This is a genomic window from Streptomyces hirsutus, assembly GCF_001418415.1.
Taxonomy (GTDB): domain Bacteria; phylum Actinomycetota; class Actinomycetes; order Streptomycetales; family Streptomycetaceae; genus Streptomyces; species Streptomyces hirsutus.
In genome coordinates this window covers 1-43610 of the sequence record NZ_LIQT01000131.1, presented here as the reverse complement: position 1 = coordinate 43610, position 43610 = coordinate 1, and the positions used below count along the sequence as shown (strand labels likewise).

General features: G+C 69.9%; 33 protein-coding genes and 3 pseudogenes. 26 read left to right on the top strand and 10 right to left on the bottom strand.

The window, feature by feature from the left end:
- Positions 1 to 57: 57 nt before the first annotated feature.
- Positions 58 to 3225, bottom strand: a complete 3168-nt coding sequence (gene ileS, locus AOK11_RS10430; protein WP_055593375.1) for an isoleucine--tRNA ligase — start codon at positions 3223 to 3225, stop codon at positions 58 to 60.
- Positions 3226 to 3864: 639 nt separating this feature from the next.
- Between ileS and AOK11_RS39550 the strand changes: the two genes are divergently transcribed.
- The 6 genes and pseudogenes from AOK11_RS39550 to AOK11_RS39540 all read left to right on the top strand — a co-directional run.
- Entirely contained in the window at positions 3865 to 4836 is a 972-nt protein-coding gene (locus AOK11_RS39550) for a TraR/DksA C4-type zinc finger protein (RefSeq protein WP_079034756.1), read from the top strand.
- Positions 4837 to 4924: 88 nt separating this feature from the next.
- On the top strand, positions 4925 to 5536 hold the full coding sequence (lspA, locus tag AOK11_RS10415; protein ID WP_055593372.1) for a signal peptidase II: 612 nt from the start codon (positions 4925 to 4927) through the stop codon (positions 5534 to 5536).
- A 55-nt stretch (positions 5537 to 5591) separates the two neighbouring features.
- Positions 5592 to 6536, top strand: a complete 945-nt coding sequence (locus AOK11_RS10410; RefSeq protein ID WP_055593371.1) for an RluA family pseudouridine synthase — start codon at positions 5592 to 5594, stop codon at positions 6534 to 6536.
- The gene (locus AOK11_RS10405) at positions 6533 to 7000 is read left to right on the top strand and encodes a GNAT family N-acetyltransferase (protein WP_055593370.1); all 468 of its coding nucleotides are present in this window, start codon (positions 6533 to 6535) and stop codon (positions 6998 to 7000) included. Before AOK11_RS10410 ends, AOK11_RS10405 begins: the two co-directional genes overlap by 4 nt.
- Before the next feature lie 251 nt (positions 7001 to 7251).
- Positions 7252 to 8838: a Na+/H+ antiporter gene (locus AOK11_RS39545; RefSeq protein ID WP_079034755.1), complete on the top strand. Its 1587-nt coding sequence runs from the start codon at positions 7252 to 7254 to the stop codon at positions 8836 to 8838.
- 41 nt (positions 8839 to 8879) lie between these two features.
- Positions 8880 to 9284: pseudogene (locus tag AOK11_RS39540) on the top strand (SDR family NAD(P)-dependent oxidoreductase); the annotation flags it as partial.
- Here AOK11_RS39540 and AOK11_RS43885 read toward each other — a convergent pair.
- Positions 9240 to 11795 (bottom strand): annotated as a pseudogene (locus AOK11_RS43885) (bifunctional [glutamine synthetase] adenylyltransferase/[glutamine synthetase]-adenylyl-L-tyrosine phosphorylase); the annotation flags it as partial. The pseudogenes AOK11_RS39540 and AOK11_RS43885 sit on opposite strands and share 45 nt — an antisense overlap.
- A gap of 199 nt (positions 11796 to 11994) precedes the next feature.
- Between AOK11_RS43885 and AOK11_RS10390 the strand changes: the two are divergent.
- The 4 genes from AOK11_RS10390 (at position 11995) to AOK11_RS10375 (ending at position 14320) form a co-directional block, all read left to right on the top strand.
- Positions 11995 to 12540 carry a pyridoxamine 5'-phosphate oxidase family protein gene (locus AOK11_RS10390; protein ID WP_055593368.1) on the top strand — a complete coding sequence of 182 codons (546 nt, stop codon included), beginning with the start codon at positions 11995 to 11997 and terminating at the stop codon, positions 12538 to 12540.
- A gap of 62 nt (positions 12541 to 12602) precedes the next feature.
- On the top strand, positions 12603 to 13049 hold the full coding sequence (locus AOK11_RS10385) for a VOC family protein (protein WP_055593391.1): 447 nt from the start codon (positions 12603 to 12605) through the stop codon (positions 13047 to 13049).
- Positions 13050 to 13238: 189 nt separating this feature from the next.
- Positions 13239 to 14114 (top strand): helix-turn-helix domain-containing protein, encoded by an 876-nt coding sequence (locus tag AOK11_RS10380; protein WP_055593367.1) that lies wholly within the window; start codon positions 13239 to 13241, stop codon positions 14112 to 14114.
- Positions 14111 to 14320 carry a DUF397 domain-containing protein gene (locus tag AOK11_RS10375; RefSeq protein ID WP_055593366.1) on the top strand — a complete coding sequence of 70 codons (210 nt, stop codon included), beginning with the start codon at positions 14111 to 14113 and terminating at the stop codon, positions 14318 to 14320. Before AOK11_RS10380 ends, AOK11_RS10375 begins: the two co-directional genes overlap by 4 nt.
- Before the next feature lie 40 nt (positions 14321 to 14360).
- Here the strand turns inward: AOK11_RS10375 and AOK11_RS46710 are convergent.
- Positions 14361 to 14447 (bottom strand): annotated as a pseudogene (locus AOK11_RS46710) (glutamine synthetase); the annotation flags it as partial.
- 1037 nt (positions 14448 to 15484) lie between these two features.
- On the opposite strand from AOK11_RS46710, the gene AOK11_RS10370 reads away from it, so the two are divergent.
- Both AOK11_RS10370 and AOK11_RS10365 read left to right on the top strand, forming a co-directional pair.
- Entirely contained in the window at positions 15485 to 19537 is a 4053-nt protein-coding gene (locus AOK11_RS10370; RefSeq protein ID WP_055593365.1) for an Eco57I restriction-modification methylase domain-containing protein, read from the top strand.
- Positions 19534 to 22923, top strand: coding sequence for a helicase-related protein (locus AOK11_RS10365; RefSeq protein WP_063793450.1), 3390 nt, complete (start codon positions 19534 to 19536; stop codon positions 22921 to 22923). The genes AOK11_RS10370 and AOK11_RS10365 overlap by 4 nt, the downstream gene beginning before the upstream one ends.
- Before the next feature lie 641 nt (positions 22924 to 23564).
- Here AOK11_RS10365 and AOK11_RS10360 read toward each other — a convergent pair.
- Both AOK11_RS10360 and AOK11_RS10355 read right to left on the bottom strand, forming a co-directional pair.
- Positions 23565 to 24230 (bottom strand): YdcF family protein, encoded by a 666-nt coding sequence (locus tag AOK11_RS10360; protein WP_055593364.1) that lies wholly within the window; start codon positions 24228 to 24230, stop codon positions 23565 to 23567.
- Positions 24227 to 25021, bottom strand: coding sequence for a GntR family transcriptional regulator (locus AOK11_RS10355; protein WP_055593363.1), 795 nt, complete (start codon positions 25019 to 25021; stop codon positions 24227 to 24229). The genes AOK11_RS10360 and AOK11_RS10355 overlap by 4 nt, the downstream gene beginning before the upstream one ends.
- Positions 25022 to 25464: 443 nt before the next feature.
- Here AOK11_RS10355 and AOK11_RS10350 point away from each other — a divergent pair, with 443 nt between their 5' ends.
- The 8 genes from AOK11_RS10350 to AOK11_RS10315 all read left to right on the top strand — a co-directional run bounded on the left by AOK11_RS10350 (position 25465) and on the right by AOK11_RS10315 (position 31338).
- The gene (locus AOK11_RS10350) at positions 25465 to 25734 is read left to right on the top strand and encodes a DUF6284 family protein (protein ID WP_055593362.1); all 270 of its coding nucleotides are present in this window, start codon (positions 25465 to 25467) and stop codon (positions 25732 to 25734) included.
- The gene (locus tag AOK11_RS10345; RefSeq protein WP_055593361.1) at positions 25731 to 26177 is read left to right on the top strand and encodes a Pycsar system effector family protein; all 447 of its coding nucleotides are present in this window, start codon (positions 25731 to 25733) and stop codon (positions 26175 to 26177) included. The genes AOK11_RS10350 and AOK11_RS10345 overlap by 4 nt, the downstream gene beginning before the upstream one ends.
- Entirely contained in the window at positions 26174 to 27262 is a 1089-nt protein-coding gene (locus AOK11_RS39520; RefSeq protein ID WP_079034754.1) for a hypothetical protein, read from the top strand. Before AOK11_RS10345 ends, AOK11_RS39520 begins: the two co-directional genes overlap by 4 nt.
- Complete coding sequence (locus AOK11_RS10335) at positions 27259 to 27600, top strand: RRQRL motif-containing zinc-binding protein (protein WP_055593360.1); 342 nt, start codon at positions 27259 to 27261, stop codon at positions 27598 to 27600. The genes AOK11_RS39520 and AOK11_RS10335 overlap by 4 nt, the downstream gene beginning before the upstream one ends.
- A gap of 218 nt (positions 27601 to 27818) precedes the next feature.
- A complete protein-coding gene (locus AOK11_RS10330) occupies positions 27819 to 28136 on the top strand; it encodes a hypothetical protein (RefSeq protein WP_055593359.1) in 318 nt (105 codons plus the stop codon).
- 2 nt (positions 28137 to 28138) lie between these two features.
- Positions 28139 to 28441: a hypothetical protein gene (locus AOK11_RS10325; protein ID WP_055593389.1), complete on the top strand. Its 303-nt coding sequence runs from the start codon at positions 28139 to 28141 to the stop codon at positions 28439 to 28441.
- Positions 28442 to 28542: 101 nt separating this feature from the next.
- Positions 28543 to 30666: a cell division protein FtsK gene (locus AOK11_RS10320; protein WP_055593358.1), complete on the top strand. Its 2124-nt coding sequence runs from the start codon at positions 28543 to 28545 to the stop codon at positions 30664 to 30666.
- A gap of 204 nt (positions 30667 to 30870) precedes the next feature.
- Positions 30871 to 31338, top strand: coding sequence for a hypothetical protein (locus AOK11_RS10315; RefSeq protein WP_055593357.1), 468 nt, complete (start codon positions 30871 to 30873; stop codon positions 31336 to 31338).
- On the opposite strand, the gene AOK11_RS10310 is transcribed toward AOK11_RS10315, so the two are convergent.
- Entirely contained in the window at positions 31335 to 31649 is a 315-nt protein-coding gene (locus AOK11_RS10310; RefSeq protein ID WP_055593356.1) for a hypothetical protein, read from the bottom strand. The two genes, AOK11_RS10315 and AOK11_RS10310, sit on opposite strands and share 4 nt — an antisense overlap.
- Positions 31650 to 31856: 207 nt before the next feature.
- On the opposite strand from AOK11_RS10310, the gene AOK11_RS10305 reads away from it, so the two are divergent.
- The 4 genes from AOK11_RS10305 (at position 31857) to AOK11_RS10290 (ending at position 36241) form a co-directional block, all read left to right on the top strand.
- On the top strand, positions 31857 to 32744 hold the full coding sequence (locus AOK11_RS10305; RefSeq protein WP_055593355.1) for a bifunctional DNA primase/polymerase: 888 nt from the start codon (positions 31857 to 31859) through the stop codon (positions 32742 to 32744).
- A gap of 2 nt (positions 32745 to 32746) precedes the next feature.
- Complete coding sequence (locus AOK11_RS10300) at positions 32747 to 34219, top strand: ABC transporter ATP-binding protein (RefSeq protein WP_055593354.1); 1473 nt, start codon at positions 32747 to 32749, stop codon at positions 34217 to 34219.
- A gap of 438 nt (positions 34220 to 34657) precedes the next feature.
- On the top strand, positions 34658 to 34897 hold the full coding sequence (locus AOK11_RS10295) for a helix-turn-helix transcriptional regulator (protein WP_055593353.1): 240 nt from the start codon (positions 34658 to 34660) through the stop codon (positions 34895 to 34897).
- 75 nt (positions 34898 to 34972) lie between these two features.
- The gene (locus AOK11_RS10290; RefSeq protein WP_055593352.1) at positions 34973 to 36241 is read left to right on the top strand and encodes a tyrosine-type recombinase/integrase; all 1269 of its coding nucleotides are present in this window, start codon (positions 34973 to 34975) and stop codon (positions 36239 to 36241) included.
- A gap of 75 nt (positions 36242 to 36316) precedes the next feature.
- Here AOK11_RS10290 and AOK11_RS10285 read toward each other — a convergent pair whose 3' ends face one another.
- Positions 36317 to 37678 carry a glutamine synthetase family protein gene (locus AOK11_RS10285; RefSeq protein ID WP_055593388.1) on the bottom strand — a complete coding sequence of 454 codons (1362 nt, stop codon included), beginning with the start codon at positions 37676 to 37678 and terminating at the stop codon, positions 36317 to 36319.
- 400 nt (positions 37679 to 38078) lie between these two features.
- Here AOK11_RS10285 and AOK11_RS10280 point away from each other — a divergent pair, with 400 nt between their 5' ends.
- Positions 38079 to 39269, top strand: coding sequence for a globin domain-containing protein (locus AOK11_RS10280; protein WP_055593351.1), 1191 nt, complete (start codon positions 38079 to 38081; stop codon positions 39267 to 39269).
- Between the two features lie 76 nt (positions 39270 to 39345).
- Here the strand turns inward: AOK11_RS10280 and AOK11_RS10275 are convergent, their stop codons facing one another.
- On the bottom strand, positions 39346 to 39807 hold the full coding sequence (locus AOK11_RS10275) for an RrF2 family transcriptional regulator (RefSeq protein ID WP_055593350.1): 462 nt from the start codon (positions 39805 to 39807) through the stop codon (positions 39346 to 39348).
- Between the two features lie 125 nt (positions 39808 to 39932).
- Between AOK11_RS10275 and AOK11_RS10270 the strand changes: the two genes are divergently transcribed.
- Positions 39933 to 41687: an NAD+ synthase gene (locus AOK11_RS10270; protein WP_055593349.1), complete on the top strand. Its 1755-nt coding sequence runs from the start codon at positions 39933 to 39935 to the stop codon at positions 41685 to 41687.
- Positions 41688 to 41755: 68 nt separating this feature from the next.
- Here AOK11_RS10270 and AOK11_RS10265 read toward each other — a convergent pair whose 3' ends face one another.
- Together AOK11_RS10265 and AOK11_RS10260 are read right to left on the bottom strand one after the other, a co-directional pair.
- Positions 41756 to 42811, bottom strand: coding sequence for an endonuclease/exonuclease/phosphatase family protein (locus tag AOK11_RS10265; RefSeq protein ID WP_055593348.1), 1056 nt, complete (start codon positions 42809 to 42811; stop codon positions 41756 to 41758).
- Positions 42812 to 43005: 194 nt separating this feature from the next.
- Positions 43006 to 43610: TetR/AcrR family transcriptional regulator (locus AOK11_RS10260; protein WP_055593347.1), on the bottom strand; the 605-nt coding region annotated here is incomplete at its 5' end.

Here is a 43610-nt window from a genome sequence, read left to right as displayed (position 1 = left end):
GGGCCCTTCGGCGTTGCGGGTGGCGCGGGGCGCGCCGGTGGTTCTATCCCTTGGACCTCACACCTTGCGGAGGCGGAACGTCAGGGACAGGCCCTCATCGGTGAACGGCTGCCCGTAGGTGTCCTCGGCCTCGTCCCGGGCGCTGTGCTCATGCACGAAGGCCACGGCGAGGACTTCGTCGGCGATGAGACCGGCGTGCTCGGTCAGGGCCGCGACGGTGGCGTCCTCCGTCGCCGTCCAGCGCAGGGCGATCCGGTCGGCCACGTCGAGGCCGCTGTTCTTGCGGGCCTCCTGGATCAGCCGGATCGCGTCCCGGGCCAGACCGGCGCGGCGCAGCTCCTCGGTGATCTCCAGGTCCAGGGCGACCGTGGCACCGGCGTCGGAGGCCACCGACCAGCCCTCCCGCGGGGTCTCCGTGATGATCACCTCGTCCGGGGCGAGGGCGATCGTCTCACCGTCGACCTCCACGGAGGCGGTGCCCTCGCGCAGTGCCAGGGACAGCGCAGCGGCGTCCGCGCCGGCGACGGCCTTGGCGACGTCCTGGACGCGCTTGCCGAACCGCTTGCCCAGCGCACGGAAGTTGGCCTTGGCCGTCGTGTCCACCAGCGAGCCGCCCACCTCGGACAGGGACGCCAGGGACTCGACGTTCAGCTCCTCGGTGATCTGCTGGTGCAGCTCCGGGTGGAGGGCGCCGAAGCCGCTCGCCGCGATCAGGGCGCGCTTGAGCGGCTGGCGGGTCTTGACGCCCGACTCCGCGCGGGTGGCCCGTCCCAGCTCCACCAGGCGGCGCACCAGCACCATCTGCTTCGACAGCTCCGGGTCGATCGCCGTCAGGTCGGCCTCGGGCCAGGAGGACAGGTGGACGGACTCCGGGGCGTCCGGGGTGACCGGCACGACCAGGTCCTGCCAGACCCGCTCGGTGATGAACGGGGTCAGCGGGGCCATCAGCTTGGTGACCGTCTCGACGACCTCGTGCAGGGTGCGCAGTGCGGCCTTGTCGCCCTGCCAGAAGCGGCGCCGTGAGCGGCGGACGTACCAGTTGGACAGGTCGTCGACGAACGCGGACAGCAGCTTGCCGGCGCGCTGGGTGTCGTAGCTGTCCAGGGCCCGGGTCACCTGGTCGGTGAGCGCGTGCAGTTCGGAGAGCAGCCAGCGGTCCAGCAGCGGGCGGGCGGCGGGCGCCGGGTCGGCCTCGGACGGGGCCCAGCCGGACGTACGGGCGTACAGCGCCTGGAAGGCGACGGTGTTCCAGTAGGTCAGGAGCGTCTTGCGGACGACCTCCTGGATGGTGCCGTGGCCCACCCGGCGGGCCGCCCACGGGGAACCGCCGGCCGCCATGAACCAGCGGACCGCGTCCGCGCCGTGCTGGTCCATCAGCGGGACCGGGTCCAGGGTGTTGCCCAGGTGCTTGGACATCTTGCGACCGTCCTCGGCGAGGATGTGGCCGAGGCAGACGACGTTCTCGTACGAGGACTTGTCGAAGACCAGGGTGCCGACCGCCATCAGCGTGTAGAACCAGCCGCGGGTCTGGTCGATGGCCTCGCAGATGAACTGTGCCGGGTACCGGCTCTCGAACAGTTCCTTGTTCTTGTGCGGGTAGCCCCACTGCGCGAACGGCATCGAACCCGAGTCGTACCAGGCGTCGATGACCTCGGGCACGCGCGTGGCCGTCTTCCCGCAGCCGTCCTGCGGGCAGGCGAAGGTGACCGCGTCGATGAACGGGCGGTGCGGGTCGAGGCCCGACTGGTCGGTGCCGGTCAGCCCGGTCAGCTCGGCGAGCGAGCCGACGCAGGTGAGGTGGTCGTCCTCGCAGCGCCAGATCGGCAGCGGGGTGCCCCAGTAGCGGTTGCGGGAGAGCGCCCAGTCGATGTTGTTGTTCAGCCAGTCGCCGTACCGGCCGTGCTTGACGGAGTCCGGGAACCAGTTGGTGCCCTCGTTCTCCTCGAGCAGGCGGTCCTTGACGGCCGTGGTGCGGATGTACCAGGAGGGCTGCGCGTAGTAGAGCAGCGCGGTGTGGCAGCGCCAGCAGTGCGGGTAGCTGTGCTCGTACGGGATGTGCTTGAACAGCAGGCCCCGGTCGCCCAGGTCCTCCGTCAGCTTCTCGTCGGCCTTCTTGAAGAACACGCCGCCGACCAACGGGACGTCCTCCTCGAAGGTGCCGTCCGGGCGGACCGGGTTCACCACGGGCAGGCCGTAGGAGCGGCAGACCCTGAGGTCGTCCTCACCGAAGGCGGGCGACTGGTGGACCAGACCGGTGCCGTCCTCGGTGGTGACGTAGTCGGCGTTGACCACATAGTGGGCCGGCTCGGGGAACGCGACGAGCTCGAAGGGGCGCTGGTACGTCCAGCGCTCCATCTCGGCGCCGGTGAAGGTCTCGCCGGTGGTCTCCCAGCCCTCGCCGAGGGCCTTGGCCACCAGCGGCTCGGCGACGACGACCTTCTCCGTGCCCTCGGGGCCCTTCGTCGCGACGACGTAAGTGACCTCGGGATGCGCGGCGACCGCGGTGTTGGACACCAGTGTCCACGGCGTGGTCGTCCACACCAGGAGCGAGGCCTCGCCGGCCAGCGGGCCGGAGGTGAGGGGGAAGCGGACGTAGACGGACGGGTCGACGACCGTCTCGTAGCCCTGCGCCAGCTCGTGGTCGGACAGGCCGGTGCCGCAACGGGGGCACCAGGGGGCGACGCGGTGGTCCTGGACCAGCAGGTCCTTGGTGAAGATCTCCTTCAGCGACCACCAGACGGACTCGATGTACTCCGGGTCCATCGTGCGGTACGGGTCCTGGAGGTCGGCCCAGTAACCCATGCGGGTCGTGAGCTCTTCGAAGGCGTCGGTGTGGCGGGTCACCGACTCGCGGCACTTGGCGTTGAACTCGGCGATTCCGTACGCCTCGATGTCCTGCTTGCCGGAGAAGCCGAGCTCCTTCTCCACCGCCAGTTCCACCGGGAGGCCGTGGCAGTCCCAGCCGGCCTTGCGGCCCACGTGGTAGCCGCGCATGGTGCGGAAGCGGGGGAAGACGTCCTTGAAGACGCGCGCCTCGATGTGGTGGGCGCCCGGCATGCCGTTGGCGGTGGGCGGGCCCTCGTAGAACACCCACTCGGGGCGGCCCTCGGACTGCTCCAGGCTCTTGGCGAAGATCTTCTGTTCCTGCCAGAAGTCGAGCACCGCGTGCTCGAGAGCGGGCAGGTCGACCTGGGCGGGCACCTGTCGGTACGTCGGCGTTGTCATCAGCGGGCTTCCTCCGGCGGACTTGCTGCCTTCCGTCCGGAGGGACGAGAGCTGTGTCGATCCCTGCGCCGCCGTCGGCGCGCTCCCGCGGTACCACCCTCCTTGGTTCCCCGGTGCTTCGTGTGCGCCGGTGAACCCCCTCATTGGGGTCGCGATGCCGGTTCTACTCGCCGCTGCTGTCGGGCTGCGGCTTTCCTCCAGCGGCTCCGGGGTGATCTTCGCGTCGCGCTCGCCCCCGGGCTCACACCGTCCCCGGGTCGCTCTGGGCTGCGTACGCCGCTACTCGTCCCCATCCACGCTTTTCGCTCCGCCCAGTGTACGGCGCGGAGCGGACAGCGGCCGACCGGTTATTCCGCGGACGGCGAGCGGGGGCCGGGCGGGGTTCGCGCATATGCCCCACGAGTCGCCGATAGGGGGACATACCGCCGAATGGAGCGGTACGGGTGTTCGGATTCTGCGACGTCCGACTTGGTGGCATACCCGGCGGGGAGCTGGGCACAACGCATGAAGGTCCGCCGCGCGGCGTCCGCGGGGCGGGCGAATCGGGCGGTGCGCCCCGTTGCCGCGGGACCCGAGTCGATTTATCGTCCCAGCACGATTCGCGCGCAAGATCACAGTATGTGAAAAGGGGCCGCGGCCATGGTGGCGAAGAAGACCGCCGTACAGCAGTCGGCGTCCGGCAGGGCCGTGCCCGCCGAGGAGTCCCGAAAGGACACGAAGGCGACGGCGCAGGCGGGGAAGGCGGCTGCGAAGCAGTCGGCCGGGAAGGCCGGATCCGGGAAGGCCGGGACGGGAAAGAAAACGGCGGGAAAGACCGGGAACGGGAAGGGCGCCCCCGCCCCCGCTCCCGCGAAGACGAAGGCGGAGAAGGGAACGGCGGCCTCCGGAGCCGCGCGCTCGAAGGCGACGGCTTCCAGGGCCGTCACGGCCAGGAATTCCCGGAAGAAGACGGCGGCCCGGGGAACGGAGGCCGGTGCCGGGCGGGGCGCCGCGCGTGAGGGCGGCACGGGCGGGGGCGGCGGTACGAGGGAAAGCACCACCAGGACCAGCGGGGGCACACAGGACACGGCCGGGCACGGCACGGCCACTGACGCGGGCGCGGTCGAGGCCGCGACGCAGACGGGAGCGACAACGGTGGGTGCTGAGAAGACTCCCCGCACGGCGACGGCGGCGAAGACCGCCGTGCCCAAGGCGCGGCTCGCAGCAGTGGAGCCCGGCGACCTCGCGGTGCGTCCGGGAGAGGAGCCCTGGACACCGGAGGAGGTCGAGGACGCACGGGCCGAGCTGGCGACCGAGGTGCTGAGGCTGCGCGAGGAGATCACCTCGTCCGAACGGTCGCTGGCCGGCCTGATGCGGGACTCCGGGGACGGGGCGGGTGACGACCAGGCCGACACCGGCACGAAGAACATCACGCGCGAGCACGAACTGGCGCTCGCCGCCAACGCACGCGAGATGCTCACCCAGTACGAGCGCGCCCTGCAGCGGCTGGAGGCCGGCACCTACGGCCTGTGCGAGAGCTGCGGCAACGCCATCGGCAAGGCCCGGATGCAGGCCTTCCCCCGGGCCACGCTGTGCGTCGAGTGCAAGCAGAAGCAGGAGCGCCGGTACTGAGCACCCCCGTACGCCGCCTGAGCACGAGGGTCGCGCGGGGTGTGCCGTACCCTCGTGCTCAGTCAGGTACCTAGCTTGAGGGACTCACGTGGCAGAGGCGGAGCGCATCATCGGTACGCCGGAAACCCCGGACGCGGACCGGGACGGGCAGGACCGGACCGGGCTCGACCGGGCCGATGCCCAGGTCGCGGAGGCGGCGGCCGAAGCACCCCGCGGCAAGCGGCGCGTGGCCGTGCTGTTCGCCGTCGCCGTCGTCGCCTACGCCCTCGACCTGATCAGCAAGATGATCGTGGTCGCCGAGCTGGAGCACCACGAGCCCATCGAGATCGTCGGCGACTGGCTGAGGTTCGAGGCGATCCGCAACGCGGGCGCGGCCTTCGGCTTCGGCGAGGCCTTCACCGTGATCTTCACGGTGATCGCGGCGGCGGTGATCGTGGTGATCGTCCGGCTGGCCCGCAAGCTGTACAGCCTGCCCTGGGCGATCGCGCTGGGCCTGCTGCTCGGCGGTGCCCTCGGCAACCTCACGGACAGGATCTTCCGCTCCCCGGGCGTCTTCCGGGGCGCGGTCGTCGACTTCATCGCGCCCAAGGGCTTCGCCGTCTTCAACCTGGCGGATTCGGCGATCGTCTGCGGCGGCATCCTGATCGTCCTGCTGTCCTTCCGGGGCCTCGACCCGGACGGGACCGTCCACAAGGACTGAGCAGGACCGAGAGCGCGGGTACGGGGTTGCCGGACCGGTCCGGCATACTCGACGGGTGAGCACGATTCCCGAGATCCGAACCCTGCCCGTGCCCGACGGCCTGGAGGGCGAGCGCGTCGACGCCGCCATCTCCCGCATGCTCGGCTTCTCCCGGACCAAGGCGGCCGAACTCGCCACCTCGGGGAAGGTCACGGTCGACGGATCGGTGGTCGGCAAGTCGGAGCGGGTGAGCGGGGGCGCCTGGCTCGAGGTGGAGATGCCGCAGGCGCCCGCCCCGGTGCAGGTGGTCGCCGAGCCCGTCGAGGGCATGGAGATCGTGCACGACGACGACGACGTGGTCGTGATCGCCAAACCGGTCGGGGTCGCCGCCCACCCCTCGCCGGGCTGGACCGGACCGACCGTGATCGGCGGCCTCGCCGCCGCCGGGTACCGCATCTCGACCTCCGGCGCCGCCGAGCGCCAGGGCATCGTGCACCGTCTCGACGTCGGCACCTCCGGTCTCATGGTGGTCGCCAAGTCGGAGTACGCGTACACGTCGCTGAAGCGCCAGTTCAAGGAGCGCACGGTCGACAAGCGCTACCACACCCTGGTCCAGGGCCACCCCGACCCGACCAGCGGCACCATCGACGCACCCATCGGCCGGCATCCGCACCACGACTACAAGTGGGCGGTCACCGCCGAGGGCAAGCCCTCCGTCACGCACTACGACCTCGTCGAGGCCTTCCGGTCCGCCTCGCTCCTCGACGTCAAGCTGGAGACCGGCCGCACCCACCAGATCCGCGTCCACATGGCCGCCCACCGGCACCCCTGCGTCGGCGACCTGACCTACGGCGCCGACCCCACGCTCGCCAAGCGGCTCCGCCTCACCCGTCAGTGGCTGCACGCCGTGCGGCTCGGCTTCGAGCACCCCGGGGACGGCCTGTGGGCGGAGTTCACCAGCGACTACCCCGAGGACCTGAGCCAGGCGCTCGACCTGGTCCGGGAGGAGACCTACGCGTGAGCACCCCGTACGTGGTCCGCGAGGCGGTGGACCCCGGCGACCGGGAGGCGTGCTTCGCGGTGCGCAAGGAGGTCTTCGTCGCCGAGCAGGGCGTGCCCGAGGACCTGGAGTACGACGCGTACGACGCCGGCGCCGTGCAGGTGCTCGCGATCGGTGAAGACGGCGAGGCGCTCGGCACCGGGCGGCTGCTGCACGGCGGGGCCGCCGCGGCGAAGACCGGCGGTGACGCTTCGGTCGGGTCCCTGGGACGGCTCGCGGTGACGCGCCGGGCGCGGGGGCTCGGCATCGGGGCCGCCCTGGTCCGGGGCGTCGAGGAGGCGGCCCGCGCCCGCGGCCTCACCGCCGTCGACCTGCACGCGCAGACCCATGCCCTGGGGTTCTACGAGCGGCTGGGGTACGTGGCGTACGGACCGGAGTTCCCGGATGCGGGGATGCCCCACCGGGCCATGCGGCGGGCTCTGTGACCGGACGGGACAGGTAGCGGGCGGCGCGGGGCGGCCCGGGGGTCCGGCAGCCGGACCGCATCGAGGCAGGCCGGTCACGGTGGCCGTACGCACCTCGGCCGGCCGGGCTCCGCACGTGTGAGCGTTCCGGGTCCGGCACGTGGGGTGACCAGTGGCGCCGAACGGTCGGCGCCGCACGCCTGGCACGGGGCGTCGGCGTGGCAGGCTGGACGCCCCGTCGTCCGACCGCCGAGCCGCCCGGAGCACCGACCGTGGACCAGCTGGCCCTGATGTTCGCCCTGCTGCTCGGGGCCGTGGTGTGTGTTCCCCTGGGAGACCGGCTGGGACTGCCGGCGCCGGTGCTGATGACGGTCCTCGGCATCGTCCTCGCACTCCTGGAGTTCGTCCCGAACGTGGACGTCCCGCCGGACCTGATCCTGCCGCTGCTGCTGCCGCCCCTGCTCTACGCCGCCGTCCGCCGGACGTCCTGGCGGCAGTTCGCGGCGAACGCGAGACCGATCCTCCTGCTGGCCGTGGCGCTGGTGTTCGTCACCACGCTGTGCGTGGCCGTCGTCGCCCACGCGATCGTGCCGGGCCTGCCGCCGGCCGCCGCGATCGCCCTCGGCGCGCTGGTCGCACCGCCCGACCCGGTCGCGGCGACCGCCGTCGCCGGGAAGCTGGGGCTGCCGCGCCGGCTGGTGTCGATCCTCGAGGGCGAGGGCCTGTTCAACGACGTCACCGCCATCGTCCTGTACCACGTGGCGATCGCCGCCGCCGTGAGCGGCACCTTCTCGCCCTGGGAGGCGGGCCTGGACCTGGTCCTGTCGGCCGTGGTGGCGGTCGCGGTCGGACTCGCGCTCGGCTGGGGCGCCAACCGGCTGATGGACCTGCTCGGGGACGCGACCCTGCAGATCGCGCTGAGCCTGCTGGTGCCGTACTTCTCCTACGTCCTGGCCGAGGAACTGCACGGTTCGGGGGTGCTCGCGGTGCTCACCACCGCGCTGTTCCTCGTGGAGTACGCCACCGACGCCGACGACGTGATGACCCGGCTGGCCGGGCACGCCTTCTGGGACATCGTGGACACGCTCGTCATCGGCGTCGCGTTTGGGTTGGTCGGTCTCGAACTGCACAACGCGGTCGGGGCCGCGGCCGGCCACTGGGGCGAACTGCTCGGCTGGGCGGGCGCGATCGTGGGCGTGGTCGTCCTCGTCCGGCTGCTGTGGCTGCTGCCGGCGACCTGGCTGACGCGGCGGCTGCACGCCGCGCGGGACACCGGCGAGGACATCCCGGTGAGCTGGCGCGAGACCGTGGTGATGTGGTGGTCGGGGATGCGCGGGGTGGCCTCCGTCGCGCTGGCGCTGGCGATTCCGCTGGAGACCGGCGCCGGGGGCGACTTCCCGGCCCGGGGCGAGATCGTCTTCATCGCGTTCGGCGTGATCATGGCGACGCTGCTGGTCCAGGGGACGACCCTGCCGTGGCTGGTGAAACGGCTGGGGGTGCGGGCCGACACCAGGCGGGAGAAGGAAATCGAACGGGACCTCGCGCTGCGGGCGGCGCAGGCCGCGAAACACAGGCTGCGCGAGATCGAGGAGGCCGAGGAACTCCCGGAGGAACTGGCCGAGCAGATGCTGCGCAGTGCCTTCGACATCGGAGCGCGGATCAGCCCCGATGTGGTCGAGGAAGAGCGGCGGGAGGCGTACCGGCAGCGAGCGCGATGGGTCAGGGCGGCGCGGCGGATCCGGGGGGAGATGCTGAGCGCCGCACGGCACGAGGTGCTGGCGGCGCGGAGCGAGGCGGGGGCCGACCCCGAGGTGGTGGACCGGGTGCTGCGCCACCTCGATGTGCGCAGCATGCGGTGAGTTCGCTCCGCGGCGCGGCGTTCGGTCCGTAAGGTCGGGGCATGACGCGCAACGTGGTGATCAGCGGGGGCGGTACGGGGATCGGGCTGGCGGCGGCACGGTTCTTCGCCGCCGACGGGGACCGGGTGCTGCTGCTCGGGCGGCGCGGGGACGTCCTGGAGCGGGCCGGGGCCGAGGTGCCGGGGGCCGAGGCGTATGCCGCGGACCTCGCCGATCCGGTCGCCGTGCGGGGTGTCGCCGACCACGTCGGCCGGGAGTTCGGAGCCGTCGACGTACTGATCCACAGCGCCGGCGGCAACGGCCTCCTCGAACGCCAGGCCGGGGCGGACGATCCGCTCGAAGCCGTCGCCCGCCACTGGACGGTCAACTTCCGGCTCAACCTGCTGACCGCCGTCCTGCTCACGGAGGCCCTGAAGGACCGGCTCGCCGAGCCCGGCGGGCGGGTAGCGCAGCGGGTCGATCAGCTCGACGAAGCGGCGGCCGAGCTCCTCGTCGCCGGCCACGTGCTCGGCGCGCAGCAGCGCGTGCCGTTCCCACACCAGGGACCAGCGCCGGTAGTACGCCTCGTACGACCCCAGGGTGCGCACCAGCGGTCCGGACCGGCCCTCGGGGCGCAGGTCCGCGTCGATGAGCAGGGGCGGGTCGGCGCTGGGGGTCTGGAGCAGGCGGCGCATCTCGGCGACGACCTTGCCGGCCGCGTCGGCCGCCTCCCGCTCGTCCACGCCGTCGCGCGGCTCGTGGACGAACAGGACGTCCGCGTCGGAGCCGTAGCTCAGCTCGTGGCCGCCGAAGCGGCCCATCCCGATGATCGCGAAGCGGGTGGGCAGGGTGTCCCCCCAGCCCTCCCGGACGACCGCGCGCAGCGTGCCGGCGAGGGTGGCGGCGGTCAGGTCGGACACGGCGCCGCCGACCAGGTCCACCAGGGCGCCCTGGTCGGCCTCGGCGGGCTGGGACTCGGTGCCGTAGGAGCCGATGATGTCGGTGGCGGCGGTGCGGAACATCTCGCGGCGGCGGATCGCGCGGGCGACGTCGACGGCCTGGGCGGCGCCCTCGGCGCGGCGGACGGCGGCGAGGACCTCCTGTTCCAGGTGGGCGCGGGTGCGGGGCCTGAGGCCGGCCTCTCCGTCGCCGAGCAGGGCCACCGCCTCGGGGGCGCGCAGCAGCAGGTCGGGGGCGAGCCGCCCGGCGGACAGGACGCGGGCGAGGTTCTCGGCGGCGGCGCCCTCGTCGCGCAGCAGCCGCAGGTACCAGGGGGTCTTGCCGAGCGCGTCGGAGACCTTGCGGAAGTTGAGCAGGCCGGCGTCCGGGTCGGCGGATTCGGCGAACCAGCCGAGCAGCACCGGCAGCAGGGTCCGCTGGATGGCCGCCTTGCGGGTCACGCCGGACGCCAGCGCCTCCAGGTGGCGCAGGGCGGCGGCCGGGTCAGCGTAGCCGAGGGCGACCAGCCGTTCCCGGGCCGCCGCGGCGCTGAGCCGGGCCTCGCCGGGGGCGAGCTGGGCGACCGCGTCGAGCAGTGGCCGGTAGAACAGCTTCTCGTGCAGCCGCCGTACGACGGAGGCGTGCCGCCGCCACTCGCGGGTCAGGCTCGCCACCGGGTCGGTGCGCAGGCCCAGGGAGCGGCCGATGCGGCGCAGGTCGGCGTCGTCCTCCGGAACCAGGTGGGTGCGGCGCAGCCTGAAGAGCTGGATGCGGTGTTCCAGGGAGCGCAGGAAGCGGTAGGCGTGGTCGAGCTGGGCGGCGTCCGCGCGGCCGACGTAGCCGCCGGTGGCGAGGGCCCCCAGCGCGTCGAGGGTGGTGCCGCTGCGCAGGGAGGTGTCGGCGCGGCCGTGCACCAGCTGGAGCATCTGCACGGCGAACTCGACGTCGCGCAGGCCGCCGGGGCCGAGCTTGAGCTGGCGGTCGACCTCTGCGGTGGGGATGTTGTCGATCACCCGGCGGCGCATCTTCTGCACGTCGGCGACGAAGTTCTCCCGCTCGGCGGCCTGCCACACCAGCGGTCTCAGGGCGGCGACGTACTCCTCGCCGAGGGCGAGGTCGCCGGCCACCGGGCGGGCCTTGAGCAGCGCCTGGAACTCCCAGGTCTTGGCCCAGCGCTGGTAGTAGGCGCGGTGCGAGGCGAGGGTGCGGACGAGGGGGCCGTTGCGGCCCTCGGGCCGCAGGTTGGCGTCGACGGGCCAGATGGTGCCCTCGACGGTGTTCGCGGAGCAGATCCGCATCATGTGGGCGGCCAGCCGGGCGGCGGCGCGCAGGGCCTTGTCCTCGTCGGCGCCGTTCACCGCCTCGCCGACGAAGATGACGTCGACGTCCGACACGTAGTTCAGCTCGTGCCCGCCGCACTTGCCCATCGCGACCACCGCGAGCCGGCACAGGGCGGCGTCCTCGGGCACGGCGGCCTCGGCGAGCGCGAGGGCGGCGCGCAGGGTGGCGGTGGCGAGGTCGGCGAGTTCGGCGGCGGTCTCGGACACCTCGGTGGTGCCGCAGACGTCGCGGGCGGCGATGGACAGCAGGCAGCGCCGGTAGGCGACGCGCAGCGACACGGGGTCGGTGGCTTCGGCGAGGCCGTGCTCGAACTCGGTCACGCCGGGGTGCAGGTCCCGCGCCTCGTACGTGACGAGCGCCTGCCAGTCGTCGGCGTGCCGGGCGAGATGGTCGGCCAGGGCCTCGGAGGCGCCGAGCACACCGAGCAGCCGGTCGCGCAGCGGCTTGGCGGAGATCAGGGTGTCCAGCAGCTCCTGCCGGCCGGTGGCGCCGGTCTGCGCCTCCAGCAGCCGGACCAGTCCCAGCAGCGCGAGGTCGGGGTCGGCGGTGCCGCCGAGCGCTTCGAGCAGGACCGGGTCGTCGCGCACCGCGGACAGCTCGGGGCTGTCCAGCAGCCGCTCGGCGGCCGACGGGTCGGTGAAACCGTGCCGCAGCAGCCGCGTGAAGGTACTGCTCCTGCGCCCCGGCACCGACGTCATCCCCGGTCTCCCTCGGTCCTCGGCTCGCATCGAACTCACCACGAGCCCACCACGAGCTCATCCAGGCAACGAGCCTATCCGCCCCACCGCGCCCCGGCCCCGGGACGGCCGTGCGCGATGAGTTCCGGGGGCGGACGGGGTCACACCATCGAGGGGAAGAACTCCCCCACCCCGTCCGCCCCCGACCGGTGAGGCCCTCATGACCGACAGAACGCCCGAAACGAACGAACACCCCGCTCTCCTCTCCCCCGAGACCCGTCTCGACCCGCGCTACAGCGACCCGAAGGCGACCGCCGCCTCTTGGTCCGAGGCGAAAGCGCTGCTCATCGAGGCGGAACTGTTCTGGATCTCGACGGTCCGCCCCGACGGACGTCCCCACGTCACCCCGCTCCCCGCCGTCTGGTCGGACGGCGCGCTGCACTTCTGCACCGGGCCGGGGGAACGCAAGGCCCGCAACCTGGCGGCGAACCCGCACGTCGTCCTGACCACCGGCACCAATACCTGGAACAAGGGCTACGACCTGACGGTGGAGGGCGAGGCGGTCCGGGTCGCCGACGACGGCCGGCTGCGCGAACTGGCGGCGGCCTGGGAGGCGAAGTACGGCAGCTTCTGGCACTTCGAAGTGCGGGACGGCCACTTCCACCACGGGCCGGGACACGCCGTCGTGTTTTCGGTGGCGCCGCGCACGGTTTTCGGCTTCGGTAAGGGCGAGCCGTTCAGCCAGACCAGATGGCGCTTCGCGTGACACCGAGAGCCCGCACCGACCGGACCGACCTCGCCGACTCAGCCGGAGGAACCCCGATGAACATGGCCATGACCCTCGAAGTGCTCCCCCTGCCCGTCAGCGACATCGACCGGGCCAGGGACTTCTACCGGGACAAGGTCGGCTTCCACGTCGACATCGACCAGGAGGTCATGCCGGGCATGCGCATCGTCCAGCTGACGCCCCCGGGCTCCGGCTGTTCGATCGCCCTGGGCGACAGCATCTGGGAGATGGCGGGCGACACCCGCCCGGCCCCAGGCTCGTACCAGGGCCTGCAGTTGTGCGTCGCCGACATCAAGGCGGCCCACGCCGAACTGACCGCCCGCGGCCTGGAGATCTCCGAGCCGGTCGTGTACGCCCCGGACGACGGCGCCACCTTCATGTACTTCAAGGACCCCGACGGCAACGGCTGGGCCGTCCAGGAGTACCGCCGCCGCGCGACCGAGCCCCTGCACCAGCTCCTGACGGACCTGGCGGAACGCCAGAAGTAGGGCACGGCAAGGGGATTCGTCGGCCCTGGTGACGCGATCGGAGATCGCCGAGAAGGCCCCGGAAGGGGCTGTACCGCCCGGATCACCCATAGGTGTACCGCGCGCCGCTTTCCCTCACCCACCGTCGCCGCCGCGCCTACCGTCGTACGCCTCGCGATACGACGCGACGCGTGTGACGGAGGAGTGCGGATGTCGGTGGACGGTGAGGCGGTACAGGTCAGGAGCGAGACGGACGAGCCGAGCTGGGAGGTCGACCGGGACGACGAATGGGGAGTAGCCGTCATCACCACGGTGGGGCGGCAGTTGAAGTTGCGGCGGGAGTCCGTGGGCATGCGGGCCGCCGACTTCGCGGTGGCGATGGGATACGGGGAGGACCTCGTTTACAAGATCGAGGCGGGCAACCGGATCCCCCGCCCCGAGTACCTGGAGAAGGCCGACGAGGTGCTGGGCGCGGGCGGACTGCTCGCCGCGATGCGGGAGGACGTGGCGAAGGTCCGGTACCCGAAGAGGGTGCGGGAACTGGCGAAGCTGGAAGCCAACGCGGTCGAGGTCGGGCTCTACAGCAACCACAACATCCACGGCCTGTTGCAGACCGAGGAGCACATGCGGGCACTCTTCGACGTCTGGCTTCCGGCTCACACCGAGGAGGAGACGGAACGCATGGTGGCCGCCCGGCTGGCCCGGCGCACGGTCTTCGACAGATCCCCAGCGCCCGCTCTCAGCTTCGTCCAGGAGGAAGTGACGCTCCGCCGTCCGGTCGGAGGCACAATGGTGTGGCGTCGGCAGCTCGAACACCTTCTGGAACTCGGCAAGTTGCGGCACGTGTCGATTCAGGTGATGCCGACGGACTGCGAGGACCACTTCGGGACGGGCGGGCTGATCGAGGTGCTGAAGTTCCCCGACGGAACGGCGGTCGGACGCTCCGACGGGGCGTTCGCCGGGCGTCCGGTGACCGACCCGAAACAGCTGAGGGTCCTCGAACTCCGCTATGGAATGATCCGCGCCCAGGCCCTTACACCCCGAGAGTCAAGGGCCCTCATCGAGCAGATGCTTGGAGAGTCATGACCGGCACCCCTCCCGCCCGGACCACCACCGCACCCGCCTGGTTCAAGAGCAGCTACAGCAGCAGCGGCGACGGCAACGACTGCATCGAGGTCGCCATATCCCCCGGCACCGTCCTCGTCCGGGACAGCAAGAACGCCCAGGGGCCTCGGCTCAGCATCGCCTCGGCCGCCTGGGCGGACTTCGTCAGGAGCGCGGGCCGGGAGTGACGGCCAAGGCTCTCGCCCTCTCACGCGCCGCAGCGGAGCGTCACAGCACCGGCAGCAGGTTCTTCAGTTCGAAGGCGGTGACCTCGGAGCGGTAGGCCTCCCATTCCTGGCGCTTGTTGCGCAGGAAGAGACGCGGGTCGGGAGCAACCTCACGCGAACGAGGCCGGCCCAGTGCAGACCAGCAGCCGAGCGGTCATCGTTGGTCGTCGTTGGTCGCTGTGGGCCGCCCTTCGACGGCCCACAGACGGCCCCGCAGGGCGACCCGGTAGATTTACAGAGGGCTCCCCTCAATCCCTCTCACCTGCGGCTTCTCCATCACTGGAGGCCGCTGGGACACACCTGGGGGAAGAGGCCCCGAGAACACCGCTTTAGGAGTTCGATCGAGACACTGGCTTGCCGCATCATGGCTGGCGCTCCCACTCCGTAGGGCACCGCTGCGATCCGCACGTGTCCGCCCTCGTTGATGTCAGGTTGGATTTCAGCGGCCTGCTTGTACGGCAATCGCACGCGGCTCCGGAGGGCGCTGCCGTGTCATGGATCCCCACAGGTCACGGCTCCATGTGACCCCTTCGAACGATCCCCAGTCCACAGATGGTCCACGGCCCGTCAGCCAATTATGGGCGGTTGTTGGCCATGTCATCTGGGGCAGCAGGTCCGTTAGAGCGGGTCCTCCCGTCGGCGAGTAGCGCGGTGGTGGCGCTGCAGCGGCCAGTGCGTCCACCCGCGACGAGGTGAAGTCCAAGCACCCTCGCGGGCCGTTGGTGGGGCGTCACACTCGAACTGCGGGCCTGCGCTGCTGAGGGGGTGCATCAGCCCCGCCACCCATGCCACGAGGTGTACGGCGGGAGCGCGAACCTCCACGGCAGGCCGATCCACTCTGTCGTAATCCCCACCCGAGGCCGGTGATCGGGATGACTGCGAGCTTCCGCCGGCCGTACTGGTTCCAAGTGCATCAGTTGTAGGAACAGGCCTGACAATGCGCACCGCACCGAACACGAAACCCTCAGCCGCAAAGAGCCCAGCCCGCCCCCACGAGGCTGCGGAAGAGCAGAGCCCATCCCCCCTGTTGAGGGCACGGAGAGCCGAGTACGATCAGCTGTTCGTACTAGCTTAAGGTTGAACAGGCGCTGCAGCGGCTCGCTCTGAGCTGGCGTCAGAGGGGGCATGTTGAGCCGGACAGGTATCGAGGACTTCCTCAACGAGGCAGAAGCCCACGAAATATCCTGGAGCCGACCGGAGAGTGCACCGGCATCACTGGCCACGGAACGAGTCCTTATCGCTGCAGGCCCCCAAGCTTTCGAAGTCGCCATCGCCTCGGCAACCATCAGGCCCCGCGTCGACGATGTCCGCCGCCTGTGGGCCCTGCGATGGAACCGTCGCGCCGCTCCCGTTGTCCTGGTCGTTTGTTACCCCACAGACGGCACCTGGAAGACAGCCGTTTGCGGAACCAAGGACGACCCGGCCGTCCTGCACGACCTGAGCCTCGATCAGGTCGAACGCATCTGCACCGCAGCCCTGGAGGCTCCCGACTCGGCGAACGCAGAACGCACGTTGCACCGCCTGCTCTCCGGTCTCAAAGATCAGCTCGTCGCTGGCCTGTTGAACTCCGGCCTGTTCGCTTCGCATGAACTGCGTCACGGCGTCCCGACCCGCACTGACTGGGCATCCGCGCAAACAAAGGGGGTGCCTCTCCTTCGACGGCGCGGCGTCGAACTCATCCGTGGGCTTGGCTACTCCACCACTCCCCACGGATCCACCGCAGTGATCCTCTCTGCCAGCGGCGACCAGCGGGCCGTGGGCGTCCTGCTGGACGAGATGGAGATGTTCGACCGTCCGACCGCCCGCCTCGGCGCAGTCTCCCCCGTAGCGTTGGGTCTGGCCATAGCGCAGGAGCAAGGGCTGCCGTGGCTGGTGATCACCCGTGACACCCAGATCCGCCTCTACTCGGCCAACCCTGATATCGGTGTCGGCCGCAAAGGCCAGGCCGAGACCTTCGTCGAGATCGACATGGCGCTCCTGGCCGAGGTTGATGCGGCCTACCTGCCCCTGCTGTTCTCGGCCGACGCGCTGACCAAGGGCGGCAGCGTTCCCCAGATCCTGGAAGCCTCCGCCGACCACGCCGCAGCGCTGGGGAGGCGCCTTAGGGAGCGCGTGTACAAGGATGTGGTGCCGCAGCTGGCCACCGCAGTCGCCCGCCGTATGAAAGCGGTCAGCGAGGCCGAGCTTGCCGAGGCATACCACCGCACCCTGATTATCCTGTTCCGGCTTCTATTCACCGCTTACGCCGAAGACCGCGGCCTGCTGCCTTACCTGCGCAATCCCCGCTACACCGCGAAAGCGCTCAAGACACTCGCGCGAGAGTTCGCCGAGAAGTCAGAGCAGGAGTTCGATGCTGTCGCAACCGATCGGTGGGACGACCTTCTCACCGTCTGGCGGGCTGTCGATGACGGCAATACCGAATGGGGTGTGCCAGCCTACAACGGCGGCCTGTTCGCCTCCGGCAATGCCTACCCGGCCAGCCAAGCCATCGCGGACCTGCGGCTGACCAACAATGAGATCGGGCCGGCACTACGTGCCTTGCTTGTCGACACCGGCGAGGATGGCACGGTCGGCCCCGTGGACTTCCGGTCCCTGTCAGTGCGCGAGTTCGGCACCATCTACGAGGGGCTACTGGAGTCCTCTCTTTCGATCGCTCCCGGCCCGCTCGCTGTTGATCCGAAGACAAAAGCGTACATCCCGGCAAGGACGACCGATGAGGTCGTTGTGGCCGCAAGCGACGTCTACTTCCACAACGCTTCTGGAGCGCGCAAGTCCACCGGCTCCTACTTCACCAAAGCCTTCGTGGTCGAGCACCTGCTCGACACTTCTTTGACGCCCGTACTCACCGAGCACTTGGCTAGGGTCAAGGCGCTGCTGGACGCTGGGGATGAGGCGAAGGCGGCAGAGACGTTTTTCGACTTCCGTGTCGCTGATCTCGCCATGGGTTCGGGGCATTTCCTGGTCGCTGCAATTGACCGGATCGAGAACAAGTTCTCCGCCTTCCTCACCGCTCATCCGATCCCAGACGTCAACGACGAGCTGTACCGCCTCGCGGATGCGGCCAGGGCCGCACTGGGCACGAGCGCCCCGGACATCGAGATTGAGCCGTCCGCGCTCCTGCGGCGGCAGATCGCCCGCCGCTGCATCTACGGCCTTGACCTCAATCTTATGGCCGTTGAACTCGCGCGCCTGGCCATCTGGATCCACACCTTCGTTCCCGGCCTTCCGATGAGCACCCTCGATCACGGTCTCGTCGTCGGAAACAGTCTGACCGGCATGGCCACCATCGAGGAGGTCATCGATGTGTTCGATCCGCAAAGCGGCGGTGGAACCATCAGTCTCTTCGAGGAGCAGATCATTGAGCAGCTTGCTCCTGCCCGTGACCTGTTGCGGCGTGTCGCCCGAACCAGTGAGGCCACTAGGCAGGAAGTGAAGGAGGCGAAGAAGGCACATGCCGAGGCGCTGAAAGCCGCGGCAGACGCCACGCCCTTGTTCGATGCAGCTGTTGCTACTCGGCTCGGACTCATCGACCGAATGCCCACTCCGCAGGAAGCAGTCAGCGCGGTCTGGGAGGACGGCGTGAAGGAGGGGATGCGCCACCTTAAGGCCGCCCACTTGCCGATCCTCTTTCCCGAAGTGTTCCTTCGTGATCGTCCGGGCTTCGACGTCCTGCTAGGGAACCCCCCGTGGGAGGAAGTTACCGTTGAGAAGCTTGGGTTCTGGGCACTACGGTTCCCAGGCTTGAAAAGTCTTCCTGCGAAGGCACAAAACGAGAAGATTGCCGGGTTCGAGCGTGACCGGCCGGATCTGGTCGCTGAATATGAGGCCGAGGTCAGCTCCTCGGCCCTGTTGCGCCAGGCGCTGCTCCACGGGCCATTTCCTGGCATTGGGAAAGGGGACCCGGACCTCTATAAGGCGTTCACCTGGCGGATTTGGCAGACCCTGCGTTCGGACGGAGCTGCCGGCGTCGTCCTCCCCCGCAGCGCTCTGAGCGCGGCTGGAAGTGCCGAGTGGCGCGAGAAGATCTTGACTGAGGGCACCTTCAGCGATGTGACCCTGCTGCGCAACTCGGCGGAATGGGTCTTCGATGAAATAGATCCGCGGTACACGGTCGGACTAATCGGCATCCGGAAGGGCGCCGACTACGCCGGGCGTCTGCGGATGCGAGGCCCGTTTGTGTCGCTGAGGGAATATCGCGCGCATGCCGGAGAAAACGGAGTGGAGGTCGCCACCGACAGCTTTCTGTCCTGGTCGGAGGGGGCCGCTTTCCCTGCCATCCCTGATTCCGTAGCGCTCGGCATTTTCGCCAAGATGCGCCAGCAGCCGCGCTTGGACACCACGAGCGGGACGTGGCGTGCCCGCCCTGCCACCGAGTTCCATGCGACGAGCGACAAGAAAAAGGGGCATTTCTCAGTAGACCTTGACGGCCCGTCCGGGTGGCCCGTGTATAAGGGCGCTTCTTTCGACCTGTGGAACCCGGACACTGGGACCTATTACGGCTGGGCCGACCCTGCCCACGTCACCACAGAACTGCGGTCCCGCAGAACGCGTCAGGCACGCAAATCCACGTCCGCCTTCGCGGAGTTCGCTCCTGCAGTCATCCGGGATGCCAGCACGTTGCCCTGTCTGCATCCACGGATCATGCTGCGCGATATCACCCGCTCTAACGACAGCCGTACAGTGCGGGTCGCGCTCGTTCCAGCGAACGTGGTCGCCACGAACTCGGCACCCTACCTGCTCTTCCCCCGAGGGAACGAGCAGGATGAGGCATACCTGCTTGGTGTTCTGTCCAGCATCCCCTTGGACTGGCTCGCCCGCACCGTGGTCGAGAATCATCTGAACTTCCACATCCTCAACGGCCTTCCGATCCCCCGGCCCGAACCCGGTTCCGTGCTGCGGGAGCATGTCATACAGATTGCTGGGCAACTGGCTGCCGTGGACGGCCGCTACACCGACTGGGCCGCTAAAGTCGGCGTGCCGGTGGGGTCTGCCACCGACGAGGCAACCAAAAACGATCTGATAGCTGAACTCGATGCCGTAGTCGCCCTGCTGTTCGGTCTCGACCGCGATGATGTCTCCCACATCTTCGCCACCTTCCACCGCACCTGGGACTCCCGCGAGCGCCTGTCCGCAGTGTTGACCCACTACGACCTGTGGAAGGCACGGGTGGAATCGTGAGCGAGAACAGTTTTGGCTACCGGCCTGAGTTCGCTACCAACCGCAATAACGGTGAGCGGGTCGCGGATGCAATCAACACTCTGCTCGCGGGGCTGCGTACACGGCTGAGGAACCCCCCGAGGCTGGCGATTGCGACGGCCTATTTCAATCCTGGTGGGTTCGGTCTGCTTGCTGATGAGCTGGAGAAGGCCGGGGGCGTGCGGCTGCTGCTCGGTGCCGAGCCGTCACCGGACGGCGACCGGGCCCGCGTGCGCGCACTTGGCCGGACGCCCCGCCGACGGCGCCGCGGTCCCTCGGCGGACGTCGTCCAGGCGCTGGAAGGTCACCGCAGGTCGATGGAGGAAGACCGGGACCATCTGGGGTTCACCCGCGAGGCTGATACACAGGCCCGCCGCCTGGTGGCGTGGCTGCGCAGCAACCCGGACGTTCAGGTGCGCAGGTACGAGACTGAGTTCCTACACGGCAAGGCTTTCATCGTGGAGACCGACGCCACCGGGGTGATCGCCGGGTCCTCGAACTTCACCTATGCCGGGCTGGCCAAGAATAAGGAGCTCAACCTCGGCCAGTACCAGCCGGGCACGGTTCGGCAGGTTATCGACTGGTTCAACGAGCACTGGGACGCCGCTGCCCCTTACGACCTGGCCGCGTTGTATGAGGCACGCTGGTCCCCGCATCAGCCGTGGGACGTGTTCCTGCGGATGCTGTTCGAGCTGTACGGAGCGGACTTGGGGGAGGAGGATAAGGTCAGATCTCGGCTCGGGCTGACCGCATTCCAGGCGGACGGCGTATGGCGCGCCCGGCGCATCCTGGCCCGACGCAAGGGCGTCCTGATCGCTGATGAGGTCGGTCTCGGCAAGACATACGTAGCTGGCGAGCTCATCCACGAGGCCGTATTCGACCGCCGCCAGAAGGTACTGATCATCGCTCCGGCGACGCTGAGGGACTCCACATGGGAGCCCTTCTTGCGGGAGAAGAACCTGCGCGCCGATGTGCTGTCGTATGAGCAGTTGGTCTCCGGTATCGAGGACGCTGGGACCCGAACTGCTCACCTGCAGGCTCTCGACGAGTACGCCATAGTGATAGTGGATGAGGCCCACGCGTTGCGTAACAGCAAGACTCTGCGTGCTGACGCCCTTCGGCAGGTGCTCGCCGGCCCGGTGCCTAAAGACCTGGTGCTTCTGACCGCGACACCAGTCAACAACAGTCTGGAAGACCTCTACAGCCTCATCGCATACTTCACGCCGAACGATGCCGCGTTCAGCGACGTGGGCATCCCCAGCCTGCGCGCCTACTTCCAGCGCGCCATGGAGATGAACCCCGATGACCTGTCTCCGGAACACCTGTTCGATGTGTTGGACGAGATAGCCGTACGGCGTACCCGGCGGTTCGTCAAGAACCATTATGTCGGGGACAGGATCCTGGTCGGTGGCAAGGTGCAGGAGATCCGGTTCCCCACGTGCCGGGTGGTGAGGGTGGACTACAACCTCGACAAGGTTCTTCCCGGAGTATTCCACGACCTGGCTGTCGCGCTCGGTGCGGAGATCATGGAGGAGACCCCGGATGATTCGCTGGCGGTCGGCGTCATCCTCGAGGAGCCCGGCGAAGTCCTCACCATGGCCCGCTATGTTCCCTCCCGCTTCCGCCTGTATGGGGAGACCGAGCAGTACCAGGCGCAGAACGCCGGGCTGATCCGCTCGAATCTCCTCAAGCGGTTCGAGTCGTCCTCCTACGCGTTCGAGCAGACCGCCACCAAGATGATCAATTCGCACGACACCTTTCTCAGCGCCTTGGACTCCGGTCTAGTTCTTACTGGAGACCCCTTGCGCGAGTGGGCCGGCCTCTCGGCCGAGGAGGTCGAGGATTGGATCGCATCGCTGGATGAGGCGAGTGCTGAGAACGTCGCGTACGCCTCAGACTTCAACGTGAAGGCCCTGCGGGATGCAGTCCAGGCGGACCGGGACCTGTTGGAAGCATTCCGGGATCGAGTGCGCGCCGTGCACGCGGACAACGATCCGAAGGTTGCTGGCCTTATCGAGCAACTGGCCTCCATCGCCAAGGACGCCGCTGCCGAAGGGATCGGAGAGGAGGACACCCGAGATAAGCGGAAAGTACTGGTGTTCACCTATTACACCGACACCGCCGATTACCTGGGTCGGGCGCTCCGAGACGCGCTTGCCGGCGATCCGCGACTGGCTGCCTACCGGGGCCGTATGGCCACGGTGTCGGGCCCGGACCGTGACCATCGGGCCGACATTATTACGGGTTTCGCCCCCAAAACCGCGGGTACCGGCGTTGAGGCTGACGCATACGACCTCATCGTGACCACCGATGTGCTCGCAGAAGGTGTCAACCTCCAGCAGGCCCGTCACATCATTAACTACGACCTGCCATGGAACCCTATGAGGCTCGTACAGCGGCACGGTCGCATCGACCGCATCGGCTCCCCGCACAAAGAGATCTACATGCGGGCGTTCTTCCCCGACAAAGACCTCGATGAAATCCTCCGCCTGGAGGAACGCCTCCAGCGCAAGTTGAAACAGGCCGCAGCGTCCGTTGGCGTCGGCGAGGTTCTGCCTGGTATAGAGGCGGTGGAGCACAACATTGCCGAGACCCGGGAACGGATTGAGCAGATTCGCTGCGAGGAAGCCGCCCTGTTCAATGACGGAGGCAATGGTGCGCTTTCCGGTGAAGAGTACCGGCGGCGGCTAGCGAATGCCTTCCACAGCGACGCCACAAAAAACCGGGTTCTGGATTTGCCTTGGGGATCCGGCACTGGCTTTCACCGGGACGGAGCCAGCCCAGGCTTTGTGTTCTGCGCCCGTATCGGAAACCATCCTAAGCCCTGGTACCGGTATATTCCCCTCAACGACGACCTGACCCCTCAGAGTAGCGGCCCGGATGGCGAGCCGGTGGTCATTGACGACACCCTCGCCTGCCTCGCCCACGCTGATCCTCAAACGGATATCACCCCAGTGGCACTGTCCGATCAGATGTACGCCGCGGCGTTCGATGCATGGTCTGCCGCACGGAGGCACATAAAGAGCCGCTGGGACTTCCAGGCCGACCCTGCCAACTTTGAGCCCCAGGTGCCCAAAGTCATGCGAGATGCTGCCGCATTCGTCCGAGAGCATGGCCAGTTGCTGGGCGACGATCAGGACATGCTCTCTGCCCGTCTTGACGCCCCGTATGCTGTTCGTGTCCAACGCGAAGTCCGGAACGCCCTCACCAGCACGGAACTCTCCGCCACAGGCAAGGTCCAGGCGCTCGCGGAGCTCGCGGACCGGCTCGGGCTGATCCCGCCCGAGCCACCGCCACTCCGGCCTGCGATCCATCTTGAGGATATCCATTTGATGTGCTGGACCGCGATCACACCCGAGTCTCCTTGAGAGCCGTAAGGGGCCAGGACGGGCCGCCAGGGGCAGCCGGACCTTGACCTGGTAAATCGCCTGATCCACTGGTAACTTGTGCCACGCCTTTTGGCCGCAACGGCACTACGGCACGTGCTGCATTGGAGGCTGGCCGAGGCTTTTGCAGCGGTCGGTGGAACGGCTTTGGGCTGGAGCTGCTTTGGCGCGAGTGATCACGGCCCCGTAAGCTTCCGGCGCGTCGGGCAGTCTGTGGACCTGCCCGCTAAAGCACGACGTTGGGGCCGTGATCTTCGAGGCTCGCGCCAAAGTGGCTGCCTAAAGCCGTGGAGCCGACCGCCCCAGCCACGACGTACCCCTTCTCTGGCATCAGGCGGCTGCATGCTTTGAGCGCGGCACGGGCGCCGGCCGGGCTGGAGCGGGGCGGAGACAGGAGCGCAGGCCCGGCCGGGGGCCGGGCTGCGCGCGGTGAGCGGAGCGAGCCGCCTTGATGCAGTAGAGAAAGTTGTACCGCGCTGGGAGCGCGACGGTTTTCAAGACCAGCTGGTTCCTCGCGCTGAAACTTCGCTTGACCTGCGCCTATCGCTCTGCGGAGCGCACGTGGCGCCTCGCGTTGGCCGGAGTATGGCCGCAGCGCGTCTCGCGGGACTCATCCGGCGCCATCACTTCCGCTCTGCGGTGTCCGGAACTAGTCGACTCGTGAAGCCGGCGTCGCGCAGGCGCTCGTACGCTGTGGCCACGTCATCGGGGATGTGCTGCTCGATCATGAAGCCCTGCTGCGGGTAGATCATGAGCCGCTGCTGCGCGCCGGCCAACATGTCGATCACTAGGTGTGCGTCCCCGATGGAGTCGACGTACTCAGTCAGGGTCATGGGCGTGGACGTGCTGAGCCACTCGACTCCAGGCCACAGCTTGCGCGCGGTCGCATAGGCCCGTCGTTCCTCGTACGGCTTGCTGATCAGCAGGACGGACGACACAGAGGCTTGGTGCTCTTCGAGCAGTGCGCGGGAGAAGCGGATGTTCTCCCCCGTGTTCCGGGCCCGCGGCTCAACAAGGATCGCATCGGCCGGCACCCCCAGCTCCATCGCCCGCTCGCGGTAGTGCTCGGCCTCGCCACGCGGCATGCGGTCGCGTGTGGTGCGGCTGGTTGCCCCGGTGAAGACGATCAGCGGCATCATGCCCTGGTGGTAGAGATCGGCGGTTGTGTCCGCGACTCCGAGGTCATGACTGCCGAGTCCGATCGCGACAGAGCATGGGCGCAGCTCGTGGCCCATCTGCTGGAAGTTCCAGAGCCGTTGAGCGTCGGCCCATGCCTGTGCTGAGATCACTTGCTCTCGCCCTCTGCTTTCGCTGAGTCGGGGACCTTGAAGTCGTACGTCCATGCAAAGCGCGTCGCCGCGTGAACGCCGATCGCGAATTCCACCACGGTGCCGTCGGCCGTGCAGGTCGTCCGGTGCAGCTCCACCACCCATTCGCCCGGCGCGAGCTGAAGGAGCTGGGCCTCATCTGCCGTGGGGATCCGCGCGAACAGCGTCTCCTGCATGTGGTCGATCTCGTATCCGGCGTCGTACAGGACACGGAAGCCACCACCCCGGCCGGCGGGCCCCGGCGTCGGGTCGACGATCCGCGTCCCTTCCACATGCTCGGGACGGTAGTAGCTGGTCAGTGTGTGCGTCGGCTGCGAACCCTCCTTGACCACGCGCGCACGTGCGTAGACCTCCGCACCTTCCGGCAGACCGTGCGCCTGAGCAACGGCGGCCGGCGCCGTCACACGACTGATGGTCTGAGTCTGTTCGTTCCGCTTGTACGCACGTCCGGACGCCACACGGTCCGCGATGAACGCCACCTCATCACCGTCCCGCCACTTGGCCTTGTCGTACCGTGCGATGCCGAGCCGTTTGAGCGGGGTCCGCTCACGGACGACCGTGCCGTGTCCGCGCGACGACGTGACCAGCCCTTCGGCTTCCAACGCCTTGTAGGCCGCATGGACCGTGGATTTCGAGCCTTCACCCGCTTCCACTAGGTCCCTGATCTGCGGCAATTGGGCACCGGGTGCGTACTCGCCGTTCCGAATCTGTGCGGCCAGTCGGTCCGCAAGATCCCGCCACTTGGGCGCCATGCAGCACTCCTCTCGACACCGACCAGTGAAACACAGTCCCAGGACTGTTGACAGTCCTGGGACTGTGCGCCATGGTCTTACCGAACGGCTCGCAGTCCTAGGACAGTGGGGCCGGAGCGTCCCTATTGGGCTGCTCCCATGCCGCCCGGAGGGCCCCGTGGAACGGGCTCGAAGGAAGCGCAAGCACCTTGAGAACTTCACACAGGGAACTGCCGGTAACCCATGGTCCGCCTGCCCGAAGGGGTCGGAAACAAGGCGGAGAAGACCGGCGTGCCCCGTATGGCAACCCGACCGGTTCGAGTCCGGTCCGGGGCACTTCGGCCGCTGTTCAGTGGCCGCACCGCGTATGACACGCGGCTTTCTCCAACAACGGCAAGCGGCTCCCGGGTGGCACCCCGGGAGCCGCGTTCGGGCCGTTCGCCCTGCGAGAGGAACACGACCCAATGGAGCACATCGTCACTGTTCAGGACGCTGTTACCGCGTTCGCCGACTTCATGGAGCCGACGAACGCCGAACTGGACGCGATCGAGCGGGAGATGCCCGTCATCCTGGCGGACGTCGACCTGCTGGACGCGCACATCATCACGTTGGACCGCATCCCGACCGAGCTGGACGCCCGCCGCATCCGCCGGGCCCGCCGCCGCGCGCTGGCCGCGCGGGTCGCGCTGCTCAACCGCACCGCCGGCGCGATGCTGCCGGGGGGTGCCGCATGAGTGCCACCGAGAAGAACCTGTCCGCCGCGCACGCCGAGGTGAAGGCGGAGATCGCCCGCACGGACGCCAAGACGGCGCTGTTGCTGGCGTTCGTCGGCGCGGTCCTCGCCGGCACCTGGACGGTCGCCCGTGACCTGCACCTGAACCTCCCCGCCTGTGTGGTGGGCGGGTGCGGTCTGTTGCTACTGGTCGGCGCGGCGGGGCTGCTGCTGCGGTCGGTGCGCCCGAACCTGTCCGGCCGGCACGGCTTCCCGCTGTGGGCCACCCTCACCGCCGAGGAGATCAACGCCGCCGTCGGCGGGGACCTGGCCGCCGACATCCCGGACCTGGCCCGGCTCGCGGTCGCCAAGTTCACCTGCCTGCGCCGCGCGGTCGACCTCACCCTGACCGGCGGCGCCCTGCTCCTCCTGGCCGCCCTGCTTTCCCTCGGGGGTGCGGCATGAAGGCCCGGACCGCACTGCCCGCCGTCGCCATGACGGCCGTCTCCATGGTCCTCACCCTCGCGGTAGTGGTGATGTGGCTGGGCACGGCGATGCCCTGGCTGGTCGCGCTGGTGGTCGGGGTGGGGATCGACGGAGGATGGCTGGCCACCCTCGCCTACGAACGCCGCCTGGCCGCGCAGGGGGACCACAGTCGCGCGGTGACCGCCGTTGGCTGGTCGTTCGGCCTGGTCGCCACCGGTGTTCTGGTCGCGCACGCGCTGACCGCGGAGCACTCCGCCGGGGCGTGGCTGGCCGTGGCGTGGCTGCCGATCGCGGCCAAGGCGCTGTGGCTGGTGCACGGACTGTGGGAGCGCACCGCGCTCACCCCGAACGCGCTGGACGCCATCGCCGGAATTCAGCAGGAGGCCAGGGATGAGGCGGCCGTGGCGCGGGCCCGGCTGCGGGCCACGGCGGCGACCGAGGAGACCCGGTTGACGGCCGTGACGGAGGCCGGGGCGCGCGTCGCACGCGTCCAGGCCACCACCGCGCAGACGCTCTCTTCCGCGTGGTCGACGCTGGAGTCGGCGCGGGCGGCGGAGGACACCGGCAGGGCGCTGACCAGCGTGACGGCCCGCGTCGCACCCGGCGTCACGACCTCGTGGGAGCTCCCGGTGTGGGGCCCGACCGAACCGGTCGCGAATGCGGAGGAATCAACCGGGACCGATCGGAAACGGTCTATGGCTGACCTGCCCGAATCGAGTCCGGAGCCGATCACCGTGTCCATGGTCCGGGTGCCCGAACCGGTCGACTGCCTCAAGCCGCTTCCGCACGATCGGTCGGCTCCGCTCGCCTCGATCGAGCGGCGGCCGGTGGCCGCGGAATCGGCCCGGCCTCGCCGGGCGACCGGTCGGGTTCCAGCGGTGGCGAAGTCGACCCGTCCCAAGCGCACCCCGGACCAACTGCTCGCCGAGGCCCGCACGGTGACGACCGGTTGGTCGGACGCCAAGGTGACGGCCGAGGGTCTCCGGCGGGCGCTGCGCACGTCGCCGGCAAACGCCCGGATGCTGCGTGACGCCCTGCTCGCCGAACGCGCGGGCGCGGCATGAGTGCCCTGCCCGTCTACCCCTGGCGGCTCGCCCCCGACGGCTACGCCACCCGCCGACAGCTCCGGGCCCAAGGGTTGCGGCCCGGTGGTCAGGACGTGGCCGCTCAGCTCGAGCGGCCACGCCGCCGCCGGGGGCCGCTGGTGGCCTACCTCTACCGCGTCGACCTGGCCAAGCCCGTCCGGCCGATGACCCCGGCGAGGTGGGCGGCCCTGGGCGCGGCGAATGCGGCGCGTCGCACCTGCCCGGCCTGCCGGCGCGATGCCGGATACGTCATCCCCGCCGCGCTCGGCACCTGCGTGCCCTGTGCCTACCCCGACACCCAGACCTCCGGCGTCTGACCGCTACAGGTTCTCGGAGATCCGCAAGACAGCCTCCCAGAGGCGATACCAGCGGCGGTGCCGCTTGCTGCAATACCGCCGCCTACGCCACCAACTGCGCGGCTGTTGTACCGGCGCACGACACCACCTGCACGGCCGCGTACGCACCGCGGATTCCCCACCCATGCCGCACACCGTAACGGCCCCTCTCCCACACGGATTTGAAGGGATCACCTGACATGGGCAAGCCCGAAACCCGCCGCCTGGACCGTGAGATCCACCAGGCGAACCGCAAGCTGGACGCCGTCCGCAAGCGGGAGCTGTGGCCGCTGGAGGGCCGCGAGCGCCGCGCCATCGCGGGCGCCGCGGTCGGCGGCGGCTACCGGCTGCACCGCGGCGAGAGCACCGGTCGCGCCGAACGTGCCATCGACACCGCATGGCAGGCGGCCGAGACCCGGCTCATCGCGGAGATCACCGCGATGCAGACCGAGCGGCAGCGCATCGTCACCGAGGCCGCCGCCGCCAGGGCGGGCAAGAAGTCGTCCGGCTGGTGGTGACCATGCCGAACGATCGTTGCCCGGCCGCGCACCCGGACGACCCGACCGCCTGTGTCGGCCCGGTCGTGGTGACCGTGCTCGATGCGGCCGGCGCCGGGGCGGACGGGTGCGAGCACCACGCCGCCCGGCTGCTGGCCTCCCTGGCCGGTGGCCGCGTCTACCCGCTGCCCGACGCCCCCGGCCAGGCCGCCATCCGCGTGTTCACGGCCGCCGACACCACCCGCCCGTTCTGCTGGCTCGACGGACCGCGCACCGAGCCGTCCCAGCTCAGCCACGCGGAGAACCGCAACCGGCACCGCCGCTGAGCGCCCCCGGCCCCCGCCCGGCACCACTCGGTACCGGGCGGGGGCCGCCGAATCCTTCTCCGCTCCCGCCCCGGACCGGGGCAGTCAGGAGTCTCACCACCATGGGTGACAACGTCGTTCACCTGCACAAGACCACCGAACCGCTCGTCTTCCCGCCGGACGCGCCAGTGACCACGCTGACCGTGGTCCCGGACCCGCCGACCGCGCCGGCCGTGCCGCTGTGGGTGCGCTCCGGACGGGCCGTCAAGCGCATCGCCACCGACGAGCGCACCACCAACGCGGTGCGGTTCGCCGCCCGGCACACCCTCTATGTCTGGGGCGGGGCGCGGATCGTGGGCCGCCGGACGTGGGACGGCCGTACCGCGGCCCGGTATGAGCGCATGCTGCGCGCGGCGGAGGCCGCGGGGAACTATGAGGTGGCCGCGGAGTGGGAGGAGCGCGGGCAGCGCTTCCGCGACGCCCGCCACCGCCGCCGCATGGACCTGCTCCACTCCCCCGTCGACGCGGCCAAGGGAGCCCTGGTCGGCACCGGTATGGGCATCGGCGCCCTGGTCGCCCTCGGGGTCGTGCTCGCCATCGCCAACAAGGACGCCGCGCAGGTCGTCACCCCGCTGATGGCGGTCATCGAGTTCATCCGGCTGCTCATCACCATCGTCACCGTGGTGTGGGGCCCGCTCGTCTCCATCGGCCCGTTCCTCGCCCTGCTCGCGCTGTGGGCCGTCGGTCGCCACCAGCAGGCCGCCCCGAACTGGGCCCTGCCGGCCAACGTCCGGAACGGGGAGGGTGAGCCGATCACGCCGTCGATCGTGGTCAAGGCCCTGCGCGACCTGGGAGTCCCGGCGCTGCGCAACGCCATCAAGGAGATGGGCGACGCCGGCGCCTCCATGCTCGGACCGATCCGGATCGCCGGATGCGGCATCGAGGTCGACGTCACCCTCCCCTCGGGAGTGTCGACGAACGAGGTACAGGGCAAGCGGCGCAAGCTCGCCGAGAACCTGTCCCGACACGAGCACGAGGTGTTCATCACCATCCCGACCGCGGCCCGCACCGTGCGGCTGTGGGTCGCCGACTCCGGCGCGCTGGACGAGCCGATCGGCCCCTCTCCGCTCACCACGGACGACACGCTGAGGGCCGACTACGCCAAGGGCAAGGCGCCGTGGGGCCAGGACCTGCGCGGGGACGCCGCGGCCCTGAGCCTGTATCAGCGGCACCTGCTCATCACCGGACTGTCCAACCAGGGCAAGACCGCCGCCCTGCGCGCCCTGGCCCTGTGGCTCGCGTTGGACCGGTCGGTGGAGTTCCGCATCGCCGACCTGAAGGGCGCCGGGGACTGGGCCATGTTCGACAACCTGGCCACCGTCCTGATCCAGGGGCCGACCGATGACCACGTCATCGACGCCACCGAGATGCTCGAGGGCGGGGTGTCCGAGATGGAGACCCGGCTGACCGCACCGTCCGGGACCGTGTTCCCGCCGTTGATCCTGCTGGTCGATGAGGCGCAGGTGGCGTTCATGTGCCCGCTCAAGGACGCCGACAAGCGCCCGTACGGTGGGTCGAAGGCCACCTCCCGGTACTTCATGGCCGCCCGCAAGATTCACAACCAGGGGCGTGCGGTGAACGTGCTGCTCTGGCAGGGCACCCAGGACCCCACCGACCAGAACCTGCCCAAGCTTGTGCGCGAAGGCGCGCACACCCGTGCCTCGCTCGCCCTCGGGACGGAATCGCAGGCGCGGATGGCGTTGGGGGACAAGGCCGTCGACGGGGGCGCGGCGCCGAACCTGCTGCGGCCCGGTCTGGACAAGGGCACCGTGGTGGTCGCCTCGGACGGCATCGAGATCCCGGCCGGACAGGCGTCCCTCACGGTGCGCACCCACTACATCGACACCGAGACCGCGACCGAGATCGCCGACCGCGCGAAGCGGATGCGGGACGGGGTGACCACGCTGCGGGTCGTCGAGCGGGGTCAGGAGCGTGACCCGCTTGCCGACATCGCCGCCGTCGTCGGCGACGCGCCCCGGGTGCGGACCAAGGACGTGCTGGCGCGGCTCGCCACGCGGAACGCGGGCGCCTATGGCGGCTGGTCGTTCATCGACCTCAAGCGCGTCCTGGACGACGCCGGCGCCGAGCCCTACAAGTCCGACGGCGTGATGGTCGTCGCCCGCGACCGCGTCGCCCGCGCCCTCGCCGACCGCGACACCGGGGGTTCCGCTTCCGCCGACGGATGACAGGGAGCCGACCCCCGACGGGTCAGGGAGGCAGGGAGAACTCCCTGACCGCCTCCCTGGCCCGCCTCCCTGGCCCTGACCTGCACGAATGATCGTTCAGGGAGTCAGGGAGACACGCAGGTCAGACCCCTGAAACACCCCTCCACAACGCCCCCTCAAGGGGGTGTCTTTGCCTCCCTGGCCATGTGCCGGAAGGGATTCCGCATGTACTCCGACCACACCCCGCACGTGCCCGCACAGCGGGCCGTGGAAGTCCACCAGCCCATACCCATGCCGCCCGCCGTCGCCGTCCCGGCGCCGGTCGTTGCGGTGCAGCCGGGGACGGTCCCGGCGGTGGCGAGCGTCGTCCTGCCGGACGGCCGGATCGTCACCGGCTACGCCATCGACCACGCCCAGCACGCTCCGGCCACGACCGTGCCAGCCGTCTCCCGGGCCGCGGTGAACGTCGCCCTCGGGGGCGTGGGGTTCCTCGCGGTGTGCGGCGGGCTGCTGCTGCTCACCTCGTTCATCGCCGCGCTGACCGCGTTCATCACCCAGCTCATCATCCTGGCCGCCGTCCTCTTCGGCGGCTGGATCGCCGTTCAGGTCCTCGGAACGAACGGCGACCACAGGGGCGGCACGACGGTGCACATCCGCAAGGCCACGTTCAAACGCAACCACTTCCACGGCTAGGGCGTGCCGCTGACCTGTCGCTTACCGCCCGGGCGCTGGGCCACCACCATCACGATGAAGCCGGTCACCAGAAGCACGCTGCCCGTCATGGTCCCCCACTGCCGGATATGGATGCCGCTGATCACGAGCCCGAAGACCACCTGACAGCACAGGCCGACAGCAGCCGCCAACTGACCCCAGCCGTAGAGGCGAACGCGGCGAACGTGACGCCGGTTCATGGGGAGCACCCAGCTACGGGTGATCGCTGCTACCCCCAAAGCGGCGAATAGCAACGCCACCACCACCGAAGGTATGGCGAGGTAAAGCCTCATGATCCCTCCCTGCACACCGGGCCCGCGCCGAGTGTCGCCGTGATCATGACACCCGCCACACCCCGCGTCCACGCGCTTCCGTAGCCCATGACTCTCCTGATGGGCCGGACAGTCCCAGCTACGTCAAGGGCGGCCCCCACTCACGCCAATGAATCCGGGGCCGCCCTTGTCCACCTGCCATCACCTGACCTGTGGAGGTCTTCCAGCATGACCCAACCCACCACCATCCGGCGAGTGCCCGGCCCCCGGCCGCCGCTGCCCGAACCCCTCCAGACCGCGCTGGAACTGGTCGCGACCGGCGTGCCGGTGCTGCCCCTGCGACAGGGGAAGGTGCCGTTCGGCAACTGCCACCGGTGCGCGAAGAACGCATGCGGCGGTCGGCCGAACATGAAGAGTGCGGGCCCGTGCCGGTGCCCCGGTGTCTGCCACGCATGGGCCGCCGCCACCACCGACCCGGACGTCCTCACCTCCCCGGCGTGGACGGCCGCATGGCACCGAGCCGTCACCGTCGCTTATCACCCCGGTGCCGCCGGGCTGACCGTGGTCGACCTGGACGACGCGGAAGCCATCGCATGGGCCCGCGAGAGCCTGCCCGCCACCCGGGCCGTGGAGACGACGCGCGGTGAGCACTGGATCTACCGGGGCACCATGACGTCCCACAACGCGGTCCGCTCTGGCGTCGACATCAAGTCGACCATGTCCTACGCCCGGTGGCTCGGGCCCGGCACCGGCACCATGACCGCCCTGCCGGACGCCGTCCGTGCGCTGGCCGTGAAGGAACCTGCCGCAGTCCGATCGGTGCCGCAGGCCGTCGCCGTGCCCGCTGGAGTCGGGGGCGGGGAGTGCCGTCACCGCACGTCCGCCTACCTGGACCGTGGCATCGCCATGGCCGAGCAGCGCATCACCGAGGCCCGCAGCGCGATCCACGCGACCGTGTACCGGACGTTCCTGGCCGTGCTGTCGACGCACGGCCGGTGCGGCTGCCTCACCGACGCCCACGTCGCCCGACTGTTCACCGCCGCGCAGAGCAAGGGCGAGACGGCCCGGCACTGCACGGACGCGTGGACCAACGCCCGCACCCGGTTGGGACTGTGACCATGTCCGACGACGATAAGACGCCCGCCCGCGAGGTCATCACCGCCTACGCGCAATCCCACTTCCGGTACTTCCGCACCGCCGACGGCACCGTGTACGCGCAGAAGAACGGCCATCCCGTGGCCCGCCCGATCCGCTCCCAGGGCACGACCGGAAGCCACCGCCAGGAACTCATGGTCGGCCTCTTCCGCGACGGGGTCGGCGTGTTCAACGGCACCGCGCTCAAGGAGGCGCTCGACCTGATCGAAGCGCTGGCGCTGACCGAGGACGTGCAGCCCGTCCACATCCGCGTCGCCCCCGGGTACGACGGGGCCACATGGCTGGACTTGGGACGCAGCGACGGGCAGTCCGTGCGCATCCACCCCACCGGATGGGACATCGCCATCCCCGACCCGCGCGAGGTGTGCTGGCGGCGCACCCAGCTCACCGGGGAACTGCCCCTGCCGGCCAAGGACACCGACGGCAAGGGCATCGACCTCCTGTTGCGGCTGTGCAACTTCGCCACCGCGGAGACCGAGTGCCTGGCCATCGCCTGGCTGATCGGCTGCCTCGGGCCGTCGGTGCCCGTGCCCGCCCCGTTCCTCACCGGCCCGCAGGGCGCCGGCAAGTCCACCGGGGGACGGATGCTCGTGCGGATCATCGAGGGCATGAGCGGCGACCTGCGCCGGGCGCCGAAGGACGAGGAGAACCTGATCGCGGCCGTGGCGGCCGGCTGGGTCACCGCGCTGGACAACCTCTCCCACATGACTCCGGACCTGTCCGACGCGATGTGCTGCATCGTCACCGGCGCCGAGAACGTCAAGCGCGCGCTGTTCACCGACGGGGACGTGTTCCGTGCCCGCTACCGCCGCCCGCTGCTGTTGACCGGCATCGACCTGGGTGTCATCCGCCCGGACCTCGCGGAGCGGCTCCTTCCGCTGCGCCTGGAGCGGCCCCGGGTTCGGCGCACCGAGGCGGAGCTATGGGCGGAGTACGCGGAGGTTCTGCCCGTGGTTCTCGGGTCTCTCCTGGACCTGACGGTGAAGGTCCGCGCGGTGGAGGCGGAGACCCCGACCGATCTGCGGATGGCGGACTTTGCCCACTTGTGCGCGCAGCTCGACGCGGCGACCGGGCTCGGGGCGCTCGCCGCCTACCGGGCCAGTCTGGACGACCTGAACGACGACGTGATCGAGGGCGACCTGTTGGCGCAGACCGTCCTTAGGCACGCCGCCAACCTCGAACCGGGCGCGGAGCAGCGGATGACGTCCACGGAGTGGCTGCACTGCCTCTCCGGCCTCTACAGCGGCGAGGACTTCCGCCCCCTGCCCAAGGGGTGGCCGACCACCGGCAAGGTCCTCTCCGACCGGCTCAAGCGTCTTCAGCCGACCCTGGCCGCGAGGGGCGTCCTCATCGACTCGGGCCGCACCAGGGAGGGCCGCTACCTCGAGATGACCCGCGCGCCCTCCGCGCCCCCGCACGAACAGCAGGCGTTCTGACCGGAACCGCCCCCGACCGCACGAGCAAGAGGAGCACCACCGGCCAGGCGTGCTCCTCTTGCTGTTCGGCGGCGGCGCCGCCCCGCGCTGGACGCGCCGCGAAGCGGCTCCTTCTTCACGCCCTGAGCCGCACGGCCACCACAGACACCCCCTCTCTTTTTCCTAAGTGGGAAACGCTGCGTCACCTGCGTCACAGGGGCCCGGAAAACACCGGGTGACCTGCGCATACGGGCGTGACGCAGACGGCCGCCCTCTGCGTCACGCCGCGTCACCTGCGTCACCCGTGACGGACAGCCTGCGTCACCCGTGACGCACCCCCAGCGCTCTGCGTCATCCAAAACGCGCAGGTCAGACAGCGTGGATGACGCAGGTGACGCGGTGACGCAGAAATCCGAACCTCGGACAGACGCGGCCATGCCCACCCCTCTTGGAGTCCCTATGGCACAGCCGACAGACCCCGACCCCCGCGCCACTCTCCGAGGCGGCCTCCCCGACCGGTACCTCACCCCCGACGACATCGCCGAGATGTTCGAGGTACCCCTGGAGACCGTCTACCAGTGGCGCAAGAAACGCACTGGCCCGCCCGGCTTCCGCATCGGCAAGCACCTCCGCTACGACCCCGCCGACGTACGGATCTACGTCGACCAGCGCAAGCACGCCGAAACCGCCGCCGCCTAACAGAACACCCACCACACAGCAGGGAGAGCCGCACGTGCGGCTCTCCCTGCCGCATGTTGAGAGGACCGCCGCCTGATGGCAGGCCACATCCAAGACCGGTGGTACAAGACCGAATCAGACGCCGCCGGCAAGCCCCGCCGCGTGCGCACGGACCGCTACGGCACCGGGATGCGCTACCGCGCCCGCTACATCGGCCCGGACGGAACCGAGAAGAGCAAGTCATTCCCCGACCGACAGAAGCGACTGGCCGAGCAATGGCTCGCCCACATTGAGGCGGACATGTCTCGGGGGCAGTACCTGGACCCGGCCGCGAGCCGAGTGACGTTCCGGCAGTACGCCGAGACGTGGCTGAACACGCAAACCACCGACATGACCACGCGAGAGTCAGTGGAGTCCGCGATTCGCGGTCATGCCATCCCCTACCTGGGACCGCGTCCGCTCGGCTCGTTCAAGCCGGAACACATCCGGAATTGGCTTAGCAAACTGGAACGGGCTGTCCCGGCATCGTCGTACCGGCGCGTGATCTACAACAACGTTTCGACGGTCCTCAACGCGGCGGTGGACGACGGTCACCTGTCGAAGAACCCGTGCCACGCGCAGTCCGTGCGTCCGCCTGCTGCGGGAAGTGGCCGCGTTGTGCCGTGGAGCGCAGAGCGCGTCTTCGCTGTACGAGCGGCGCTGCCGGAGCGATACCGCGCGACGGTCGACCTCGGAGGCGGATGCGGACTCCGGCAAGGAGAAATCTTCGGGTTGCCCGTCGATGCAATTGGCTTCGACTCCGGATGGCTGAACATCGCGAACCAGGTGAAGGTGACGAAAGACGGTCTCGTGTTCGCCCCACCGAAGCGGAACAAGATCCGCGACGTCCCCTTGCCGGACCGTGTGGCGCACGTCCTCAAACAGCATATGGAGGCATTCACCCCGGTAGAGATCACCCTGCCGTGGCTCCGGGTGGACGGTCCACCTGTCACGAAGCGGCTGCTGTTCACGCGGCTCGATGGCGCGGGCGCGGTTCGGCGTACCGACTTCAACGACCGCGCGTGGAAGCCTGCCCTCGTGGCCGCGGGGGTGATCCCCGCGCCGAAACCGGGAGAGCGTCACCAGGCTGCCCGCGAACATGGCATGCACGCCCTCAGGCACTTCTACGCCTCGGTCCTCCTGGACGCCGGCGAGAACGTCAAGGCTCTGAGCAACTACCTCGGACACAACGATCCGGGGTTCACGCTCAGGGTCTACACGCACCTCATGCCGAGCAGCGACGCACGGGCCCGGAAGGCCGTGGACGGCCTGTACGAGGGAACCGATCCGGCACCAGACGGCCCAGAGACGGCCCAGGGCCAGTAAGACGCGGTGGGGCCGACGGTCCGCGACCGTCGGCCCCACCCGCCGAATCAGTGGGAAACCCGCCCCGACCTGCGCCTACAACACCGGCAGCAGGTTCTTCAGTTCGAAGGCGGTGACCTCGGAGCGGTAGGCCTCCCATTCCTGGCGCTTGTTGCGCAGGAAGAAGTCGAAGACGTGCTCGCCGAGGGTCTCGGCGACCAGGTCGCTGCGTTCCATCAGGGTGAGGGACTCGCCGAGGTTCTGCGGGAGGGGCTGGATGCCGAGGGCGCGGCGTTCGGCGTCGGAGAGGGCCCAGACGTCGTCCTCGGCGCCGGGCGGGAGTTCGTAGCCCTCCTCGACGCCCTTCAGGCCGGCGGCCAGGAGGAGCGCGTACGTCAGGTACGGGTTGGCGCCGGAGTCGATCGAGCGGACCTCGACGCGGGCCGAGCCGGTCTTGCCGGGCTTGTACATGGGGACGCGGACGAGGGCCGAGCGGTTGTTGTGGCCCCAGCAGATGTAGGAGGGGGCTTCGCCGCCCGCGCCCGCGGTGCGCTCGGAGCCGCCCCAGATGCGCTTGTAGGAGTTGACCCACTGGTTGGTGACCGCGGAGACCTCCGCCGCGTGCCGCAGCAGGCCGGCGATGAAGGAGCGGCCGACCTTGGAGAGCTGGTACTCCGCGCCCGACTCGTAGAACGCGTTGCGGTCGCCCTCGAAGAGGGACAGGTGCGTGTGCATGCCGCTGCCCGGGAACTCCGAGAACGGCTTCGGCATGAACGTGGCCTGCACGCCCTGCTCCAGCGCCACCTGCTTCATGACCAGGCGGAACGTCATGATGTTGTCGGCCGTGGACAGCGCGTCCGCGTAGCGGAGGTCGATCTCCTGCTGGCCGGGGGCGCCCTCGTGGTGGGAGAACTCCACCGAGATGCCCATCGACTCCAGCATGGTGATCGCCTGCCGGCGGAAGTCCATGCCCACGTTGTGCGGGGTGTGGTCGAAGTAGCCGGAGTTGTCCGCCGGGGTCGGGCGGCTGCCGTCGACCGGCTTGTCCTTCAGCAGGAAGAACTCGATCTCCGGGTGGGTGTAGAAGGTGAACCCCTGGTCGGAGGCGCGGGACAGCGCACGCTTGAGGACGTAGCGCGGGTCGGCGAAGGACGGCGAGCCGTCCGGCATCAGGATGTCGCAGAACATGCGGGCCGTGCCGGGGGCCTCGGCGCGCCACGGCAGGATCTGGAAGGTCGACGGGTCCGGCTTGGCGATCATGTCGGACTCGTACACCCGGGCGAAGCCCTCGATGGCGGAGCCGTCGAAGCCGATGCCCTCGTCGAACGCCTGCTCCAGTTCGGCCGGGGCCACGGCCACGGACTTCAGGAAGCCCAGCACGTCCGTGAACCACAGGCGTACGAACCGGATGTCGCGCTCCTCCAACGTCCGGAGCACGAACTCCTGCTGCTTGTCCATCTTCCGCTTCCCCATCCTTGCCGGTCAGGCCGCCAGTCTCTCCCGTGCCGGGTGGCCTCCTCGGGCGGCGGTCGGGCACTCGGGCCATCCCACCACATCCGGGTTTCGCCCGTGTTGCCGACCTTGATCGTTCCACGGGTCCCGACCGCGCGTGCGCACCCGGTTCAACGCCTCGCCCACGCCGGACGTATCGCCCTGCGTACCACCCTGCGACCCGTCCGGCCCACTGTCCATCCTGCCCTCACGGACCGGTCTCCGTAACAGCGGGAGCGGGCCCGCCCCCGGGATTCCTCTTGTACACGGTCCCCCCGATGGCACGACACCCACCCCCCCTCTTTAATTGGTATTTCAGATGCAAGTTTTAATGGGTGATGCAGGCAGTCGAGAACGAGGAGACCTGATGCTGTCCGAGCAGTCCGCCGCCACCGTCCGCGCCACACTTCCCGCCGTCGGCGGGGCCCTCGGCGAGATAACCGAGCGCTTCTACGCCGGGATGTTCGAGGCCCGCCCCGAACTGCTGCGCGACCTGTTCAACCGCGGCAACCAGGCCGCCGGCACCCAGCGCGAGGCCCTCGCCGGGTCCATCGCGGCCTTCGCCACGCACCTGCTGGCGCACCCCGACACCCGGCCCGACGCGATGCTGGGGCGCATCGCCCACAAGCACGCCTCGCTCGGCATCACCCCCGACCAGTACGCGATCGTCCACGAGCATCTGCTCGCCGCGATCGCGGAGGTCCTGGGCGAGGCCGTCACGCCCGAGGTCGCGGCCGCCTGGGAGGAGGTCTACTGGCTGATGGCGAACGCCCTCGTCGCCATCGAGAAGCGGCTCTACGAGGAGCAGGGCGGGCCCGGCTGGCGGGAGTGGGAGGTCGTCGAGCGGGTCACCGAGACCGCCGACGTCGTCTCCTTCCGGCTGCGCCCCGCCGACGGGGGGCCGGTACGGGACTTCCGCCCGGGCCAGTACGTCTCCGTCCGCGTCGCCCTGGACGACGGCGCCCGGCAGATCCGCCAGTACAGCCTCTCCGGCGCGCCCGGCCCCGACGAGCGGCAGTTCAGCGTCAAGCGCGTGCGCGAAGACGCCGGAACGCCCGAGGGCGAGGTCTCCGGCCACCTGCACGCGCGCGTGCGGGCCGGCGACGTCCTGGAGCTGTCCGAGGCGTACGGCGACCTCGTCCTCGACGCCGAACCCGGCACTCCCCTGCTGCTCGCCTCCGCGGGCATCGGCGTGACCCCGATGACCGCGATGCTGGCCCACCTCGCCGGCCACGGCCACGACGCCCCCGTCACCGTCGTGCACGGCGACCGCTCCCCGGCCGACCACGCCCTGCGCGTGGACCACGAGGCCTACGCGGCGAAGCTGCCGGACGCGGCGGTGCACCTCTTCTACGAGCAGGACGCCCCGGCCGGCGCCTCCACCGGCTACGTCGACCTCACCGGTGTACCGGTCGCGGCGGGCACGCGCGCGTACCTGTGCGGTCCGCTGCCGTTCATGCGCAGGGTGCGGGAGCAACTGCTCGGCAAGGGCGTCGCGCCGGCCGACATCCACTACGAGGTGTTCGGCCCGGACCTCTGGCTGGCCAAGCAGGGCTGAGCGGGCCCCGTACGGCCGTGCGCCTCGGCTGCGGCGCGTGCCACGGCTGCGGCGTGCGCTACGGCTGCGGCGTGCGCTACGGCTGCGGCGTGCGGGATATCTCCAGCAGCAGCGGGCCCGTCGGGCCCGTGGCGATGTCCGCCACGGTGAGCGGGTCCAGCGAGGCGAAGAACGCCTCCTGGGCCTGCCGCAGTGCGCCGCGCAGCCGGCAGGCGGAGCGGAGCGGGCAGGGCGTGCCCGCTCCGGACGCGGAGGCGCCGTCGCAGTCGACGACGTCGCCCTCGCCCTCGAAGGCGCGGACGAGGGCGCCCACCGAGGCCGTACGGCCCTGTTCCGTGAGGGCGAGGCCGCCGCCGCGGCCGCGCCGGGCCGTGAGCAGCTCCATGTGCTGGAGTTCGGCGACGACCTTCGCGGCATGGGTGTACGGCACGCCCATGCCCTCCGCGACATCACGCGTCGTCGGGTCGGTCTTCTCTCCGGCCACGGCCAGGCGCATCAGGACCCGCAGGGCCAGGTCGGTGGAGCGCAGCAGCCTCATACCGGGCAGCGTAGGTAATACGCATCTCGCGTTCAAATTTCCGGGACCCGGCAATCCGGGGCCCGCCCCAGCACGCCCGAGCCCGCCGACCCCATAGCGTCGAATTGACGATTACACTGGGCCGCGTGCCTCAACTTCGTCTCGCTCTGAATCAGATCGACTCGCGGGTCGGCGACCTCGCCGGCAACGCCGACACGATCGTCCGCCGGACCCGGCACTCCGCCGAGCAGGGAGCCCACCTCGTGGCGTTCCCGGAGATGGCGTTGACCGGGTACCCCGTCGAGGACCTCGCCCTGAGGTCGTCCTTCGTGGAAGCCTCCCGCGAGGCCCTGCGGTCCCTCGCCGCGCGGCTCGCCGAGGAGGGCTTCGGGGAACTGCCCGTGCTCGTCGGCTACCTCGACCGCAGCGCCGCCGCCCAGCCGAAGTACGGCCAGCCCGCGGGCGCGCCGCGCAATGCCGCGGCCGTGCTGTACGGCGGCGAGGTCGTGCTGGGCTTCGCCAAGCACCATCTGCCGAACTACGGCGTCTTCGACGAGTTCCGGTACTTCGTGCCCGGCGAGACGCTGCCCGTCCTGCGGCTGCACGGTGTGGACGTCGCCCTCGCCATCTGCGAGGACCTGTGGCAGGACGGCGGCCGGGTCCCGGCCGCGCGGTCCGCGAAGGCCGGGCTGCTGCTCTCCGTCAACGCCTCGCCGTACGAGCGGGAGAAGGACGACACCCGGCTCGAACTGGTCCGCAGGCGCGCCCGGGAGGCCGGCTGCACGACCGCGTACCTGGCGATGACCGGCGGACAGGACGAGCTGGTCTTCGACGGGGACTCCATCGTCGTCGACCGTGACGGTGAGGTCGTGGCGCGCGCACCGCAGTTCGCCGAGGAGTGTGTGGTGCTCGACCTCGACCTCCCGGCGGCCGCCGCGGACGCTCCCCCGGCCGGCGAGGTGGTCGACGACGGGCTGCGGATCGACCGCGTCGTCCTGTCCGGGGAACCGCTGCCCGCGTACCCGCCGAAGCCGCACGGGGCGTCCGCGCAACCCCTCGACGACGACGAGGAGGTGTACTCGGCGCTGGTCGTCGGGCTCCGGGCGTACGTCGAGAAGAACGGGTTCGATTCGGTGCTGATCGGCCTGTCCGGCGGGATCGACTCGGCGCTCGTCGCCGCGATCGCCTGCGACGCGGTGGGCGCGGAGAACGTCCACGGCGTGGCCATGCCGTCGAAGTACTCCTCGGACCACTCCAGGGGCGACGCGGCGGAGCTGGCGCGGCGGACCGGGCTGAACTTCCGGACCGTCTCCATCGAGCCGATGTTCGACGCCTACATGGGGGCGTTGAAGCTGTCCGGGCTCGCGGAGGAGAACCTGCAGTCCCGGCTGCGCGGGACGATGCTCATGGCGATCTCCAACCAGGAGGGCCACATCGTCCTGGCGCCGGGCAACAAGTCGGAGCTGGCGGTCGGCTACTCGACGCTGTACGGGGACTCGGTGGGGGCGTACGGGCCCATCAAGGACGTCTACAAGACGTCGGTGTTCCGGCTCGCCCGATGGCGCAACCGCTCGGCGGCGGCGCGGGGCGAGACCCCGCCCATCCCCGAGAACTCGATCACGAAGCCGCCGAGCGCGGAGCTGCGGCCGGGCCAGGTCGACACGGACTCGCTGCCGGACTATCCCGTCCTCGACGCGATCCTCGAGCTGTACGTGGACCGGGACCGGGGCGCGGACGAGATCGTCGCCGCCGGGTTCGACGCGGAACTGGTGAAGAAGACGCTGCGGATGGTCGACCGGGCCGAGTACAAGCGGCGGCAGTACCCGCCGGGGACGAAGATCTCCCCGAAGGGCTTCGGCAAGGACCGCCGGCTGCCGATCACGAGCGGCTGGCGGGAGTAGGGCCTTCGTCGGGCGCGCGGGGCCCGGGGCGGCCCCGGGGACTCGGTCCCCGGGGCCGCCCCGCCGTCTCAGTCGCCCGGCGTCGCGATCTTCACCCGGGCCGCGACGGGGAGGTGGTCGCTCGCCGTCCGGGGCAGCGTCCACGAGCTCTCCGGTTCCGCGCCCTTGACCATGATCTGGTCGATCCGCGCCATCGGGAACTCCGCCGGCCAGCTGAAGCCGAAGCCGTCGCCCGCCGCTCCCTGGGTCGAACGCATCTGGGAGGTGACGGCGTTCAGGGCGCGGTCGTTCATCGTGCCGTTCAGGTCGCCGAGCAGAACGACGTTCTCCAGGTGCTCCCTGGTGATGGCCGCGCCCAGGGCGTCGGCGCTCCTGTCCCGCTGGCGGGCGGTGAACCCGGCCTCCATCTTCACCCGTACGGAGGGCAGATGAGCGACGTACACGGCGACCTGCGCCTCGGGCGTCGCCACCGTGGCCCGCATCGCGCGCTTCCAGCCGAGGCGTATGTCGACGGCCGCCACGTCGCTCAGCGGGTACTTGCTCCACAGCCCGACGGTGCCGACCACCGCGTGGTGCTTGTACGTCGACGCCAGCGCCTCCCGGTACGTCGGGACCGCCGACGCCTTCAGCTCCTCCAGCGCCAGGACGTCCGCCCCCGAGGCCGCGACGTCGCGGGCGGTGCCGGCCGGGTCGGGGTTCTGGGCGTTGACGTTGTGCGTGGCCACCGTGAGGTCGCCGCCGGAGCCGGTCCGGTCGACGAGCAGGCCGCCGAAGAGGTTCAGCCAGACGACCGCGGGCAGCAGCACCGCGATCAGCGCGGTGGCGGACCTGCGGAGGAGGGCCGCCACCAGCAGCACCGGAACGGCCAGCCCCAGCCACGGCAGGAACGTCTCGATCAGACTGCCCAGGTTGCCGACCACGTTGGGAATCCGGGCGTGGGCGCCCATGACCAGGGCGAGCAGCACCGCGCACACGGCCAGGATCACGCCCCGGCGCCAGATGCGGCGGTCTCCGCGCCAGCCTCTGGTCAGGCGGTCCCACAGGCGCCGAAGCGCGGGGGTCCGGCGTTGCTCGGGCCCCGAGCCGCCGTCGTCCGTCTCCGTCACGTACGCCTGTTGCGCCATACCGTCGCCTCACACCTTGCCGTGCACACCGTCACTCCCCCGTGTGCGTAGACCCTAGGGGATGATCGGCGCCCTTCCCGCCGTCTGTCGACGGCCGTACGGAGGCGAGGACGAACGGAACCTCTCCGGGAGTTCCAGGGGGATCGGGGAAAGCGCGCTCTGTGACGAAACGCGCACCGCGGGGCGGCCGGGAGTCACGGGGCGGGGCGCAGGCCCTGGAGCAGGGTGTCGACGACCTGTTCGGCGAGTCCGTCCGGCAGACCGGCGTCGGGGCGCAGCAGGGTGCGGACGAGCAGGGGGCCGACGACGATGTCGTTCAGCAGCTCGAGGTCGACGTCGGCGCGGAGTTCGCCGTTCTCCCTGCCGCGGCGCAGCACCTCCAGGCCCAGCCTGCGGCGCGGCAGGACGACGCTGTCGTGGTAGGCGGCCCAGATCTTCGGGCTGCTCTTCATCTGGGCGTGGACGTTGTGCAGGATCACCGAGGCCCTGCTGGCGAGGCCGCGCCGGCGCAGGGACTCCAGCAGGGCGACGAGGTCGTCGCGCATGGAGGTGCCGGGGAGTTCGGGGTCGCCGGGTTCGGCGGCGCGCAGGACGTCGACGAAGAGTTCCTCCTTGCCGCTCCAGCGGCGGTAGATGGTGGCCTTGCCGACGCCGGCGGTGCGGGCGAGCCGCTCGATGGAGAGCTCCGCGAGGGGCACACCGTCCTCCAGGAGCTTCATCGCGCCCTCGATGATGGCCCGTTCGACGGCCTCGCTGCGGGGACGGCCGCGTGCGGGGCCGCCCGGCCGGGGGACGGGGC

Bases quoted from the DNA above. Each gene is read 5' to 3' on its own strand.
- ileS (WP_055593375.1), bottom strand. From the start codon at position 3,225: ATGACAACGCCGACGTACCGACAGGTGCCCGCCCAGGTCGACCTGCCC.
- AOK11_RS39550 (WP_079034756.1), top strand. From the start codon at position 3,865: ATGGTGGCGAAGAAGACCGCCGTACAGCAGTCGGCGTCCGGCAGGGCC.
- AOK11_RS10390 (WP_055593368.1), top strand. From the start codon at position 11,995: ATGACCGACAGAACGCCCGAAACGAACGAACACCCCGCTCTCCTCTCC.
- AOK11_RS10385 (WP_055593391.1), top strand. From the start codon at position 12,603: ATGGCCATGACCCTCGAAGTGCTCCCCCTGCCCGTCAGCGACATCGAC.
- AOK11_RS10380 (WP_055593367.1), top strand. From the start codon at position 13,239: ATGTCGGTGGACGGTGAGGCGGTACAGGTCAGGAGCGAGACGGACGAG.
- AOK11_RS10375 (WP_055593366.1), top strand. From the start codon at position 14,111: ATGACCGGCACCCCTCCCGCCCGGACCACCACCGCACCCGCCTGGTTC.
- AOK11_RS10370 (WP_055593365.1), top strand. From the start codon at position 15,485: ATGTTGAGCCGGACAGGTATCGAGGACTTCCTCAACGAGGCAGAAGCC.
- AOK11_RS10355 (WP_055593363.1), bottom strand. From the start codon at position 25,021: ATGGCGCCCAAGTGGCGGGATCTTGCGGACCGACTGGCCGCACAGATT.
- AOK11_RS10350 (WP_055593362.1), top strand. From the start codon at position 25,465: ATGGAGCACATCGTCACTGTTCAGGACGCTGTTACCGCGTTCGCCGAC.
- AOK11_RS10345 (WP_055593361.1), top strand. From the start codon at position 25,731: ATGAGTGCCACCGAGAAGAACCTGTCCGCCGCGCACGCCGAGGTGAAG.
- AOK11_RS39520 (WP_079034754.1), top strand. From the start codon at position 26,174: ATGAAGGCCCGGACCGCACTGCCCGCCGTCGCCATGACGGCCGTCTCC.
- AOK11_RS10335 (WP_055593360.1), top strand. From the start codon at position 27,259: ATGAGTGCCCTGCCCGTCTACCCCTGGCGGCTCGCCCCCGACGGCTAC.
- AOK11_RS10330 (WP_055593359.1), top strand. From the start codon at position 27,819: ATGGGCAAGCCCGAAACCCGCCGCCTGGACCGTGAGATCCACCAGGCG.
- AOK11_RS10325 (WP_055593389.1), top strand. From the start codon at position 28,139: ATGCCGAACGATCGTTGCCCGGCCGCGCACCCGGACGACCCGACCGCC.
- AOK11_RS10320 (WP_055593358.1), top strand. From the start codon at position 28,543: ATGGGTGACAACGTCGTTCACCTGCACAAGACCACCGAACCGCTCGTC.
- AOK11_RS10315 (WP_055593357.1), top strand. From the start codon at position 30,871: ATGTACTCCGACCACACCCCGCACGTGCCCGCACAGCGGGCCGTGGAA.
- AOK11_RS10310 (WP_055593356.1), bottom strand. From the start codon at position 31,649: ATGAGGCTTTACCTCGCCATACCTTCGGTGGTGGTGGCGTTGCTATTC.
- AOK11_RS10305 (WP_055593355.1), top strand. From the start codon at position 31,857: ATGACCCAACCCACCACCATCCGGCGAGTGCCCGGCCCCCGGCCGCCG.
- AOK11_RS10300 (WP_055593354.1), top strand. From the start codon at position 32,747: ATGTCCGACGACGATAAGACGCCCGCCCGCGAGGTCATCACCGCCTAC.
- AOK11_RS10295 (WP_055593353.1), top strand. From the start codon at position 34,658: ATGGCACAGCCGACAGACCCCGACCCCCGCGCCACTCTCCGAGGCGGC.
- AOK11_RS10290 (WP_055593352.1), top strand. From the start codon at position 34,973: ATGGCAGGCCACATCCAAGACCGGTGGTACAAGACCGAATCAGACGCC.
- AOK11_RS10285 (WP_055593388.1), bottom strand. From the start codon at position 37,678: ATGGACAAGCAGCAGGAGTTCGTGCTCCGGACGTTGGAGGAGCGCGAC.
- AOK11_RS10280 (WP_055593351.1), top strand. From the start codon at position 38,079: ATGCTGTCCGAGCAGTCCGCCGCCACCGTCCGCGCCACACTTCCCGCC.
- AOK11_RS10275 (WP_055593350.1), bottom strand. From the start codon at position 39,807: ATGAGGCTGCTGCGCTCCACCGACCTGGCCCTGCGGGTCCTGATGCGC.
- AOK11_RS10265 (WP_055593348.1), bottom strand. From the start codon at position 42,811: ATGGCGCAACAGGCGTACGTGACGGAGACGGACGACGGCGGCTCGGGG.